The following is a 41,397-nucleotide window of genomic DNA, read 5'->3' on the forward strand; positions in this document are numbered from 1 at the left end:
AACTTGCTCCTGCAGAACCAGCTCCGTAAATTAGCCCTTTTTGTTCAAGATGTTGCATGATGGCTTGTCGAACAGCTTCATCCTGAAGTACTAAATCCCAACCAAAGCCAGATTCACTTGGTTCATTAGCAAACACAAAACCTGAAGCCAATGCAATTACTTGATAATCGTTTATTTTAGCTGCTAGTGCCGCCACAGATTGTTGATAGAGTTCATGACTTGAAGTTTGAATAATGTGAAATTCTGTCATAAAACCTGCCGCTTCAAAAGCATCACGTAAGTCATATTCCGTATTGGCACCTAAAATTACTGGAATCAATACACGAGGTTGATTGTTTTTAACTTGCTCACTGTATGTTTGAGTCACTGGTTTTGGACTTATTTGCATTGGTTTTTCAATCAATTCATACACTGAAGCTAAAACTCGTTTATTTGCTTGATGAATGTCGGTAATCTTAAGTTGAACATCCGCTAAACTAATTACCTCCACTTGTGTTTGACCAATCACTTCATAGGTTAACCCTTCTAAAACAGTTAAGTCTTCTACCTCAACTACAAAAGATCCCATCATTGCTTCAGTTAAACGATGAGCCATTCTGTCATGCAATTGGATTCCAATGTGGTTTCCATAAGCCATATTCAATACTTCTGATAGTAAACCTTTGACACCGACCGTAGAAACAGCAGCTAATTTTCCTTCAATCGCTAACTGATGTAATCTTTCAAGTGTCGCTTTAAAATTACTTAAATCTAAGGTACCGTCTGCTTGAATAACTGATTCTATTAAGACAACCGGATGATTCGCTTTTTTAAAGGCTCGTGATACAACCTGGTGAATGGTTCCCGTCGCTACAGCGAAACTTACTAATGTCGGCGGCACCGTTAATTCTTCGAAAGTACCCGACATTGAATCTTTTCCGCCGATAGCAGCTAATCCTAAAGCCGCCATCACTTCATTCGCACCTAATAATGCTAATACTGGTTTGCCCCATGCTCTTGGATTGTTCCCTAAAGATTCAAAATATTCTTGGAAAGATAAGCGTGCTTTTTTGTAATCAAATCCCATCGCAACTAAACGAGCAATTGATTCTACTACCGCATAATATCCTCCATGGAACGGTGAACGTTCTGCTAAATATGGATGGTAACCATATGCCATCGCAGATGTCGTTTGAGTTGCACCTTTATCAACTGGTAAACGAGAAATCATTCCTAATTCTTTCGTTGCACGGAATTTTCCACCATATGGATAAAGCACGGTTCCACGACCAATTGACGCATCAAATTGTTCATCCATTGCTTGTTGATTGGCTTCAGCTAAAGTTTGAACAAAAGCCATCACATTTTCTTCGGTAAAGGCAAACTCTTCGTAATCAAAAGGTTTCTGTGTTGGGTTAACTAAAAGGGCATCCGCTTCTTTTTCGGCCCCATTAGTATTTAAAAATTCACGACTTAAGTCGACAATTTTTTGACCGTTCCAATGCATCACCATGCGTTTTGACGCAGTAACTTCCGCAATAATGGTTGCTTCAACATCTTCATCCGCACAATATTGCATAAAAGTATCAATATCATCTTTTGAAACCACCACAGCCATTCGTTCTTGTGATTCTGATAATGCAATCTCGCCGCCATGCATTCCTGGATATTTGGTTGGCACTTTATCCAAGTCAATCATAAGACCATCGGCTAATTCACCTACCGCAACGGATACCCCACCGGCACCAAAGTCATTACAACGTTTAATCAATCTAACAGCATCGCCATTTCTAAAGAGACGGCCGATTTTACGTTCAATGGACGCATTTCCTTTTTGAACTTCTGCACCGGCCGTTTCAAGTGAAGTTTCTGTTTGAACTTTTGACGAGCCAACAGCAGCACCTAAACCATCACGTCCAGTACGTCCACCTAATAAAACAACATAATCACTAGCTTGAGGCTCTTCCCTAACAACATTCTCTCGCGGAGCCGCCGAAATGAGTGCACCCAATTCCATCCGTTTTGATTCAAAACCAGGATGATAGATATCCTCATTAAAAGATGCGGTAACCCCATATTGATTGGCATAATCTGCATAGCCAGCAAGCGCCGTTTTAGCAATAACTCGTTGTGGCAATTTGTCTTTACGAACATTTGCCCATGCTTGGTTAGGATTCATTCCGCCACCCAAGCGCATTGCTTGATAAACCCAAGAGCGACCTGACAATGGGTCTCTGACCCCACCGCCAATACAGGTTGACGCTCCCCCAAATGGTTCAATTTCGGTTGGGTGGTTATGGGTTTCGTTTTTAAAGTATAATAACCAATCTTCTTCGGTTCCTTCTACATCTACTTTTATTTCTAAAGCACATGCATTGATTTCAGCAGAAATTTCGACATCCTCTAATTGATGTTTCGCTTTTAAGTTTTTCGCTTGAATAGTGGCTAAATCCATTAAAGTAATCGGACGATCGGTGCGTTGTAATTGTTGACGGGTTTGAAGATAATTATCTAACGCTGCTTGGAATAGAGGTGCAAATTCGCCTGCTTCTACCTCGATATCTTTTAAGTGCGTATTAAATGTTGTATGGCGGCAATGATCGGACCAATACGTATCAATTACTTTTAATTCGGTTAAATTCGGTTCACGGTCTTCTGATTGGAAATAAGTTTGACATAATTTCAAGTCATCAAAATCCATTGCAAACTGTGTACCAAATACCTTTAACGCTTCATCATCCATTGCTAAAAATCCACTAATCGGTTCTAAATCGGTCGTTGCTGACGCTTGAATCACCGGATTGGCTGCATCAAAAGCCACTTCTACTTTTTCAACAGGATTCAAATAATATTGCTTAAACATTTCAAATTGAGTAGCCGAAATATTTTCAATCACAATCACTTCAGAATGATGAACGCGCCCATGATCAAAACCTAAGACTTGACGCATCATTCGTTCGGTCATTTCTTCCTTTTCATTGTATTGGCCAGTTACTTGACGACATCTAAATGCATGTCCAGCAAATAAATCATCCGTATTTTGATGTAAAAGACGATGCGGCGTTGATAACATTCGGTCTTTAACTGTTTCTAATTCAGCTTCACTTAAATTCTCAAAATCAAAAATATCAAAGTAGTGAATGACAAATTCATTTTCCCATCCTAAAAACTCACGTGCTTCTTTCGCTAATCGTTCAACTTTTCCTAACTGCCCTTGAATGGATTCTGTAATTACGCGCATTTTGTTGTCCCCTCTTATAAATAATGAACGATATCTAATGGATTGACGTATTCTGTTTCTTTATAAACACGCATATTACCACCAGACACTTCATCGATTAACACAATTTCATCACTACCCGCTAAACGTCCAAACTCTAATTTAATATCATAAAGTGATAATCCTTTAGTGGCTAAATCTTCTTTAATAATAGTTGAAATATCACGAGTCAATTGTTTAATCTTAGCATATTCACCTTCATTTAAAATTCCTAAGATTTCTAATGCATCTTCATTAATCAGTGGATCTTCGCGGTCATCATCTTTTAGTGTAAATTCAACATACCCTTCCAGTGGCATACCTGATTCAGCATATAATCCATAACGACGAATAAATGAGCCAACCGCTACAAAACGGCAAATAACTTCTAAGCCTTTTCCGAACACTTTAGCCGGTTTAATTTCCATCGTATTCTCATCAATGTTGGCCTCAACAAAATGTGTTGGAATTCCTTTTGCTTCAAGGAGTTCAAAGAAATATTTAGAAACGGTGACATTGGCTTTTCCTGAACCTTCAACCGTTAACCCAACCTGATTGGCACCTGGATCAAATTGGCCATCTTTACCAGTCATATCATCTTTAAAGTGAAAATAGGTTTTACCTTGTTCGTCTTGCAATAAATCTTTCGTTTTACCTCGATAAATGTTTTCCATTCCATTGACTCCTTTACTTTTTATCTGCTCCGACTAACTATAAAAATAAAAAAATGATGAGGAATATAACTCACACAGACTTTTTTAGTTTAACATTCGTATTTTTTGAATGTCATTCTAATAAAGCCATAATTATTATCCCATCTATGCTTTTATTATAAACAAATATAATAACTATTGTGTAAAAAAACTTATTGTGTTTTATTTCTCCTGTTTAATGTTCGTGTTTTTAAACGGGAGGTAGTCTTTTAGGAGGTATCATCTTATGTTCAAACTTTTTACTAATCCCCAAGATAAAAAAAGCGAGCAAGAAGTAGAAAACCACCGATTTTCGCTTCACCTGCTCGTCCAGTCATAATTTTGAGTCGTATCAAACAACTTCCTCGATCGCCGTTTGATGACACTCAATTATGACGCCATTAAATAAAAAAATGAGACTAGGAAGAAATCATTTAAGTTTCTTCTCAGTCTCATCGGCTATTTTTAATTTTATTTCGTTTGATAATCAAATGCTTCAATCGGTGAGGATGCAATTAAAAGAAAGACATATCCCGTTTGAAGCCATACAATCGATACGTCCATTAAACCATGAACCAAAACCAATACTCCCATCGCCATTAATAAGGCTAAATCTTTCTTCTTAGATGGTTCTCTTAATTGTTCTATTAAAGTACGAACAAAAGGCGTTAAGGCATTTACAAAAATTAATAAGCCGAAAATTCCGTAATTAGCTAAAAAGTCTATCAATATTTGATGCGAATGCATGTCTGCTTCATTCGTTACTAAATAATAGAAATTTATATATGCTAAAGGACCTCTTCCAGTTAGTGGTCGCGTCTTAAATATTGCCCATCCATTAGACCAAATCATAAAGCGATCTTCGAAACCGTAAGCTAGTGACTCAAAACGTGGGAAAATACTCGGGTTTAAAATAATCACCACTAAACCCACCATACCTAGCGTTAAAAAAGCTATTGCTATACGGCGATAATTAAACCACAATATCACAAAAGCACCAATTAAAACCGTTGGAATCAACATTCTCGATGCAGTTAAAATAACCGAAATACTATTTAAGGATAAAATTAATAAAACGAGAGCATATTCCCATTTGTTTTTGGCAATAGTAAACCAATAAATAGTAATCACCATCGCCATCACAATATAGAGCCCGAAATAGTTAGCATTGAAGAAGAATGATTCAGCTCTAAATTGAGGACTTGCTTCAGTTATTATATAAGTCCAAGGTAATGAACGCTCTTGAATAAATTTAAAATAAGTACTAATGGCATGTATACTAATCAGGCCGCTCTCAATACTCAAAATCTTCATTAATAAAACAAACAAATCACGCTTTATGATTTGACGATAAACCCAAAAGAATAATGCAAATAATAAAAAACCTAATGGAAGCAGAGCACCTAAAAAATTATAATTCAATAATGCAACTACTTCTGCATATACAAAAAAAACCAACCAGGGTGATAGTGTCTTTAAAATTTCTAATAAGCTATCGCGTTTTTGATACATTAGAATCAATAAAATCATGAATATTATCGGACCGCTAATGAAAAATGGCAGTACAATACTCATAGTTGCATAAATTAAGAGACGTTCTGGTAAATTATATCGGATCAGTAATTTCATAGTAACACCTCCAGAAACACAATGTCTAAAATTATATATACATTATATAATAATAGCATAATCGTGACTATTAATTGTGAAGTTTTTTTGAAAAATTAGAATTTTTTCTAACTTTATACCACATTTTGTCTTTTATTTGCTATAATTATGAAGGACTATTACTAAGGAGGATTTATTTTGAATTTAACATCCAAATTTTCTAAATATCTACTAACATTTTTAACCTTATCCATGATTAGTGGACCGATTGGCGTTTCTGCACAAGTATCAAAAACCCCAATCTTAAGAGGAGACGTACCCGTTATTGAAGAGACTGACCCCTATGTCTTACCCGAGGATTACCCTCAAGACATCTTAGACTGGTACGCCTCCAATATTGACGCTCGTTCTTACGTGGTGATGGACGGTGAAACAAATCGAGTATTAGCTGAACAAAAAGCCAATACGCGTTATCCTATCGCTTCTATGTCAAAAGTTGCGTCAATATATTTAGTCTACCAAGCTATTAAAGACGGAAAATTGAAAATGGATGACAAAATTGAAATCCCTCAAGCAATTGAAGATAATATGTCATTTAATCCAGAAATGTCAGCCATGGGATTATATGGTGGGGTTGAGTATACCGTGAAAGACTTAATTTACGGTGTTATGTTATTATCAGGTAACGACGCAACATCTGCTTTAATGTGGCACTTATATGGTTCAGAACAAGAAGGTGTTAAAGCGATTCGCGAATTATTAAAGTCTTGGGGCATGACCAACTTTGAATTTTATACTGTTTCTGGTATTCCAAATCAATATATCCCAGAAGATTGGTGGATTGAAGGTTCAGTTGCCGAAAATGAAAATCAAATGACTGCTTCTGATGTGGCATTGATGGCACAACATATTGTACGCGACTTCCCTGAAGTTTTGGAAGTGACTAGCGCGGAAAGTTATGTCGCACAAGAAGGAACAGAATATGAAGTTGTCATGTCAAATCCTAATCAATTATTACCAGGTGGCGCATATGAACGAGCAGAAATCACTGGCTTAAAATCTGGTATGACTGACGCAGCAGGTAAAAACTTTGTCGCTTCTGGTAAAGAAAACGGTCGTGAAATCTATGTCGTTGTGATGGGATTATTTGATACCGCAGAAATGGTGATGAGTACTTATTGGGAAGTTGAAATTTTACTAGATAAATTAGCAGAATATCCCGAGCTATATAAAAATGAAGGTTTGCCTGTTAATCAACACGAAAAACCTGTAGAAGAAGAAACTACCGTTGATGGTGAAACCGCTCAAAGCGATGAAATCGAATCGTTGATTAAAGAACACGGTATTCCAAATGAAAACCGTCGTGATAATCCGATTACAAACTTTATGAAAGATATTTTTAATTTCTTTAAATAAAACCATATAGTTAAAGCTCCTCAAGCAACTTGAGGAGCTTTTATTTATATCAAAAGAGTGAGCTCAGAGGCTGAGCAAAAACTTTAAAAATTTGTTTGGTATCAGCTATTTAGTTTATCGCGCAAGGTGTGAGTAGTCTCAACTGTGCGGAGGGTGAACAAGCGAAGCGAAAATCATTCGATTTTCCACTTCTGCTCCACTCCCTTTAGACCCACTTTCATTCTAATATTAAGCAAGAACAAAATATTCCTGTCATAACATCACTTTATGTTACTTAGACATCATCTAGTCATCGTTTAGTCTGATTCAAGAGTCTTTAGTTAATCTCTAAATCCGTTATTTTCCAATGGTAAAGGTGTATTTATGCCCTTGTGTTAAACTTTGATAAAACCCATCTGCTTCATACATTTGAAATACTTGCACAGCTGCAACATCACTCTCATTAGGATAAACGTGTTTAACGAACGGATTATCTTTTAAGACTTCTTCTAGGCCTTCTCGACCGATTTCTTTTACTTTCCCTTCGATACGAATCACTTGAATTAAATAATCATCTTGTTTCAACGCCGTAATCGCAACATTTTGATTCCCTTGTAATTGCTTATAAAAATTAGTCTTCGGACTCGTCATAAAGAAAATTCCTTGTTCATTGGCTACCCCCACATTAATATAACGGGCATGTGGTTTGCCTTCAGCATCTACTGATGAGAATACTGCCGCTTTAATATCATTTTGTAAAATCGATAAAATATCTTCTACTTGCATCAAATGCACCCCTATCTAAATATTATACTAAATTAATTATACCATATTTCAGATAAAAGCGATATCATTATGATGAAATCAAAGCTTTTGTTGATACAACCTTAAAAATTATGGCTAACATCATCGAAGTGATAACGGGTGCTAAAATATAACGAATATTATAAGCGGGCATCGCCAAACATAATGTCCCCAAATGAAGTAAAGAAGGCAATAAAATCAATAAATATGTCCACCTTTTAGAAAATATTACTGAAAAGGAACTTGCAAATAAAATTAAAATACTAACTGATGCCACACTCGTAATAAACGGCTTATGAACTCCATCATGCGGAGCTTGCTGATAAGACCACTCAGCAATCAAATTACGTAGTGGCTCTACTGCAAAATCATAATGCTGTAAATAAGGATCATAATACGCTTTCGGTGAATTGATCATATAATGAAACATTTGAGTCCCTGGCAAACCATGCTCCCATCCATTCACATCCCATAATGGTCGTATTTGCTGTAATTCTGCTCTTAAGTAGAGTAGCGGATATTGTTGACCAATGGTTAACCAGTTCTTTAACAACTCCTTTTGATGGGTGTTAATAAATTCTTTATTAAAATCCTGGTGAAATTTGACTGGATCAATCATAACAGGGGTATACTTTTCTTGCCAAGTTGCTCGTGGTAAAATTTGATCTAAAAACTCGTTTTGTTTTTCCGTTAATGGTTTTCCTGCATCAACCCCTGCACCAATATGCTGTAATACCATACTATATTTCTCACTCGGTGAACCTGGTACAATAGCATATCGTTGATTTAATAATGTGTGATACCCCATAAAAATTAAAGCTGTTAAGACCATTATTATGGCTACATCTTTCCATTTATCAAAAGAAAACAAAAACCATATCACTAAAAATGCGATGCCTACATAAAACCCATTATGCCGACCTAATAGCACCACATTAAAGTTAAAGGCAAATATAATCTTCGAGCTCCAATGTTGCAACCAAGTTGGTTCAATAAAATAAATCCTTACTAAAAATAAGGTGACTAAAACTAAAGAAAGATTATACAAATTATCCTTATATAGAGTAACCATATTTGATAGTAACAGAGTCGTGAATAGAATGGTAAACACTACTAATAAAATATAAGACTTTTTAAGTCGAAGATCCAGTAATTGCTTGCTAAAATAAGTCAGGACCATGATGGAGCCCATCACTTGCATCCAGGTATACACGACTGGCGTTCCGATTAATTTATAAGAGAGTTTCATCAATAAGGTGGTCAAGACCGGATGCCAATCCGATAAGGGAATACCTCCCATTGCTTGTCCCCATTGAGAATAGGAATCAATATACATATTCCCTGGGCTAAAAGCAAGCAGTAGCGGAAAATAGATAATGAGTAATGCCAGGATCATCATTATTAAAAACTGAGTCTTTTGCCAGTTACTAAGCAATCCTTCTATGTGATACAGCATATTTTTAGCGGTCATAGCAGTAACGATTTTAAATAATGAAAAATAGAAGCCCACTCTTAAAACCGCCAGTACCATTTCATAGTCCAATTGCTTCGGTGGATTCATATAAAAAGAAAAAACATTCAGTAGAATAAAACACACCATCCATCCTAAATCTTTCCGATTAAACCTTATTTCAACGTCCTTTGTGACTGCAATAAAGCCGATGATTAAGACTAAATGCCAGATACTTAGATGGTTGAGCCCAAACATTAGTATTGTACTGACCAATATCACTCCTCTTGTCAACAATCCTTTCACATACATACTCCCTTTCACTTTTTATCTCACTCATTATACACTAGAAAATTAATAAAAATACAGACTCCCTCTTAATATTTTATGGCTGGTTTCAACATAAAATTATGCTTTCACCTCTTAACCTTATCCTAAACTAACGAATTAATATTTAGAACAAACTCAATGAGATAGTAAAACGTTTATCTTAGATAATTATAAAAATAAACAGCCTTCCTGTTCGACTACAAAACAAAAAGGCTTTTCAATATAAATATTATTCAAATAATTTTTCTCCAAAAAGATCAAACAAATGATAGGCTAATAGTAAATTAAATTGATGTTTATTATCATCCAACTCTATTTCTAAAATCTCTTTAATTTTTTCTAAGCGATAATTCATGGTTGAACGGTGTAAAAACAGTTCGTCTGCACTCGCTTTGACACTACAATGGTTATTTAAATAGACTCTTAAGGTTTCAAATAAATCCATACTACTATCAATCGATGCATCCCAAAGCTTACCTAATTGAGATTTAACAAATAGTTTTGTTTCATCAATTTGATTTAATTCGTTAAGAATCACATAAGAACCTAACTCATCATAGCTCGCAAAGTTTGGTTCATGTCCTGTTCTTTGGATAACATTTAAAACATGTTTCGCTTTGTCATAACGATCACGGTAATCTTTTAATTCTAATACCTGCCCACCTATGCCAATCCATAACCCTATTTGGGGATTCACAGCTTTTCGAATCGTCCTAAAGAGTTTTTGCCAATAAATACCTGGTTCTTCACCCTGAATAGCTTTCAACAGTACAATTCTTCCTTTATAAATAGCGGTTACTAATTTAGAATCGAATTTTGATAAATGATAAATCAACTCATTCATCACCGTATTACGCGCAATTCGTCTCACCACTAAATCATCCGAATGAGGTACAACATCTTCAATTGCTAATAAGCCTACATCATAGGAACTATCAATATCAAAGTTGAAATATGAAGCATAAGTAATGATTTGATTTAATTCTTCATGAGGTTTTCCAGAGAACAATGTCCCAACGAAACTATTTTTCAACTGATTTAAAGCATCTCGTTCAATTTTATATTTCATGAAGAAGGTTGCATAAATATTTAATGCCATTGAAATAGCCAAATTAAACGTTTCTTTATTCAAATTAACCTTATTTTCAGAATAAGCAATAAATCCCAATGCCTCACGGTCACCTTCAATTCGTCTAAAAACCATTTCTGTATCTTGAACTGAGATTCTAAATTCACTAGCTAAATGAACATGTTTTAACTTATAGTTCTTAATTTCCTTCATTAAAACATCGAGTTCTAAACTAGAATCTTTTTGTAAATATTTAGAATAAGGATTTAAAAATTGATCAAAGACAATAATATCCCGTTCGACAAATTCACCTAATAGTTGATTCATCTTATCAATATCCGTTTGCTCTAACGAACTTTTAATTAAATTATTTTGTAAATTAAACAATTCCTCTAATTCTTGACGACGTATTTTTTCTTGGCGTCTCAATGACAAGTTTTCATACATGGCACTAAAATAATTCGCATAAGTTTGCAGCAACTCAAAATCTTTTCCAGAAAAAATCTGTTCGGCTGGTTTTTCGCATACCATCGCGCCAACCATTTGTTCATTGATAACTAATGGTATCGTGATTTGCGAATAACCAATTTGTTCCACTCTCGGTAAATAATCTTTTAATAAATTCCCTTTACTAAGTGGGATATAATCATCTAACGTGACATAACCAAAAGTGGGTTTTTGTAGCAATAAAGCTTCATGCGCTTGATCGAGTAAGTAAACCCCTGTATAATGAGATCGCGATTCGCGACCGGATAATGTCACCACTTTCTCTAGCAGATCTTCAATTGAATTTTGCATCATCAGTTGATGAGAGGCTTGTGCAAAATACAATATTTGACGTTGGCTCGACTCATTACGTTGAATCATTTTCATCGCAATTGCTGCATAAGCACCTAACTCTTTAAATAATTCACGCATTTCGTTAAAAAAGGGACGCGTATCATAATAACCTACAATAATTATCCCTAAGTCTGAATGATCCTCCGCTATCGGAACTGTAAACCATGAATCAATACCACTCTTTTTAAAATATTGAATTAAAACAGAATCAGGGTCCAAATAATTATCATCGGATTTAATACTTCTTTCATACAATATCGGATTGACTTTATCTGTGGGATAAGGAAATATCTTTTCAATGTCGATATCTCCTGATAAATAATGGAGTCTTAAGTAGCCATTTAAATTTAAACCTATCCCAACAAAGTCACATTTAAGTAATTCTTTAAAACTCTCTCCTAGAACGGTCATAATTTCATCTCTAGAATTTATTTTTAATAATTTACGGGAAGCTTGCTTCATATGTTCTTCTATATGACGAATAAACTCTTCTCGTGATTGTTTAGTTTCTAAATTAGTCATTTTATTTTGACCTCACTTATATATACTCTCTTTAGTATAACACGAAACACTCTATATAAAAGCACTTTCAAACACATTTAACTGCTTATATTAGAATAACAATTTCTCAAGTGATTAAGGCTAGTGGGAGTGGGCAAGAAGTAGAAGATTAAATAATTTTTGCTTCGTCGGCCTACCCCCGCACAGTTGAGTAGGTATCAAACAAGTCCTTAAGACGCAGTTTGATGCCACTCAACCACTGCGCTTTTAAGGAATAAGCATTCATTTGACTGAATTTTTCAAATTTATGTTCCATATCTTTAAGACGCAGTTTGATGCCACTCAACCACTGCGCTTTTAATGAATAAGCACTCATTTGACTGAATTTTTCAAATTTATGTTCAATATCTTTAAGACGCAGTTTGATGCCACTCAACCACTGCGCTTTTAATTAACGCACAATAACATGATTGAATTTTCCAAGATTATACTCAGCTATCTTAAGACGCAGGTTGATGCCACTCAACCACTGCGCTTTTAATGAATAAGCATTCATTTGACTGAATTTTTCAAATTTATGTTCCATATCTTTAAGACGCAGGTTGAGACCACTCAACTAATGCGTTATTAATTAATGAACAATAATCTTGACTAAAATTTATCAAGTTTATGCCCACTCCCACTCAATGTTATAGAGCCCTTATATTAATTCAGTTTTATTTTAATAATCAAAAAAGCCGGAAGTATCCAGCTTCCCGACTTTTTCTTTAAAGAGTTTGTATTGTATGATTTGTTTATTTTTCGTTTAATTTAGCGTTCGCATCAATGATTGCTGCTAAACCGCCCCATTTTTCACTAAAGATACCTGGATCCATTTCTTTTAGGTCTTCTGAAATTAATGGAGTAAATTCCATTTGATCTAAAATATCTTTTTGTAAGTCGACACCTGGTGCAATTTCAATCAAGCGAACTTGTCCTTCGAATAAGTCAAATACTCCACGCTCAGTGATGTATAAGACTTCTTGTCCTGATTCCATTGCATATTCACCAGAGAATGAAACTTGTTCAACATTCTTAATAAATTTAGGTCCTTTACCTTGATCATCAATGACTAACTTACCATCTTCACAGTGTGATTTACCTCCTACCGTAAATGAACCGATGAAGACAATGCGTTTCGTGTTTTGAGAAATATTGATAAAGCCGCCAGGTCCTGGTACTTTCGGACCGAATTTAGTCACGTTATTATTACCGTATTGGTCAATTTCTCCAATACCTAAAACGGTTAAATCTAATCCGTTACCATCATAGAAGTCGAATTGATTAGCCATTGGAATAGATGCCTCGTGGTTTAGAGCTGATCCAAAGTCTAAGCCAACTGCAGGAATTCCACCCCATAACCCCATCTCTAATGTAGCATTGTAACGATCTGCTACACCTTCTTCACTTGCGACTTGCGCAACCATATCTGGAGAACCGAAGCCAAGGTTAATGGTATCCCCTGGACGTAATTGCATTGCAGCACGACGAGCAGTAATTTTACGTACATCTAATTTAGCTGGTTTGACGCTATCGGTTTTAACTGGCACTTTAATATCGCCGCTTAAACGAGGGTTATAGTAAGTTCCCATTGTTTGTTGGTGATATTTTTCTTCTTCTGCTACTACAACATAATCAACTAAACCAAATGGAATTTGAACATCTTTCGGATGAATTGAACCATTTTGAACAACATCTTTTACTTGCGCAACGACAATCCCACCAGAGTTTTTAGTAGCCATTGCGAGTTCTAATTGTTCTAATTTACAAGTTTCATCTTTAACTGATACGTTCCCATTTTCATCAGCATAAGATCCACGGATGAAAGCAACATCAATTTTTAAATTCGGGTATTGTAGCCACTCTTCTCCGTCTAACTCAACTACCTTAATGATATCTTCTTTAGTAATGGTTGTTGAACGAGAACCTTCTAAGCGAGGGTCTACGAATGTTTTTAATCCGACTTTCGTTAACATTGGTTTACGTCCTGCAATGGCACGGTATAATTGGGTAATAACCCCTTGTGGCCATAGATAGGTTTCGTACTCATTATTAACGATTTTTTCAACCATGCCTGGAGATGATCCTACGTGACCCGCAATTAATCGTTTAACTAATCCTGGCGCGGTCATATGGTCCGCTCCACGACCATATTGGTTATTACCAATTCCACACGACCACATAAAGGTAATATCTTTTGGATGTTGTTCTTCCTGATATCGTTCTTCAACACCTACTAATAATTGTTCTGGTAGTCCTCCTAAACCAAAGGTTAAGGTTGCTAATAAATCGCCGTCATTGACTAAATTCGCGGCTTCACGATACGAAATTACTTTGCTCATTCTTGTTCCTCCTAAATAGGTTATTTTAATCTATTTGTATTACATAATGATTTGTCTAGGTCTACTTAAATCATGACGACCTTCTTCAAATTCTTGCGCCATCGCTAATAATGCTTTTTTATCGATTTTTCCAATCGGTGTTTTTGGAAATTCATCCAATAAATAGTAACGTTTTGGTGTCTTATAGCCAGCTAAATTTAACTTAGCATATTCGCTTAACTCTTCAATAATGGATTCATCTAAGCCTTTGGTAATGACTGCTGCCACCACGGATTCACCCCATTGTTCAACTGGAATACCAAATACTACTGAATCGACTACTCCTGGGAATTTATTTAACACTTTTTCTACTTCACTAGGATAGACATTTTCGCCACCGGTAATTATCATGTCTTTACTACGCCCTACGATAAAGTAATCTCCCTCTTCATCCATACGTGCTAAGTCTCCGGTAAAGACAAAATCATATTTCAGCACTTTCGCTGTTTCTTCTGTATTATTCCAATAGCCACTAAATTTAGCATTATTACTAATAATCAAGTTACCCACTTCACCTTGCGGCACGTCATTGCCTTCATCATCTACTAGTCTCACATTATTAAACATGATTGGTTTTCCAACAGATAATTTCTTCATTCTTTGACGTTCTGGTGTATTTGAAAAATTATTTGGTCCAATCTCCGTTAGTCCATACGAGTTCACTAATGGTAAATCATGATCGGCAAATAACTGGTAAACATTCTCAGATAGTGGTGCACCACCAGAAATAATATAATTTAAAGAGCTCAAATTCTCTTTATTAAATAGATCCGAATGTGCTAACATATAGCACATCGTTGGTACAAAGAAGGCCTTTGTCGGTTTAAAATCACGGATAATTTCGATGGTCTCATCTGCATCAAAGAAGCGTTGAACAACCATTTGTCCTCCTGCCATCAAGATAGGTATCGTGAAACAGAAGAGTCCGGCTGTATGAAACATCGGTGTGGTGGTCATACCACGATCATCGGCATGAATGTTCCAACTTGGAATACTGTTTAAGCCATTACTAATAATAGCGCGATGACTAATCATTGCTCCTTTTGGCAAACCTGTCGTACCACTTGTATAAATCAAGACTGCGATGTCTTCTTCAGTCAATGATTGATTGGGTTGGAATGTCTTATTTTTACTAGGATCAACAATCGCATCATAGTCCTCACTGTCAATATCAACATCGAGTAATTCTTCCGATATTAGACCTAAACGTGTTTTATGTACTCTTGAATAAGCCAACAATTTTGGTTCTGAATTTTGTACAACATGAAGGACTTCCGTATCTTTTAAGCGCCAATTCATCGGCACAAAGATGGCTCCTAATTTTGTACAAGCTAACAGAAAATCAAAATGGGCTACGTCATTTGAGGAAAACAATGCAACACGATCCCCAGATTGAATCCCTTTCTCTTGTAAATAAGCCGCTAAATTAATGGCACGTTGGTTCATTTGGTCAAAAGTCCACTCGCGGCCCTTCTCGGCTTCTATTACTGCTACTTTCGAACCACTGATACGTGCTCGATCAGCAAACCAATCTATTCTCATCATTTATGCTCCTTTTACAATATCCACTCTGGGACGTGTATTATTTGTTCTACTAATTTAGGCTGCTATAATCGGGTCTCTTACCTGCTAACGATGCTTCTAATCCAATTAATGCTTCTGGTTTCGCAAAAGTTTCATTTAATAAAGATAATTCATACTCAATTCCTTCATCAATCGTCATTTCAGCTTGACGATCAATCATTTTCGGAATGACTTTACAAATACCGGGTGCTTTGTAACCAATTGTTTTAGCTGTTTTTTGAGCGAACTCTTCACGAACACCGTCGCCTGCAATGCCTTTGATTGTTTTTTCAAAGTTATCATCGTTAAAGGCATGCTTAATTTCAGCGTATTGCATTGGCACTTCACGTTGACGATATTTATCTGGTGCACCATTTTCAACTAAATCTTTGATTGCTGACTGAACATCTGCTGCATCGACTAATTTAGTTACAATGCCTAAATCTTTGGCTGCTTGAGCTGAAATACCTTTTCCTGTTAAGACAAAATATTTCGCTAATTCTTTACCAATTTGGTGGTTAGTACGTAACATACCGCCTAAACCAGGGTAGATTCCTAAGCCACTCTCAGGGAAACCAAATGATCCTTTTTCAGTTGCAACAATTGCTTGACATGCTAAGGCTAATTCAGAACCACCACCTAAAGATAAACCATCTAATAATGCAATCGTTATTTTTTCACTTTGTTCGATGCGACGTAATAATTTATGTCCACCTGAAGTGAAGTTGTAGTTATTGTCTAAGTTATTTGTTTTAATTGCATCTACGAAGAATTTTAAGTCAGCTCCCGCAACAAAGGCTTTACCTGCACCTGAGAAGACAATTCCTTTAACCGTTTCGTCTGCTTCAGCTTCATTAAACGCTTTTTCTAATTGACCAACTACTGTTGGGTTTAAAGCATTCATTGCTTCTGGACGGTTAATGCGAATATTTGCAATACCATCTTTTACTTCATAATCGACAAAGCTAAACTCAAATGGTTCACCTAATTCAGCTTGTTTTCTTAAGGTTTCGCTTAATTCATAACCAGGACTTTTTTCAGCTAAACGTTTCGTCATTTCATAGGTTTCTTTAACCCCAATTGTATTAGCTAATTGGAATGGTCCTTGTTTCCAACGTAAACCTACTACTGCACCACGGTTAACATCTTCAATAGTTGCAACACCTTCGTCAACTAATTTACCTGCTACACCAATCGCTGTTGCTAATAAATGTTCTTTCACTGCTTCGAATTTGCTTTCGTCTACTTCGCCATCTTCAACATCCCATAATTCTTTTGATTCAGTTTGTGTTTTTAATAACTCAGCCGGTTTATAGAATTCTGAAATTTCACGCGCTAAAGTATTAGCAGAATGGTAAGCAACTGGAATTCCTGTAGCATTCATTAAAGCGAATGGTCCCATTCCAATCTTGAAGGCATCACGAGCGGCTGCATCAATAGTTGCTTTATTAGCTAAACCTTCTTCGTAAATACGAACAGATTCTGTTAACCATGGAACAAAAAAACGGTTAACCGCAAAGCCCGGAGCATCTTTAACAGTGATAGAAGTTTTACCGTGTAAATCGGCAAATTTGTTAGCAATCGCAACTGTTTCTTCACTCGTACTTTCATGAGAAATGATTTCTAATAAACGATTTTTCGCTGGGTGGAAGAAATAGTGCATTCCAATGAAACGATCAGGACGATTAGTTGATTTTGCTAAGTTTTTAATATAGAAACTTGAAGTATTTGAGCTTAGGATGGTCTTTTCATCACAGATTTTATCTAATTTACTTAATACATCTGCTTTTACTTGTTCATCTTCAAATACCGCTTCAACAATGAAGTCAACTTCTTTTAAGTCTTCATAATTTGTTGTTGGGATTAAACGATCCAATGTTTCTTTTACAAATTGTTCAGTGAAAACTTTACGTTCTACCCCTTGGTTTAACATATTTTCAATGATGCCCATTCCGCGTTCAACAGCTGCTTGGTTTACATCTACTAAATAACATTTAATTCCTTCTTGGGCAATTTTTTGAGCGATACCAGAACCCATCGTTCCGGCACCAATTACTGCTACTGTAAATTCTTGTGTCATTAATGATTTCCTCCTATTAACCTTTGTAATAGCCGTTTTCTAATAACAACGCAATACCTTGTCCACCACCGATACATGCTGAAGCAATTGCATAGCGTTTATCAGGATTATTTTTGAATTCATATAATAATGAAGTAATAATACGCGCTCCTGACATTCCTAATGGGTGTCCTAAAGCAACTGCACCACCATGTGGGTTAAAGTTATTTTGATAGTATTCAGTATCCATATCGATACCTAATTCAATTAAACATCCGATTGTTTGACCTGCGAATGCTTCGTTAATTTCTAAGATATCAATATCTTTGACTAAGTCCATACCTTGACGCTCTAACATTTCACGAATCGCAAATACTGGGCCTAATCCCATTGTTTCAGGTGCACAACCAGAAATTTGATAGTCTACTACGCGAGCCATTACTTCTAAACCTTTTTCTTCAGCTAATGATTGAGTAGTAAAGATTTCAAACGCAGCCCCATCATTTAATCCTGAAGCATTACCTGCAGTTACAGTTCCATCTTTTTCAAATGCTGGACGTAATTTTGCTAAGCTTTCTAATGTTGTACCTGGTCTTGGATGACCATCTTTTTCAACTACAGTTACTTGACCTTTACGACCTACGATTTCTACTGGTACGATTTCTTGTGCAAAACGACCATTTTCCATTGCTTCGGCTGCTTTCGCTTGTGAATCAACTGCAAATTGATCTTGTTTTTCACGAGGAATTCCATATTTACGAACCACATTTTCAGCTGTATTACCCATATGTTGAATACCAGAGTCACGACCTGAAGCTGAAGAGTGTCCTTCTAAGTTTGCATCGATCAATACTTGGTTACCTGCTTTGAATCCTTCATAACGAACGCTTTCTGGTAAGAAGAAAGGTGCTCTAGATAATGATTCCGCCCCACCTGCTGCAATGATTTTTTTGTTTGAATGTAATAATTCTAATGTTGCAGAAACTGCTGATTGGATACCTGAACCACAAATACGGTTGATTGTCATACCAGTTGAACGATTGTCTAATCCACTGTTAATCGCAATAATATTACCTAAGTTATTAGTTGTTTGAGTTCCGGTTACGTGCCCTACAATAACTTCATCAATGTCAGACACTTCTAAGTTTGAACGTTTAACAGCTTCTTTTAAAGCTATTTCACCTAAAACTTCAACTGGAACTGTTTTTAAATCTCCTAAGTAAGCACCAACTGGTGTACGGGCAGCACCAACGATTACGATTTCTTCTTGTTTAGTATTTAACATTATAAAATATCTCCTTTTTTTGTCTTATCTTTTCTATTAAATGAGTGATTGCCAAACCACTGAGAATTTCAGCAGTCTGGCCACACTCTTTTGTTTGATTAAATGAATGCTGATAATCCTGTATAGTGACGTCCAATAATTAATGAGTTCACTTCATGAGTTCCTTCGTAAGTATACATACCTTCGATATCTGCGAAGAATCTTGGAATATCGTATTTCAATAGAATTCCGTTACCTCCAGCTACTTCACGAGCTAATGCCGCTGTTTCACGAGCACGGAAACCATTGTGTAATTTAGCCATTGAAGAAGCTTCTTCACGGTAAATACCTTGTTCTTGTTGTTCAGCTAATCGAACAGCAATCGCTAATGTTGCTTGAGCATTCATTGCCATACGTGCTAATTTTTCTTGAATTAATTGGAAGTTAGCAATTGGTTTTCCGAATTGTTCACGTTCACGAGTATATTTTAATGCTGCTTCGAACGCACCCGCTGTAGCACCAGCCAATAACCAAGCAACGTCTGAACGTGTATTACGTAAAATGTTCGCACAATCTTTCCAAGAGTTAACATTTTGAGCACGTTGTGATTCAGGCACTTTAACATCACGGTAGATGATTTCTGCGTTAGGCATCATACGGAAGAAAGCTTTTTGAGGTGTTACAAAAGTTTCTACCCCTTCAGATTCACGCTCTACATAGAATAATTTCACTTGATTGTCATCAACGTCACGAGCAAAGAATGCATGCCATTTAGCAAGTGCACCAGCACCGATCCATTTTTTGTGACCATTTAAAATCCAGTGGTCGCCTTCACGTTTCGCTGTTGCTCCCATACCACCTGCGATATCAGAACCATGATCAGGTTCAGTCATTGCTAATACGCCTAAACCTTCCCAAGAGTAAACTCCAGGCATTAATTGAGCGATTTGCTCTTCACTACCACCCACGCGAACACACTCATGGAAAAGACCGCCATTAGCTGTATAGAAAGTTCCTAATACTGGGTCAGTTTTCGCTAAAGTATAAGCACGGAATCCACGGAATAATTCTGAGATACGTCCATCTTCACGTCCTTCTAATAAACGTGGATCATCCATTAAGCGCATATCAATTACTTTTTGGAATGCTTCTAATGGGAAAGTTGCATTATGCCAATTTTCAGCTAATAAAGGTTTTAAGTCTTTTTCTAATACTTCTTCTAATTCTTTTAAGACTTCTTTTTCACCATCAGTTAATGCATCTGCATAGTTATATAAGTCTGAATAAAACATTTCGCCACTATTAAACAACTTATCTGCTCTTGATTCTTTTACCATGAGGATACCTCCAAATTTTTATTTTTTTATATTTTATAGCCTTTTAGAAAATTATTTTTTGTCGTAATCGTAGAAACCTTTTCCAGATTTCTTACCATTACGTCCTGCACGAATCATATTTTTTAATAAAGTAGGTGGTGTCCAACGATTGTCACCAAATTCTTTAGCAAAGTAGTTCATTACATGGTAACCAATATCTACCCCTGCATAGTCTTGTAATTCAAATGCACCCATTGGGTGATTTAAACCATAACGCATTGCTTTATCGATATCTTCTTTAGAAGCAATTCCTTCTTCTAATACTTTGATTGCTTCAATGAATTGAGGAATCATAATACGGTTAACGATGAATCCTGGAACGTCTTTCTTAACGATAACCACTTCTTTACGAATGCTTTCAGCTAATTCTTTAACAATATTGATAGTTTCATCACTTGTTTCTAATCCATAAATAATTTCACATAATTTCATTACTTGTGCTGGGTTAAAGAAGTGCATACCCGCAAAGCGTGCTGGATTATCTAATACACTGGCGATTTCAGTAATAGATAATGATGAAGTATTGGTTGATAAGATAACATCTTCACGTACAATGCCCTCTAATTCTTTAAACACTGCTTGTTTGATATCCATTTTTTCGATGATTGCTTCAACAACAAAGTCAACTTCTTTAAACTCATTTAAATCTGTTGTTGTACGAATACGTCCTAATGTTTCATCCATTTGTTCTTGAGTTAATTTACCACGTTTTACAGAACCTTCCATAAACTTAGTAATGCGATCCATACCAGCTTGAATAAAACGTTCTTCTACATCACGCAAAATAACTTGATATCCATTTTGCGCAAAAAGGTTTGCAATACCTGAACCCATAGCGCCTGCTCCAACTACCCCAACCGTCTTGATATTTGACATATTGAACACTCCTTTTGTGCCTTGTTTTATCTCACACTCTCATGATAACGTTTTCTAAAAGCGTCATCATCATCATATGTGAGGATTGTTTTTATTTTTTTAGTACAAAACGTAGGATTATTGCGTTTGCAAATCTTATAATAGATAGCACCCGCCTTAAAACCGTTTTTCTTCACGGCATTTTACTTTTTTATCTATTCATCACGCACTATACTGATTAAAATTTTTATTCGTATTACAAACCATCATCATCACTTCGGTTATGATTACCGCACCATGGCCTAACGATATTTATTAAGTGTATTTTTTTGCTCTCAATAGTCAATGAGATACTTATTTGACAGGTCGTTGTTATTTCATGTAATATTTTCTTACATCGTTTGGAATATAAGACTTTATTTAATTTAAATTTAATGTTATTCTAATAATAAAAATTTTAGGAGGTATCAACTATGACAATCGAATTTAAACAAGTTGATAAATACTATGGAAACTATCATGCACTTAAAAATATAAATTTAAAGATTGAGACAGGAGAGGTTGTCGTATTAATTGGCCCTTCTGGTTCAGGTAAAAGTACTCTACTTAGAACAATCAATGGCTTAGAATCTATTGATAGTGGAGAATTATGGATTGATGATGATCAATTGAATGCACCAAACGTTGATTTAAAAAATATTCGTAAGCATATCGGGATGGTATTTCAACATTTTGAGCTTTATCCGCATATGACCGTTTTAGAAAATATTACCTTAGCACCAACAAAAGTATTAAAGAAACCTAAAGCCGAAGCTGAAAAACTAGCGAAAGAGTTATTAGATCAAGTCGGGATGCTAGATAAAATTGACAGCTATCCTACGATGTTATCTGGGGGTCAAAAACAACGTGTTGCGATTGCGAGAGCGATGGCAATGAAACCAAACATTATGCTATTTGATGAACCAACCTCAGCACTAGACCCTGAAATGGTTGGCGAAGTTTTAGAAGTAATGAATTCAGTCGCAAAAGCTGCAGGGATTACGTTAGTTGTGGTTACTCACGAGATGGGATTTGCGAAAGAAGTTTCCGACCGTGTTATCTTTATGGACCAAGGTGAAATCGTAGAAGACAGCCCTTCTGATGATTTCTTTGCTCAACCGAAAGAAGAAAGAGCGGTCCAATTCCTAAGTAAGATTATTCGCCATTAAGAGGTGATTGTATGAAGTCTTATAAAAAACACAGTAAAACAATCGCCTATCTATTGTTTATTGCGATTATCGCGATTTTCCTCTTAGTCTTTAATCAAGCTGCCTCAAAATCATTAACTAAAGATGTGGCTGAGCGCTTATCCGGAAAAGATCAAACTATCCTATGGGGCGTTAAAAACGATACGAAATTATTTGGTTATTATAATGTTGAAACTCAAGAAATTGAAGGATTTGATATTGATATTGCGAAAGAATTAACTCGTCGTATTACCGGTGATGCTGAAAATGCTCGCTTTATTGAAGTTACCAGTAAAACCCGTATTCCTTTACTAAAAAACGGAAATATCGACGCAATTATCGCTACCATGACTATCACCGATGCTCGTAAAAAAGTCGTTGACTTTAGTGATGTCTATTTTGCAGCTGGGCAATCTTTATTAGTTGCTAATGATGCTAATATTAATTCTGTTAAGGATTTAACGGCTGAGCATACGGTTATTACGGTTAAAGGATCAACTAGTGCTAAAAATATTCGTGAAGCTGCACCCGCAGCCAATATCATCGAATTGGAAACCTATGCCGATGGCTTTACCGCACTAAAAGCAGGTCAAGGTGATGCCGTTACGACTGATAATGCCATTCTTTTAGGTTTATTAGTTGGAAACGACGGCTATCGTGTTGTCAGTGAAAACTTTACCGATGAACCTTATGGGATTGCTGTTAATAAACAACAAGAAGGATTTTTATCTCAGATTAATCAACACCTTGCTGACATGCAAGCGGATGGAACCTATGACCAAATCTACAATAAATGGTTTGGAGAATTATTAGCGAAAGGAGCTGAATAAGATGTTCGAGCTTTTTAATACTTATTCAGGACAATTTTTATCTGGATTTGGTTACACATTATTAGCCTCCCTAATTGTTCTAATAGCTAGCTTTATCATTGGGATTGGTATGGCCATTGCTCAAACTTCTGACAACAAACTACTTAGCGGCTTCGCTACTGCCTACATCGAAGTTTTTCGTAACATTCCCCTTTTAATTATTGTTATGTTTTTCTATGTCGTTGTGCCATTATCGGGAATTGATATTAGCGGCTTTATGTCTGGAGTCATTGGCTTAAGTATCTATACCTCTTCTTTCGTTGCTGATGTCGTAAAAAGCGGGATCTCATCGATTCCAGCCGGTCAAAGAGAGGCTGGTTTAGCTAGTGGTTTATCTAAAAATCAAGTAATGTTTTTAATTATCTTGCCTCAAGCATTAAAATTGGTGTTACCACCATTAGGCAATCAAATGATTAACCTCGTCAAAAACTCCTCTATCTTCGCAATGGTGGCTGGCCTAGATTTAATGTATCAAGGCGACTTAATTGTCAGTGAAACCTATAATGTCTTCGGCACCTATATTATCGTCGGAATCTTCTACTTGATCATTACTGTACCAATCAGTCTAATGGTTAAACGCCTAGAAGAACGTCAAAGTCAAACCAGCCGATAGGAGGAATTTAGATGACAACATTATTATTTATTACCGGCAATCAATTTTCTTTCTTATTAAACGGATTATGGGTGACCATTGGTGTCGCTGCCGTGACCATCATTTTAAGTTTAATTTTTGGGATTATTTTGGGTACTTTACGTTATGAAAATATACCGATCGTGTCAGATTTGCTCGCTTTATTAATCGATACCGTTCGTAATTTACCCTTATTATTAATTATCTTCTTTACTTATTTTGCATTACCACAAATTGGCATTCGTTTATCTATCTTCTGGTCGACAGTAACCGCCATGACTATTTTCGAATCAGCCATGATTTCAGAAATTATCCGCGCTGGATTAAAAGGTTTACCTAGTGGACAAAAAGAAGCCGGATACGCATCTGGATTAAATACTTGGCAAGTCTTAAGCTTAATCTTATTACCCCAAGCAATCCGTAATATGATTTCAGCGATTGTAAGTCAATTAATTGCCTTAATTAAAGATACGTCTTTAGCGACGATTATTGCCTTACCGGAAATTATGCATAATGCGAAAATTATCTATAACCAAGATGTCGATGTTATTTTACAAGTATTCTTTATTTCCGCGGTTCTATATTTCATTGTATGTTATTCTTTATCATTAGTCGCACGTCGATATGAAGTGAAGAAGTCGGGTTAATTATTAAAAACCTGTAAAAGCTGATTTTACAGGTTTTTTTAGTCTTTATGTCAATTTATCATTAAAATCATTAAAAATTTTTAATTAACGATAAAGTTAGGATTATCTATTTGAATGCCCTCCCATAGTTTGATATAGTAAAATTACTTGTAAATCACGATATTGAGGAGCCGTACTATGTTAGACAATCGTTATGTTACTTTTTTAGAACTTGCAAAACAATTAAACTATACACGTACAGCTGAAAAATTATCATTGACTCAGCCCACTGTAACTAAACATATCCAAGCAATTGAAGAGGATTTAAAAATAAAACTATTTACATATAAAAATAAAACACTATCTCTGTCAGAAGATGGACACTATTTAGTTGAAGAATTATCTTTAATTTCGAATAAAATCAATGAAATCAAACAATATTTTTCTCGGAAATCAAATCAAAATAATTTAATAATCGGTGCCAGTCATACTATTGGTGAATATTTTATACCAAAATACACCAACATATTGTCACAAGATTTCCACCAATTTTCTTATCATCTCATTATCGAAAACCATGCTGTTCTACTTAATAAATTAAATAACCAAGAGATTGATTGTGCTCTTATCTCAGGTCCTTTAGACAAGAAAGGGGAATATAATGAATATGAATTTTATTGTGATGAAATAGTATTAATTTGTAATCAGAATCATCCCTTTGCACATCAAAAGGTAAGACTTAGCGATTTAGATCAAGAAACCTTTGTTTTAAGAGAAACTGACTCGGGGCTTTATCAATCCTTGCATTGTCAATTAAAGGCTCAAAATTATTCAATTGATTCATTTAATAATGTTAGTCATATTGGAAATATCAGTTTAATTAGTCATATTATCCAACAACAAAATAAATTAAGTTTCTTTTATCGTTCTACCATCGAAAATGATTTAAAGTCTGGACAAGTCGCACAAATATACTTACCAGATATTGATCTAACTCAACGTTTTGTATTAATATACAATCCAAAATTAATCGAAAAATCATCAATTGCTTCTTTACTCAATTTATTAAAAATTAATACAGCCTAGTTTTCCACGATAAAAAACCATTGACAACTCTCTATCAAGCTTATTGTTGCCAATAGGAGTTATTAATGCTTTTATTTAATCAAAGGCCTGATGTATTTGACGTTTTATCTTCTGATATTGTGGATCTAGATAAACAGGTGTTTCCTGATCTAATAACAAACGGTGAGTATAATCCAACGAAATCTCATCAAAAGGCTTTAAAGTATTCTTATACAGAACCAATACTCTTGTCCCAAGCGTTAATGCTTCATCAATATCATGAGTAATCATTAGAAAGGTACTCTGTGTTTCTGACCAAAGTTTACGGATAAAATTTTGCATTTTACTTCTGGTACTAGCATCTAAAGCACCTAATGGCTCATCCAACAATACCATTTCAGGCGCATTTGCTAATACCCTAGCTAATTGCACCCTTTGTTGCATCCCTCCTGAGATTTCAAAAATATATTTATCATGATCTGCACTCATTTCAACTCGATCTAATATTTGGGTTACAGTAGATTCAATTTCTTTTTTCCCTACACCTCTTGACTCTAATCCAAAAGCTACATTTTCAGCTACATTTAACCAGGGAAATAAAGTATGTTGTTGAAAGACCACTCCACGATGCCAGGAGGGGCCATTGACTGGATCGCCATTAAAGATTACACTCCCAGCTGTCGGTGCAAGATAGCCGGCAATAATATTCAATAAGGTGCTTTTACCACATCCTGAAGGTCCCACAACACAAATAAACTCACCACTTTTAAAACTCATATTAAGATTATTCAATATCATCACTTTAGAACCTGGATATTGGTAACTCATGTTTTCAAGTCTCAATAATTCATTATTTGAACTCATGATTCATCAACCTCCAGTGCTTTTTCGATATAACTTGCATTTACAAAATCAGCAATTTCTACCGCTGATGGTAATTTTGTTATCTCTTTTTCTTGTTTTAAAAATGCACTAATTTCTGCGATTACTTGATTGAAATCCCCTTCTAGTGAGTTGTTGCCCAAATAGGCTTTACTTAACAATTCATCGGTGGTCAGCCAAATAGTTCCAGACATTTGCATTAAGGCTATTTCAGGTGAGATTTCGAGGGAAGCAGCAACCAATTCTGCTGCTTGTTCAGGTGATTCGCGATAGTAATCAGATCCCTGCATAATTCCTTTCAAAATCATCGCTGTTAATTTAGGATATCGATGAGTAAATCCCTTTCGTCCAATCATGACATTTGCAGTAACAACTCCTTCTTCTACTAGGTCTTTAGAGCTGAGAAGTGTTTCGCCCCCATCTTCGGTGATTGTCGTCAAAATCGGATCCCAAGTATAAGCGGCATCAACGTCATCTCTTTTCCATGCTGCTGCAATATCGATTGTTTTCATATCTAATAATGTAACATCTTTTACCATATCATGAAGCTCTAATGCCTTTTTCAAACTATAATGAGAAGTGGAGGCAAAAGTAGTCGCGATTGTTTTGCCTTTTAGTTCTTCAAATGAATTTATACGACGATTCTCCTTCACCACTAGCGCTTCGTTGGTTCCTAATAGTTCATGTAACCAAATTAGTTCAACATCAAGACCTTTCGATAGAGCCACAACACCATTTGTAATTCCCATGGTCGCAAAATCTATATTCGCTGCTGCTAATGCTTTATTAGCTTCCACTCCAGAATCAAACACTAAAAAATTGATCTTTATGCCTAATGGCTCAAACTGTTGAGTAATTAATTTCTTCTCAATGGCAATCATCTCATCATTAGGAACGCGTAAATAGCCAATATTAATCTCTTTTGGAAGATGACTTTCCTGATTTGAAGCAACAGAAAAAATGTCGGGCAAATAATGCACAATCGATATAAGCAACCCCATAATCGTGAAGAGCATTATCATCCATCGTATAAGCTTTTGTTTTTTTCGATAAGTCATTTATACCCGTCCCTTCCAAAACACTAAATGTCGCTCACAAAATAGGATTGCGAGGTCAATCAACACACCTGTTAACCCCATAATGATAATTCCCACAAACATTACATCACTTTTCAAATAACGCGAAGCATCCATGACCATCCATCCAATTCCGGAGGTAGAAGCTGTCATTTCAGCTGCAACGAGAGTCGAATAAGCAAAGCCAAAGGCTGTCCTAAACCCAGTAAATACCTCAGGTAAAGTAGCTGGCCAAATTATTTTCTTTAAAATTCGGATTTTGTTGGCACCTAGCGACTGACCTGTTAATAAATAATCATGCCTAATTTTTCCAATCGCCGAAACACACGCAATATAAATAGGGGCAAATGCTGCTAGGTATAGTAAGAAAATTTTAGATCTATCTCCAATCCCCATCCAAATAATCAACAAAGGATAATAAGCCAAAGGGGGAATTGGACGATAAAATTGAATCAGAGAATCCACCACTCCACGAATAATTGGTACATACCCACTAATAAACCCAAGCGGCACTCCTGTCACCACACCAAAAAATAAAGCCAAAAATAAACGTACAAAACTACTACGAAGATGGAAAATGAATGAATGGGTACCATAACCATTATTAACAATATCCAAAAATGATTGCCAAACCTCTTTAATTGAAGGGATCATTACCATTTGTTCTGCTGAGAACAAAGAATAAATTAGCCAAATAAATAGTAAAATTCCCCAAGTTAAAACAGGTAACAGAATTTGATTGCTTTTTTGATGATTCATCCTTCTCCTCCTAAAAAAACACCAAGAATTACCATTATGATAATTCTTGGCAAGTCTACAAAATTAATTATTTAAAGTTGTAATCTGTAACAATTGGGTCTCGCTTTTCTACTTGATCACGGAAATACTCGTGTTCACTTACCCCTAACATTGAGCCATCGATATTATAAACATTGTCATACCCTCTTTGCATTAATGCTCGTACCATATTGTAAGAACGTTGACTTGAGCGGCAGTGAATATATACCGGTTGATCCTTAGGTATTTCATCTAAACGATTTCTAAATTGACTTAAAGGTATATTATGAGCCCCTTTAATATGACTTAAAGCATACTCATTTTCTTCACGTGCATCAATAATGAAAGCTCCTGTTTCTACTAATTCTCTAACTTTACTTACAGGTACTTTTTTGAAATCACCATTTAAAATATTTAGAGCTACTAGTGCAGCATGATTGACAACATCTTTTGCAGTACTAAAGTACGGCGAGTAAGTTAACTCTAATTCTTTTAAGTCTTCTAGATTAGCATTATTCATGATAGCTGTGGCGATGACATCAATACGTTTGGTTGTATTCCCTTTACCAATTGCTTGCGCACCTAATACTTTTCCAGAAGGAACAGCAAATAATAATTTAAAGAAAATATTATTAGATGTTGGCATTAAACCTACACCATCTTTTGGAATAATATAACTATAATCATAGTTAATTCCCATTGCTTGACATTGTTTTTCATTTAAACCAGTATTTGCCACATTCAAATCAAAAATTTTAATCGAAGATGAACCAATCACACCTGTATTTCGATAAGTGCGTCCATACATATGGTCCGCTGCTGCTCGTGCTTGACGTTGCGCTGGACCCGCTAAAGCTAATTGCGTTGGATTACCTGTAAAGAAGTCTGTCACTTCAATTACATCACCTACTGCATAAATATGCGCATCATCCGTTTGATAATGATGATTCACTTTAATATAACCTCGTTCATTAACGGAAAGCCCTGCTTGTACAGCTAATTCGCTATTTGGACGAACGCCAGCCGCCATAACGACCGCTTCTGCTTCAACCTTTTCTCCCGATTGTAATAATACGTGAGCATCCGTAATTTCTTGAACTGCATCCTCTAAATGTAGATGAATTCCTTTATCAAATAATTCACGGTTTACAATTTGAATCATATCTAGGTCTAATGGAGCTAACACTTGGTTTTGTGCTTCAATTAAGGATACATTATATCCTGCTTCTTTTAATGTTTCTGCTACTTCTAAACCAATAAATCCGCCACCGACAACCGCTACATTTTTAACATTATTATTTTGGATAAAGTTCATCATTGATTTTAGATGAGGAACTGTTTTCATCGGGAAGACATTTTCGCGGTCAATTCCTTTGATTGCCTTTGGCATTATAGCATCAGCACCTGGTGCTAATACTAACTCATCATAACTTTCTTCAAATGTTTCATCCGTCATTACGTTTTTAACTGTTACAGTTTTGTTATCACGATTGATGGAAATAACCTCATGATTAACAACCGCTTTAATATTATATTGCCCTGCAAATTCTTCGGGGGTCATTAATACTAAATTGTCCGCTTCTGGTACTAAGCCATTAATATGGAATGGAATACAGCAATTTGAAAACGATACAAAAGGGCCTCTTTCAAACATCGTAATGTCCGCAAACTCATCTAAACGTCGCACACGAGCAGCAACTGAAGCTCCACCTGCTACCCCACCAACAATGACAACTTTTTTGTTTTCCATTCTACTATTCTCCTTTACTTAAATGATCTGGGATTGGAATAATATTAATTTTCCCTTGGAAATATTTTAATCCCATTAATCCACCAACTGACATCGCCACCAAGAATACCCATCCTGATAATGAGAAATTACTGATAGCAGAGTACATTGCACCAATATTACAACCTAAAGCAAATCTTGAACCAAAGCCTAACATTAAGCCACCTAATGCGTACAATAAGGCGTCTTTCAATGAAAAATCAAAATCAATTTTAAAGCGATTAGCCAATAAAAATGAGATCGTACAACCAAAGAACAAGCCAATATTTCGAACTGTTCCACCATCCATCAATAAGCCTTTTTCTACTTTCTCTAAATGAGAACCAAAATTTTCTTCTGAAAAACTAAAGCCTAATTTTTGTAATACCGCAACGTCCAGGGTAACTAACGGAGTTGAAACCCCCCATGCTTTGCCCATCGTCACCATTACAAAGATTGCTCCCAAAGCAAGAACCAATGCCCCTAACATGAAGTTCCATCTTTCAATGAAAAACTTGTGGTATGTTTCATAACTAAAGAATTTTTCCGAACCATCTAACATTAAGGGGTGTTCAAACTCTTCCCAATCACCTTGAGGATCTTTATAAAAACCTTGTGCTTTTCGTTTGTTTTCAATTTGTACGGTATACCACCAAATCACACCTAATCCTATAAAGGTGACCAATAAGGCACCAAAGTAGCCAAATACTTGTGGTAAATGAAGTTGAACCCCTAACTTTCCTATGAATGTTCTATCGATCACTTTACGTGCCCAATGTCCAGGTGCCGCAGATAATACAAAAAAAATAAAAGCAATGAGTGAACGTCCCTGACCCTCTCCAAAGTCCGCTAATGTTCCCGAACCACATCCACCAGCCAACATCATTCCAATTCCAAAGATTACTCCCCCAACAATTGTTGCGATATTGGTGAAATAAACATTTTGTGTTCCAGGAATGAACGCTTGACCATCGGTTGCTAAATATTGAGGAACCGCACCATTAGAAGCTGCTTGCCATTGAATACCCATGAAAATTATCGCTGTTATACCAACCAAGACGATAAGTGCTTTAGTTAAACTTCCTTCTCCACGCATATAGATTCGTTTAATTCCACCAGCAAAACCAAAGCGAGAACGTGTTAAGGTATAACCTAATACCACTCCAGCAAACAATTGGATTGGTAAATTAGCTTTTTGACCTCCTAGATAAATTCCTAAGATGATTAATCCTAATAATAGAATAATGCCAGCAATTGTCTGAGACCATTTAATTTTACCTGACATACTTTTTCTCCTTTATTCATTATTTCACAAAAATAATTTTGTGATAACTGCATAAAATAAGCGCTTTTTTGTTTGCACATTCATCATACCACCGGTATTTTGTGAAGTAAAATTCAATTTTAGAATAGGTATATTCCGATTTGGAATAGATATTATTTATAAGGGGTGTTTCACCGATTATATAGGGGTTTAAAAAATAAAAAGAGCCATGGAAAAAGGCTCTTTGACAACTGGTGTTGGTCAGTGAATTTTAAATCAAGTTACAGAAATGTAGCTTGATTTTTTTTATGCTACTAATGTCCTGCTTTCATTTTAATAAATGACAGGCTTAATCGTCTTCGGCATATGATAAGTTAATAAAAATGACACTCGATTACGTGCTTGTAAATTATAAAAATTGGCATAGCCAAAGCCACTTCTTTTAATGTTTTTAATTTTATTATTAAACCCTTCGATTGGTCCATTTGAGAGTGTATATAACATCGTGTTCTTAATTTCAGCTCGATACTTTTCCATTGTGTCCAGTGCTTTTCTTAATTCACGCGGCAGTTGATACAAGTGAGATTCCGCTAATATCTCTTGAAACCCCTCATAATCATGGTCGTTAAAGAGAGCCTTTAATCGATTGACCCATGTATAAACAACTTCAATCCGAGGATCGATGTTTCGTAAAAAATCAACGATGCCTTTTTCAGTGATGAGGCCACTAAATAACCGATGTGAGTCATATTTTTCAAAGTCCAACTCCCAATCATTTTTAAGCAATAACTTCCAGAGGTTCTTTAATTTGGTGTAATGAGTCGGCACTTTATAGCGAAGTTCATTCATCACAGTCACACGGATTCGGTCAAGAGCCGTATTGAGTCGTTGAACAAGATGGAACCGGTCAATAATAATGACGGCATTGGGAAACAATCGAGGAAAAAAGTCTTTATAGGGCTCATACATATCCATCGTAATGGTTTTAACTTTTTTACGTACAGCGAGGTCGTAGCGCTGGAAATAGCGACGTAACGACACTTGTTTGCGGTCTTCGATAATATCAATGAGTCGATGATGTTGATTATCAATAATGATAGCAGACATGGCGCTCTCAACGGATTTAACCGATTTAAATTCATCAATGGCTAAGTGTTCAGGTAACCAGTGACGAGAGGGCTTCAGTTGTTCGCTTGCTTGACGAGCGATACGGTTAATGGACGGACTTGAAACCCCATACTCTTTCGCGATACCGGATTGAGGGCGAATCTCTTGAAGTGCGAGTTTAATCGCTAACTTCATGGGGTTAGAGAGAGAACAATGTTTGTCGACAAGAGTCGTTTCAGCAGAAAAGGTATGGGCACATTGCTTGCATCGATAGCGTTGCTTTTTAAGCGAAAGCTTAATAGGTTGAGAATTAAACTGTCCAAGATGAACTAGCACACGCTTGAAGCCCCATTTAATGGCACGATTTCGACACTTACAATGAGGGCAATGATTAACCTCATAGGATAGAATGCCATGAAGTAATTTATGAGTAGGTCTTTGATTTAAGGGAATTTGAGTCAATGTTTCAGTCAATTTGATATTAGGGTCTTTTATTTCAAGTAAATATTTTATACAATATGAATAGGTCAAGTGAATAACATCCTTTCTGTTTTTGTGGTTATTAATAGAATAAGTTAATTCACTGACCTTTTCAATTAAAATAAAAATAGATGGTGTTGATGGATAATTATTTTATCCACCAACACCATTTATTATAGAGCCATTTGTTCCATGGCTAAAGGTCAATAACAATGTAAATAGGCTTTAGTATAAAATATTGACAAGTATTCTATATGTAACGATCAAACCATTCTTTCACATGAGTTAAGCGTTCCATTCTCAAGTTAGGAAGACCTTCACGTGATAATCCATGACTTGATTGCGGGTATAATATTAGGTCCGTTTCCACTCCATTTTTTTTCATTGCAATATACATTTGTTCCGCTTGTTCTTGAGGACATCTTAAATCACTTTGTCCATGCAAGAAACGGATTGGTGTCTTCACATTTTGAGCGTATGCAAGTGGAGATAATTTCCATAGACCTTCCACATCTGATAAATCGCGTTGTAATTGGTACTCGACAAAGAACATCCCAATGTCACTAACCCCATAAAAACTAATCCAATTAGAAATGGATCGTTGACTAACCGCAGCTTTAAAGCGATCAGTATGGCCGACAATCCAATTGGTCATAAAGCCACCATAGCTACCACCTGCAACAAATAATCTGTCTTGATCGATTTCAGGGTGTTGTGCTAAAACATAATCAACCCCTAACATCAAATCATCATAGTCGTGATGACCATATTCACCTAAAATAGCTGCAACAAATTCTTGACTATAGCTACTTCCTCCCCGAGGATTTAACATGATGATACCGTACCCTGCTTGTGCTAAAGCTTGCATTTCATGGAAGAAACTTTCGCCATAAGCGACTTGAGGTCCACCATGAACGTATAAGATTGCCGGATGTTGTTTTTCTTCAGTGATTGGTGCTAAATACCAACCTTGAATATCCCAATTATCATAACCTTTAAACCAGAATCGTTCAGGATTCACAATCTCATGCTCTGCTTCAAATTGCTCATTCGGATTATATAAATCTTCTAATTGTTTGTCAGCCTCAACTACCGCTAAACGACTTGGAACAGTTGGGGTAGAATAAGTAATATAATAACGTCCAGACTCTTCGATACCCGAAGTAAGATGCATTGACTGGGACAATTTGCCTTCTACTTCGCCCTTAAGGTTACCCTCAAATAAATGAATTTCACCTTTTACAGTAGCTGAAAAGATAAAGCGCTTATCATCGAGCCATTTAAATTCGAATCCATGAACCGCTTGTTGGAAATCCGCCACCAAGCTATCATCTAAATCGTACTCAAATTTTGGCAGTACATTGGTTAATTTCTTCGTAGCCACTTCATATACATATAATTTTGAATGGGTTACAAAACCATAAGTAAAGTCATTCGTAACTAATAAGTAATGCGTTTCACTTGGATTTAAGGCAGCAAATCCAGCTGAAGGCAATTCCTTAGTCGCTTCAAACGACTGGATACTCTTCGCTTTTAAATCGATGCACTTAATGGCACCTTTAGCAAATGCCAATTCGTCTTCATTGGCTTGATTAATATTAATAAAGAGTTGTGATTCATCTTTCGTAATATCAGCGAAGCTTACAGAGTAAGGCAACACGATTACCTCTTCTACCGCTTTCGTTGCCACTGAAACTTTATTAATCGCGTAGGTTAAATCAGTTTTAACATATCCTGCACCATCATTTTTATAGGTAATTTTTCCAATATGAATTGGTTGTGGAGAGTCTTTAGATGAATCATCCTTTTTCTCATCGCTGTCAGTTTCCTCTTTTTTGGAAATTTGATAATAAATGGTTTGACTATCCTTAGACCAAAGATAACTGATAATATCCGCTTCTTCAGCAGTTAACTGAACGGGACTACCCCCATCCATAGGCATCAAAAATAATTGTGACTTTTCATTGCCTTCAATTTTTGCCGAAAAACTTAAAAACGTTTGATCGGGTGAAATATCAAAACTTTGTACGGAAACATTGTTTGGACTCCATACTTTAAGCTGTTTCGTATCTAAATCATAACTTTTGATTTCACCAAAATAATCATTTTCTTTTTGGCGCATAGACGTTTCAACAAAGAAAACTTTGTTTTGGGCTACCTTAGGATTCGCCACACTTTTTAAGTCAAAGAGACTTTCATTAGTAATTTTTTTCATTATCTTTCTCCTAACATCAAACTATTTAGCATTGTTAATAGTTTACCGCTTTTTGAGATAATTTTCCATCTCAAAAAAACGATTGGTTATTATCCTAGGTTGATGACACGATTGCAGTATGCTTGTTTTGTCTGATCATGAGTAATTACAAAAACGATAGCGTCACTGAAAGTTGATTTCAGTAGTTGATAAATTGCTTCAGAGGTTTGATGGTCAATCGCACTTGTACTTTCATCTATAACGATGATATCAGGCTGTGACAACAACAATCGTGCAATCGCGATCCGTTGCTTTTCTCCACCCGATAAATTATTACCTGCATTTAGTATTGGCGTTTGCCAGTCCTTATTTTTCAAAATGGTGCTTAATATCTGGCTATCTTCAATTTTTTATTTTTCTTCCGTTTCTAACCGACGTCCTAAACCAACATTTTCCTCTAGGGTTTTATTAAAAATCGGAATCTCCTGTGTCACATAAGCCATTCTTTTTCTTAAACTGGCTTTTTCTAATAATTTGAGTGGTATTTGATTGATTTCGATTCCTGTACTGTCTCTTAATCCTAATAATAATTTAACAAGTGAACTTTTCCCCACACCTGAAGGTCCGGCAATATGAATCCAATCACCTTTGGTGAAATGTTGATGAATCGGAATTTTGTAGTGAGTTTCATCAATCTGATAGCTAATCTCTGTCATTTCAACAAGAGTGACTTCGGACAAGATTTGTTCTGTTGTCTCTATTTCTGCAAATGGTTTAATGTCATTCTCAATATACTCTTTAGAAACGCGCAATGTAGAAAAATCAAGATTCGCGCTATTTAATTCTCTCAATGCTTGGAAGAAGGTCGGCAGCACTATACTCGTTGTTAACAAATGGGTAATTGAACTTTGATTTCTTGCCACTGATAAAGTAATCGCAATGTAAATAGAGTATTGGACACATTGATTTAACATTCCGATAAGATTTGAAGAGATAGCCGCAAATTTATTGGTTTCAGCCAGTTGTTGGTAAGCTTGATTTAAATCGGAGGTCATCAATTTGCGCAATAATTGTTCATTTGCGGTTGATTTTAAAAATTCGACATTGGTTACCGCTTGAATAATATTTTGTTGAGTATTACTAAAAGTCTTTTGAAACAATCCCATGCGTCTAGATAGTTCTTGGTTTATTTTTTTAAATCCAAAAAAATTGATTGGAATCAAACATAACAAAGCCATGAAAACGTTCATATCAATCCACCAGGCAATTCCTAGCGAAATAATAATTAATATAGCCGCTAATGAAAAAGTTGCTAACCCACCACTAAGAAAAAAGTAAATAGTATCCACCATTTCAAAAAAACGACTGACAATTGAAGTCGTCCCTAGTTTGAGAATGGCATCATATCTCATTTTTTGTAGATTTGCGACCTGGTCTAAATAAAGTTCTACCTTATACTGCGTCATCCAGTTTTCAAATAAAATAGTAAGCACTGATTGAATGATAAAGGAACTCAACATGACTAATCCAAAGACGATTAAGATGGTTCGGGTATCCATTGACAATAGGCTTTGATTGTTAGGAACCAATAACGGAATAACAATACGTGATAAGACAATAATCAGTACTTTAATCAAGACTATCAAATATATTTTTAGCCCGATATTTTTAAGTAATTGCATCTCTCATCACCTATTCTTTCAAAGTTTGTACAATTCGTTCACTCAGTAAACCAAAACCGATTAATTGACCTCTGAAATGATAAATGGCTTGATTTACACCGCTTTGTTTATAAAAAAATCGATATTGATATTTGGGATTTTCAGCTATTAACTGATTCATAATAGCCAAAACTTTTTCGATACCTTGCTCAAGCAACTCTGCTTTCTCATAATGTTGTTCGACTTCTAAATTAAAATGTTCAACTCCCTCAAAACTAATCTCTGAGTCTGATTTGTACTGTTGCTCTTCGTGTTGAATATAATCATCGATGTCTTCTTGAGTAAAATTCCACCTCCCACCGAATTTGGTTCCTTTTAATTTGCCCTCTTTTAAATAATTACGAATCGTCCGCGTTGTCACTCCCAGCATTTCTGCAACTTCTTTTCCAGTATAATATTTTTGTTCGGAATTCATATTGGCTTCTCCTCCTCATTTTTTCCTATTTTTTCCTAACTTTGAATTCCTATATTTTCCTATATAAACTAATAAATGTCAAGGAGCATTCTTCACTTTTCTTAAAATTCAGGAAATAAGCATTAAAATCACTTTTTAAATAGCATCAAAAAAGCCCCCTAAATCCGAACTATGTAGTGACTCCCAAAAGTTAGACCAAAAACTAACTTTTGGAGGGCAGTACACTAGGATTTAGAGGACCGTTCTGGTTTATAATAATATCGAGATGTTTAAACGACAATAACGCGTGAAAATAAATGTTTTTCTATTTCTTGTCCTTTCCGACAAAAGTGAAGGCAGTACATTGAATATCATTGACATCTTTAAAGCCAACAGATTCATAAAATTTTCTCGTTTTTTCAGAATTATCCGTTAATAAATGAAGTTGATAAACATTAGGAAACGTATCAATGACTTTATTTAACAAGTTTGTTCCTATCCCTTGACGTTGAAATTCCGGTAAAATTAATAAATCTTGAATAAAGAGGATAGAATAACCGTCTCCAACGGCCCGAATTATTCCAATTAGTCGCTCACCATCATAAGCAGCTAAGGTAAAGAGCGAATGGCGATAGGCATTCTTCAACATTTCTGGTTGACCGGTATAACTTGTCCACCCCACTGACTTATACAAATCAAGTAATTGATCAAGGTCAATTTTGGGATTTTCAATATATTGCATCTTAATTCACCCCTAACTTTCAAGAATCTCCTTAATTTTTGATAGGTCTTGCCATTGCGTATGGTAATTTGTTTATAAAATGATTCTTTTGCTAATTGCTTATGGTAGTCCGTTTTTAAAAATTCTGCTTCATCTAGTTTTCCCCAATAAATGGCTATTTCACCAAAATGCACTTTTTCATTATGTAAAGGATATTGGCTAACTTTGCTGATGACTGCTTCTCGATTAATTTCATCCGTAAAAAACAAGACGTCTTTACCAGCCATTTTCTCTTGCCACCAGATTGGAAGTTGATTAAATTCTGCTAAGTATCTTTTCACATCAATTAATGAATACTTAAGGTCAAATGAATAATGTGTTTCAAAAAGTTGATTGAGAAGTTCCATTATCGCTGTTCGCTCAAGTTCCGTTTCGAAAAACAGATTGCCACTATTAATATAGGAACTCACATTTTGAAAGCCCACCTTTGTCAATTGTTCTTTTAATTCTTTCATAACCACGCGATTGTTGCCACCCACATTGATTCCTCGTAACAATAATACATATCGCATCCTACCACCCCTACTCAATTTCTTTAATGAATCTTTTTTGTAGTTTATTCGAACGGTAGCCAACTCCTTCGTAAAAAGCATGCGCTTCATGACGGTATTCTGCAGAATTTAATCGAATGAATGATAATCGATTTGCTTTAGCGAATGATTCAACGGCTGTCATTAATTGCCGACCAATTCCTCGCCCTTGATACGCTGGTAATACTGCTAAACCTAAGATATTTAATCCATCTTCGAAGTATACTGCCTGATAAAGTTCTGCTTGTACGAAGCCTACCACTTTTTCCGACTCTGCAGCAACATATACAAGAATGATTGGGTTTGCTTGATTGCATAATTTTGTGAGCTTAGACTTAACTTCTTCATTGTTACATTCATAACCCAATGAAACACGACTTAATTCCGCAATGGCATCCGCATCTTTTACTTTTGCTCTACGAATGTTGGGAAACTTCTCTAGTTCCTTGAAACTACTTCCCAATGCATCGTGATGCTTTTCCCATTCATCTCTTAAGACGCCATATTTGACTGAATCATAATAGATACCTTCAAAGTATCTTACTTTTCGAATGCACGCTTCTTGTGTCATACCAATTTTCTTAGCCGCACGCATCATTCTTTGATTACCCGACCAAGTCGTCAAACCAACTCGTTGTACTTCAGGAAAATCGGTAAATGTTTGGGTAACCCACTGAGTTAATGCCATGGAGCCAATCCCTTTTGACCATCCATTCGATTGATAAATGATAATCCCAATCTCTAACCAACGTGTCATTTTATTTTCCCAATAGCGTGACACCATCCCAATCGGCTTACTATCTAAATAAATCCCTCGACAAGTATCAGACATCAAATAATCAAATACTTTACTTTGTTTGAATTCTTCGAAGGTTTGATACGAACGATATTCATCAAAATATGGGGAATTCCATTTCGACCATTCTGGATACTCTTCTTTAAAACCAATTGCCCAAATTATTCTTAAATCTTGTTCATTAAAAGGCTTTAATTCTATCATAAAATGTATCTCCTTCTTTTATTGGAGTATTAACTTCACTTACATTTGTTCCAATATATCGGCTTCTGATAGGATCATAATTGGATGACCCTCTTCCACTAATTGGCGCGCCTTACGTTGTTTTTCAACCAGACCATTTTCATCTTGATATTTCGGGTCTTGCCATCCTTCAATTAGGACATCTGTCGTTTTACTGACTGTTGATTTTAAAATGGCACCATGATAGCGCACTTTCATCATTAACTCATCTTTTCCAGTTTCAAACTCACCCGTTAAGACAACATTTTTATCTTGTAACCAATGGCCAGAGAATTCTTCTTTTGGTGGCACTTGATTAATATCGGTAATTTTCAGTGCTTTTTTAAATTTTTGAAACTTCGGTTTAAAATGATTCGCCGTTGTCGTATTAAAACGACTTATCGGTTTGACAAATATTTGATATCTTTTTAAAAATTCATCAAAATCATCCGTACGATATTCTTTCATCGTCTCAATTAAAATTTTTGCGGTTACTTCAGCATCAGCCATCGCATTATGGGCCTCAAAAGTAAAGCCAAACTGACGAGCTAAGGCACTTAATTTCATCGTTTGATTGCGATAACTTGGATTAAAAAACATCGCATCAAATGTCTTAAATTCCGGAACTTCGATGCCGTAATATCGTGCGGATTCAAGCAGAACGCCCATATCAAATTGACTATTATAGGCGGAAATATAACGCGTCGATATAATTTTGGATTCTATTTGTGGCCATACTTCATCAAAAGTTGGCGCTGTTGCAGTCTCTTTCGAGGTAATGCCATGCACGCGAATATTGGATTGAGCATAACGATTTCCTGGTGGTTGGATTAAACTATAAAATCGCTCAACGATTTCAAGGTCTTTAATAAACGCCATACCGATGGAACAGGCTGAATTATTATAATGTGTTGCGGTCTCAAAATCGATGACGCAACAATCAAATTGTTTTGGTAATTCTATCATGACTACCACACCCTTTTCTTATTTTTGCTCTTTTATTATAACATGCCGATAAAAGAGAGAACAGAAAAGGGAGCGAGCTGATAGTGTCAAATTATTGTTGGTTTTCCTCTACCATACTTTTTACTAATTCTCTGAACCCCATTTCATGGATTCCATATTTTAACTGCTATCCTTGATAACGATCCTCCATCGGCATGGTACGATCTGGAAGTTTTTAGGGAGGCATTCCTTGTAGCCAATCCAGTCTCGCTAGACGCCAGTACCATGCCGTTGCTCGCTATCAAACATTCACTTCATTGCCTCTAGCTGTCATTATGAATAAAGGCCTCGCTCTATTGGTTTTCAATAACCAGCGATTGTCCCAAAAGCCTGGCGAGTCCGTGTGTTATTGGAATAGTGTAAGATAGCGACTTTACCGCTCCAATCATACTGACAGGCGTATTTCCGTCCCACACGGCCATCTAATTTTTCTACTCTTCTTTCTCTTTCTTTTGCTTTGGTTTGATTGATTACCCAAGTTTTTAAATCGCCACCATTTAAGTCATAAGCACGTGCTTT

General features: G+C 35.8%; 31 protein-coding genes and 2 pseudogenes (1 of these 33 cut by a window edge). 6 read left to right on the top strand and 27 right to left on the bottom strand.

Translation table 11 applies throughout. From position 1 onward, the window contains the following. The 3 genes from B5D12_RS05590 to B5D12_RS05600 all read right to left on the bottom strand — a co-directional run. Positions 1-3,220, bottom strand: partial view of a phosphoribosylformylglycinamidine synthase gene (locus tag B5D12_RS05590; protein WP_078755875.1) — the 5' portion only. 413 nt of this gene lie to the left of the window's left edge; the window shows 3,220 of its 3,633 coding nt (coding positions 1-3,220); it begins with the start codon at positions 3,218-3,220; its stop codon lies off the left edge, out of view. A 14-nt stretch (positions 3,221-3,234) separates the two neighbouring features. Continuing rightward, a complete protein-coding gene (locus tag B5D12_RS05595) occupies positions 3,235-3,912 on the bottom strand; it encodes a phosphoribosylaminoimidazolesuccinocarboxamide synthase (RefSeq protein WP_078755876.1) in 678 nt (225 codons plus the stop codon). Between the two features lie 489 nt (positions 3,913-4,401). After that, on the bottom strand, positions 4,402-5,559 hold the full coding sequence (locus tag B5D12_RS05600; protein ID WP_078755877.1) for an O-antigen ligase family protein: 1,158 nt from the start codon (positions 5,557-5,559) through the stop codon (positions 4,402-4,404). Between the two features lie 177 nt (positions 5,560-5,736). Between B5D12_RS05600 and B5D12_RS05605 the strand changes: the two genes are divergently transcribed. Beyond that, positions 5,737-6,954 (top strand): D-alanyl-D-alanine carboxypeptidase family protein, encoded by a 1,218-nt coding sequence (locus tag B5D12_RS05605; RefSeq protein WP_234982922.1) that lies wholly within the window; start codon positions 5,737-5,739, stop codon positions 6,952-6,954. A gap of 336 nt (positions 6,955-7,290) precedes the next feature. On the opposite strand, the gene B5D12_RS05610 is transcribed toward B5D12_RS05605, so the two are convergent. The 10 genes from B5D12_RS05610 to B5D12_RS05655 form a co-directional block, all read right to left on the bottom strand. Further along, entirely contained in the window at positions 7,291-7,719 is a 429-nt protein-coding gene (locus B5D12_RS05610; RefSeq protein WP_078755879.1) for a pyridoxamine 5'-phosphate oxidase family protein, read from the bottom strand. 67 nt (positions 7,720-7,786) lie between these two features. After that, complete coding sequence (locus B5D12_RS05615; protein WP_143412047.1) at positions 7,787-9,463, bottom strand: DUF6020 family protein; 1,677 nt, start codon at positions 9,461-9,463, stop codon at positions 7,787-7,789. A gap of 283 nt (positions 9,464-9,746) precedes the next feature. Continuing rightward, positions 9,747-11,948, bottom strand: a complete 2,202-nt coding sequence (locus B5D12_RS05620) for a helix-turn-helix domain-containing protein (protein WP_078755881.1) — start codon at positions 11,946-11,948, stop codon at positions 9,747-9,749. A 172-nt stretch (positions 11,949-12,120) separates the two neighbouring features. Continuing rightward, the gene (locus B5D12_RS05625; RefSeq protein ID WP_078755882.1) at positions 12,121-12,363 is read right to left on the bottom strand and encodes a hypothetical protein; all 243 of its coding nucleotides are present in this window, start codon (positions 12,361-12,363) and stop codon (positions 12,121-12,123) included. Positions 12,364-12,721: 358 nt separating this feature from the next. Continuing rightward, complete coding sequence (locus B5D12_RS05630; RefSeq protein ID WP_078755883.1) at positions 12,722-14,308, bottom strand: acyl CoA:acetate/3-ketoacid CoA transferase; 1,587 nt, start codon at positions 14,306-14,308, stop codon at positions 12,722-12,724. Between the two features lie 39 nt (positions 14,309-14,347). Further along, on the bottom strand, positions 14,348-15,889 hold the full coding sequence (gene fadD, locus B5D12_RS05635) for a long-chain-fatty-acid--CoA ligase FadD (RefSeq protein WP_078755884.1): 1,542 nt from the start codon (positions 15,887-15,889) through the stop codon (positions 14,348-14,350). A gap of 52 nt (positions 15,890-15,941) precedes the next feature. Beyond that, positions 15,942-17,990: a 3-hydroxyacyl-CoA dehydrogenase/enoyl-CoA hydratase family protein gene (locus B5D12_RS05640; protein ID WP_078755885.1), complete on the bottom strand. Its 2,049-nt coding sequence runs from the start codon at positions 17,988-17,990 to the stop codon at positions 15,942-15,944. Positions 17,991-18,006: 16 nt separating this feature from the next. Further along, positions 18,007-19,254 (bottom strand): thiolase family protein, encoded by a 1,248-nt coding sequence (locus B5D12_RS05645; RefSeq protein ID WP_078755886.1) that lies wholly within the window; start codon positions 19,252-19,254, stop codon positions 18,007-18,009. A 98-nt stretch (positions 19,255-19,352) separates the two neighbouring features. Continuing rightward, the gene (locus tag B5D12_RS05650) at positions 19,353-20,570 is read right to left on the bottom strand and encodes an acyl-CoA dehydrogenase family protein (RefSeq protein ID WP_078755887.1); all 1,218 of its coding nucleotides are present in this window, start codon (positions 20,568-20,570) and stop codon (positions 19,353-19,355) included. Positions 20,571-20,621: 51 nt separating this feature from the next. Then, the gene (locus B5D12_RS05655) at positions 20,622-21,485 is read right to left on the bottom strand and encodes a 3-hydroxyacyl-CoA dehydrogenase family protein (protein WP_078755888.1); all 864 of its coding nucleotides are present in this window, start codon (positions 21,483-21,485) and stop codon (positions 20,622-20,624) included. Between the two features lie 452 nt (positions 21,486-21,937). On the opposite strand from B5D12_RS05655, the gene B5D12_RS05660 reads away from it, so the two are divergent. The 5 genes from B5D12_RS05660 (at position 21,938) to B5D12_RS05680 (ending at position 25,902) form a co-directional block, all read left to right on the top strand. After that, complete coding sequence (locus B5D12_RS05660) at positions 21,938-22,672, top strand: amino acid ABC transporter ATP-binding protein (RefSeq protein WP_078755889.1); 735 nt, start codon at positions 21,938-21,940, stop codon at positions 22,670-22,672. An 11-nt stretch (positions 22,673-22,683) separates the two neighbouring features. Beyond that, on the top strand, positions 22,684-23,520 hold the full coding sequence (locus tag B5D12_RS05665; protein WP_078755890.1) for a transporter substrate-binding domain-containing protein: 837 nt from the start codon (positions 22,684-22,686) through the stop codon (positions 23,518-23,520). A gap of 1 nt (position 23,521) precedes the next feature. Beyond that, positions 23,522-24,172 carry an amino acid ABC transporter permease gene (locus B5D12_RS05670; protein ID WP_078755891.1) on the top strand — a complete coding sequence of 217 codons (651 nt, stop codon included), beginning with the start codon at positions 23,522-23,524 and terminating at the stop codon, positions 24,170-24,172. Positions 24,173-24,183: 11 nt separating this feature from the next. Further along, on the top strand, positions 24,184-24,837 hold the full coding sequence (locus B5D12_RS05675) for an amino acid ABC transporter permease (RefSeq protein WP_078755892.1): 654 nt from the start codon (positions 24,184-24,186) through the stop codon (positions 24,835-24,837). Between the two features lie 177 nt (positions 24,838-25,014). Next, positions 25,015-25,902 (top strand): LysR family transcriptional regulator, encoded by an 888-nt coding sequence (locus B5D12_RS05680; RefSeq protein ID WP_078755893.1) that lies wholly within the window; start codon positions 25,015-25,017, stop codon positions 25,900-25,902. Positions 25,903-25,977: 75 nt separating this feature from the next. On the opposite strand, the gene B5D12_RS05685 is transcribed toward B5D12_RS05680, so the two are convergent. The 14 genes and pseudogenes from B5D12_RS05685 to B5D12_RS05755 form a co-directional block, all read right to left on the bottom strand. Next, positions 25,978-26,745 (bottom strand): ABC transporter ATP-binding protein, encoded by a 768-nt coding sequence (locus tag B5D12_RS05685; protein ID WP_078755894.1) that lies wholly within the window; start codon positions 26,743-26,745, stop codon positions 25,978-25,980. Continuing rightward, positions 26,742-27,821, bottom strand: a complete 1,080-nt coding sequence (locus B5D12_RS05690; protein WP_078755895.1) for a taurine ABC transporter substrate-binding protein — start codon at positions 27,819-27,821, stop codon at positions 26,742-26,744. Before B5D12_RS05690 ends, B5D12_RS05685 begins: the two co-directional genes overlap by 4 nt. Further along, entirely contained in the window at positions 27,822-28,598 is a 777-nt protein-coding gene (locus B5D12_RS05695) for an ABC transporter permease (RefSeq protein ID WP_078755896.1), read from the bottom strand. Positions 28,599-28,665: 67 nt separating this feature from the next. Beyond that, entirely contained in the window at positions 28,666-30,366 is a 1,701-nt protein-coding gene (locus tag B5D12_RS05700) for an FAD-dependent oxidoreductase (protein ID WP_078755897.1), read from the bottom strand. A 4-nt stretch (positions 30,367-30,370) separates the two neighbouring features. After that, positions 30,371-31,669, bottom strand: coding sequence for a YeeE/YedE family protein (locus B5D12_RS05705; protein WP_078755898.1), 1,299 nt, complete (start codon positions 31,667-31,669; stop codon positions 30,371-30,373). A gap of 312 nt (positions 31,670-31,981) precedes the next feature. Continuing rightward, positions 31,982-33,286: an ISL3 family transposase gene (locus B5D12_RS05710; protein WP_078755899.1), complete on the bottom strand. Its 1,305-nt coding sequence runs from the start codon at positions 33,284-33,286 to the stop codon at positions 31,982-31,984. A gap of 199 nt (positions 33,287-33,485) precedes the next feature. Beyond that, positions 33,486-35,450 carry a S9 family peptidase gene (locus tag B5D12_RS05715; RefSeq protein ID WP_078755900.1) on the bottom strand — a complete coding sequence of 655 codons (1,965 nt, stop codon included), beginning with the start codon at positions 35,448-35,450 and terminating at the stop codon, positions 33,486-33,488. Between the two features lie 89 nt (positions 35,451-35,539). Continuing rightward, positions 35,540-37,111, bottom strand: a pseudogene (locus B5D12_RS05725) (ATP-binding cassette domain-containing protein). A 10-nt stretch (positions 37,112-37,121) separates the two neighbouring features. Further along, positions 37,122-37,565 (bottom strand): helix-turn-helix domain-containing protein, encoded by a 444-nt coding sequence (locus B5D12_RS05730; RefSeq protein ID WP_078755903.1) that lies wholly within the window; start codon positions 37,563-37,565, stop codon positions 37,122-37,124. A 304-nt stretch (positions 37,566-37,869) separates the two neighbouring features. Further along, the gene (locus B5D12_RS05735; RefSeq protein ID WP_078755904.1) at positions 37,870-38,286 is read right to left on the bottom strand and encodes a GNAT family N-acetyltransferase; all 417 of its coding nucleotides are present in this window, start codon (positions 38,284-38,286) and stop codon (positions 37,870-37,872) included. Next, a complete protein-coding gene (locus tag B5D12_RS05740; protein WP_078755905.1) occupies positions 38,187-38,837 on the bottom strand; it encodes a DUF1697 domain-containing protein in 651 nt (216 codons plus the stop codon). Before B5D12_RS05740 ends, B5D12_RS05735 begins: the two co-directional genes overlap by 100 nt. Before the next feature lie 10 nt (positions 38,838-38,847). Then, the gene (locus B5D12_RS10570; RefSeq protein WP_078755906.1) at positions 38,848-39,855 is read right to left on the bottom strand and encodes a GNAT family N-acetyltransferase; all 1,008 of its coding nucleotides are present in this window, start codon (positions 39,853-39,855) and stop codon (positions 38,848-38,850) included. 39 nt (positions 39,856-39,894) lie between these two features. Next, complete coding sequence (locus B5D12_RS05750; RefSeq protein ID WP_078755907.1) at positions 39,895-40,839, bottom strand: exonuclease domain-containing protein; 945 nt, start codon at positions 40,837-40,839, stop codon at positions 39,895-39,897. Positions 40,840-41,181: 342 nt separating this feature from the next. Beyond that, positions 41,182-41,397 (bottom strand): annotated as a pseudogene (locus B5D12_RS05755) (ISLre2 family transposase); the annotation flags it as partial.

This window comes from Globicatella sulfidifaciens DSM 15739 (assembly GCF_900167405.1).
Classification (GTDB): Bacteria; Bacillota; Bacilli; order Lactobacillales; family Aerococcaceae; genus Globicatella; species Globicatella sulfidifaciens.

Excerpts from the sequence above, each read along its gene's own strand:
- B5D12_RS05740 (WP_078755905.1), bottom strand. The coding sequence starts at position 38,837 with ATGCGATATGTATTATTGTTACGAGGAATCAATGTGGGTGGCAACAAT.
- B5D12_RS05670 (WP_078755891.1), top strand. The coding sequence starts at position 23,522 with ATGTTCGAGCTTTTTAATACTTATTCAGGACAATTTTTATCTGGATTT.
- B5D12_RS05650 (WP_078755887.1), bottom strand. The coding sequence starts at position 20,570 with ATGGTAAAAGAATCAAGAGCAGATAAGTTGTTTAATAGTGGCGAAATG.
- B5D12_RS05675 (WP_078755892.1), top strand. The coding sequence starts at position 24,184 with ATGACAACATTATTATTTATTACCGGCAATCAATTTTCTTTCTTATTA.
- B5D12_RS05705 (WP_078755898.1), bottom strand. The coding sequence starts at position 31,669 with ATGTCAGGTAAAATTAAATGGTCTCAGACAATTGCTGGCATTATTCTA.
- B5D12_RS05730 (WP_078755903.1), bottom strand. The coding sequence starts at position 37,565 with ATGAATTCCGAACAAAAATATTATACTGGAAAAGAAGTTGCAGAAATG.
- fadD (WP_078755884.1), bottom strand. The coding sequence starts at position 15,889 with ATGAGAATAGATTGGTTTGCTGATCGAGCACGTATCAGTGGTTCGAAA.
- B5D12_RS05630 (WP_078755883.1), bottom strand. The coding sequence starts at position 14,308 with ATGAGCAAAGTAATTTCGTATCGTGAAGCCGCGAATTTAGTCAATGAC.
- B5D12_RS05665 (WP_078755890.1), top strand. The coding sequence starts at position 22,684 with ATGAAGTCTTATAAAAAACACAGTAAAACAATCGCCTATCTATTGTTT.
- B5D12_RS05645 (WP_078755886.1), bottom strand. The coding sequence starts at position 19,254 with ATGTTAAATACTAAACAAGAAGAAATCGTAATCGTTGGTGCTGCCCGT.
- B5D12_RS05680 (WP_078755893.1), top strand. The coding sequence starts at position 25,015 with ATGTTAGACAATCGTTATGTTACTTTTTTAGAACTTGCAAAACAATTA.
- B5D12_RS05690 (WP_078755895.1), bottom strand. The coding sequence starts at position 27,821 with ATGACTTATCGAAAAAAACAAAAGCTTATACGATGGATGATAATGCTC.
- B5D12_RS05715 (WP_078755900.1), bottom strand. The coding sequence starts at position 35,450 with ATGAAAAAAATTACTAATGAAAGTCTCTTTGACTTAAAAAGTGTGGCG.
- B5D12_RS10570 (WP_078755906.1), bottom strand. The coding sequence starts at position 39,855 with ATGATAGAATTAAAGCCTTTTAATGAACAAGATTTAAGAATAATTTGG.
- B5D12_RS05640 (WP_078755885.1), bottom strand. The coding sequence starts at position 17,990 with ATGACACAAGAATTTACAGTAGCAGTAATTGGTGCCGGAACGATGGGT.
- B5D12_RS05620 (WP_078755881.1), bottom strand. The coding sequence starts at position 11,948 with ATGACTAATTTAGAAACTAAACAATCACGAGAAGAGTTTATTCGTCAT.
- B5D12_RS05750 (WP_078755907.1), bottom strand. The coding sequence starts at position 40,839 with ATGATAGAATTACCAAAACAATTTGATTGTTGCGTCATCGATTTTGAG.
- B5D12_RS05655 (WP_078755888.1), bottom strand. The coding sequence starts at position 21,485 with ATGTCAAATATCAAGACGGTTGGGGTAGTTGGAGCAGGCGCTATGGGT.
- B5D12_RS05660 (WP_078755889.1), top strand. The coding sequence starts at position 21,938 with ATGACAATCGAATTTAAACAAGTTGATAAATACTATGGAAACTATCAT.
- B5D12_RS05610 (WP_078755879.1), bottom strand. The coding sequence starts at position 7,719 with ATGCAAGTAGAAGATATTTTATCGATTTTACAAAATGATATTAAAGCG.
- B5D12_RS05735 (WP_078755904.1), bottom strand. The coding sequence starts at position 38,286 with ATGCAATATATTGAAAATCCCAAAATTGACCTTGATCAATTACTTGAT.
- B5D12_RS05600 (WP_078755877.1), bottom strand. The coding sequence starts at position 5,559 with ATGAAATTACTGATCCGATATAATTTACCAGAACGTCTCTTAATTTAT.
- B5D12_RS05695 (WP_078755896.1), bottom strand. The coding sequence starts at position 28,598 with ATGAATCATCAAAAAAGCAATCAAATTCTGTTACCTGTTTTAACTTGG.
- B5D12_RS05700 (WP_078755897.1), bottom strand. The coding sequence starts at position 30,366 with ATGGAAAACAAAAAAGTTGTCATTGTTGGTGGGGTAGCAGGTGGAGCT.
- B5D12_RS05685 (WP_078755894.1), bottom strand. The coding sequence starts at position 26,745 with ATGAGTTCAAATAATGAATTATTGAGACTTGAAAACATGAGTTACCAA.
- B5D12_RS05595 (WP_078755876.1), bottom strand. The coding sequence starts at position 3,912 with ATGGAAAACATTTATCGAGGTAAAACGAAAGATTTATTGCAAGACGAA.